Annotated in this window: 52 protein-coding genes (1 of these 52 cut by a window edge); 26 read left to right on the forward strand and 26 right to left on the reverse strand. The window is 67.4% G+C overall.

The features are described 5' to 3' along the window. Window positions 1-174 precede the first annotated feature (174 nt). Together ABGI63_RS03995 and ABGI63_RS04000 are read left to right on the forward strand one after the other, a co-directional pair. A complete protein-coding gene (locus ABGI63_RS03995) occupies window positions 175-555 on the forward strand; it encodes a DUF4148 domain-containing protein (protein ID WP_349741166.1) in 381 nt (126 codons plus the stop codon). A gap of 250 nt (window positions 556-805) precedes the next feature. Further along, window positions 806-1,084 (forward strand): hypothetical protein, encoded by a 279-nt coding sequence (locus tag ABGI63_RS04000; RefSeq protein WP_349741167.1) that lies wholly within the window; start codon window positions 806-808, stop codon window positions 1,082-1,084. 67 nt (window positions 1,085-1,151) lie between these two features. Here ABGI63_RS04000 and ABGI63_RS04005 read toward each other — a convergent pair whose 3' ends face one another. Next, complete coding sequence (locus ABGI63_RS04005; RefSeq protein WP_349741168.1) at window positions 1,152-1,295, reverse strand: hypothetical protein; 144 nt, start codon at window positions 1,293-1,295, stop codon at window positions 1,152-1,154. A gap of 78 nt (window positions 1,296-1,373) precedes the next feature. On the opposite strand from ABGI63_RS04005, the gene ABGI63_RS04010 reads away from it, so the two are divergent. From ABGI63_RS04010 to ABGI63_RS04020, 3 genes are read left to right on the forward strand one after another with little or no spacing between them, the layout of a single operon-like run. After that, window positions 1,374-2,108, forward strand: coding sequence for an AraC family transcriptional regulator (locus ABGI63_RS04010; RefSeq protein ID WP_349741169.1), 735 nt, complete (start codon window positions 1,374-1,376; stop codon window positions 2,106-2,108). Further along, window positions 2,105-3,283, forward strand: coding sequence for a hypothetical protein (locus tag ABGI63_RS04015; RefSeq protein WP_349741170.1), 1,179 nt, complete (start codon window positions 2,105-2,107; stop codon window positions 3,281-3,283). Before ABGI63_RS04010 ends, ABGI63_RS04015 begins: the two co-directional genes overlap by 4 nt. Further along, window positions 3,280-4,455 (forward strand): M23 family metallopeptidase, encoded by a 1,176-nt coding sequence (locus tag ABGI63_RS04020; RefSeq protein ID WP_349741171.1) that lies wholly within the window; start codon window positions 3,280-3,282, stop codon window positions 4,453-4,455. Before ABGI63_RS04015 ends, ABGI63_RS04020 begins: the two co-directional genes overlap by 4 nt. A gap of 141 nt (window positions 4,456-4,596) precedes the next feature. Here the strand turns inward: ABGI63_RS04020 and ABGI63_RS04025 are convergent, their stop codons facing one another. From ABGI63_RS04025 to dnaA, 9 genes are all read right to left on the reverse strand, one after another. Beyond that, a complete protein-coding gene (locus ABGI63_RS04025; protein ID WP_349741172.1) occupies window positions 4,597-5,571 on the reverse strand; it encodes a DUF5655 domain-containing protein in 975 nt (324 codons plus the stop codon). 93 nt (window positions 5,572-5,664) lie between these two features. Then, complete coding sequence (locus ABGI63_RS04030; RefSeq protein WP_349741173.1) at window positions 5,665-8,796, reverse strand: type I restriction endonuclease subunit R; 3,132 nt, start codon at window positions 8,794-8,796, stop codon at window positions 5,665-5,667. Window positions 8,797-8,802: 6 nt separating this feature from the next. Continuing rightward, on the reverse strand, window positions 8,803-9,408 hold the full coding sequence (locus ABGI63_RS04035) for a hypothetical protein (RefSeq protein ID WP_349741174.1): 606 nt from the start codon (window positions 9,406-9,408) through the stop codon (window positions 8,803-8,805). A gap of 2 nt (window positions 9,409-9,410) precedes the next feature. Next, a complete protein-coding gene (locus tag ABGI63_RS04040; RefSeq protein ID WP_349741175.1) occupies window positions 9,411-10,715 on the reverse strand; it encodes a restriction endonuclease subunit S in 1,305 nt (434 codons plus the stop codon). A gap of 53 nt (window positions 10,716-10,768) precedes the next feature. Next, the gene (locus ABGI63_RS04045; protein ID WP_349741176.1) at window positions 10,769-11,776 is read right to left on the reverse strand and encodes a virulence RhuM family protein; all 1,008 of its coding nucleotides are present in this window, start codon (window positions 11,774-11,776) and stop codon (window positions 10,769-10,771) included. Further along, complete coding sequence (locus tag ABGI63_RS04050; RefSeq protein ID WP_349741177.1) at window positions 11,773-14,079, reverse strand: type I restriction-modification system subunit M; 2,307 nt, start codon at window positions 14,077-14,079, stop codon at window positions 11,773-11,775. The genes ABGI63_RS04045 and ABGI63_RS04050 overlap by 4 nt, the downstream gene beginning before the upstream one ends. A 176-nt stretch (window positions 14,080-14,255) precedes the next feature. After that, window positions 14,256-16,808: a DNA topoisomerase (ATP-hydrolyzing) subunit B gene (gyrB, locus tag ABGI63_RS04055; protein WP_349741178.1), complete on the reverse strand. Its 2,553-nt coding sequence runs from the start codon at window positions 16,806-16,808 to the stop codon at window positions 14,256-14,258. A gap of 95 nt (window positions 16,809-16,903) precedes the next feature. Continuing rightward, window positions 16,904-18,028, reverse strand: a complete 1,125-nt coding sequence (dnaN, locus tag ABGI63_RS04060; RefSeq protein ID WP_137944914.1) for a DNA polymerase III subunit beta — start codon at window positions 18,026-18,028, stop codon at window positions 16,904-16,906. Between the two features lie 100 nt (window positions 18,029-18,128). Further along, on the reverse strand, window positions 18,129-19,607 hold the full coding sequence (gene dnaA / locus ABGI63_RS04065) for a chromosomal replication initiator protein DnaA (RefSeq protein WP_349741179.1): 1,479 nt from the start codon (window positions 19,605-19,607) through the stop codon (window positions 18,129-18,131). A gap of 453 nt (window positions 19,608-20,060) precedes the next feature. On the opposite strand from dnaA, the gene rpmH reads away from it, so the two are divergent. The 5 genes from rpmH (at window position 20,061) to mnmE (ending at window position 24,334) form a co-directional block, all read left to right on the forward strand. Continuing rightward, a complete protein-coding gene (gene rpmH, locus ABGI63_RS04070) occupies window positions 20,061-20,195 on the forward strand; it encodes a 50S ribosomal protein L34 (RefSeq protein ID WP_054021782.1) in 135 nt (44 codons plus the stop codon). A 16-nt stretch (window positions 20,196-20,211) separates the two neighbouring features. Beyond that, window positions 20,212-20,721, forward strand: a complete 510-nt coding sequence (locus ABGI63_RS04075; RefSeq protein ID WP_262972299.1) for a ribonuclease P protein component — start codon at window positions 20,212-20,214, stop codon at window positions 20,719-20,721. A 5-nt stretch (window positions 20,722-20,726) separates the two neighbouring features. Next, a complete protein-coding gene (yidD, locus tag ABGI63_RS04080; protein ID WP_349741180.1) occupies window positions 20,727-21,041 on the forward strand; it encodes a membrane protein insertion efficiency factor YidD in 315 nt (104 codons plus the stop codon). After that, complete coding sequence (gene yidC / locus ABGI63_RS04085) at window positions 21,038-22,696, forward strand: membrane protein insertase YidC (RefSeq protein WP_349741181.1); 1,659 nt, start codon at window positions 21,038-21,040, stop codon at window positions 22,694-22,696. The genes yidD and yidC overlap by 4 nt, the downstream gene beginning before the upstream one ends. Before the next feature lie 261 nt (window positions 22,697-22,957). Beyond that, entirely contained in the window at window positions 22,958-24,334 is a 1,377-nt protein-coding gene (gene mnmE, locus ABGI63_RS04090) for a tRNA uridine-5-carboxymethylaminomethyl(34) synthesis GTPase MnmE (RefSeq protein WP_349741182.1), read from the forward strand. A gap of 177 nt (window positions 24,335-24,511) precedes the next feature. On the opposite strand, the gene ABGI63_RS04095 is transcribed toward mnmE, so the two are convergent. From ABGI63_RS04095 to ABGI63_RS04120, 6 genes are all read right to left on the reverse strand, one after another. After that, window positions 24,512-24,874, reverse strand: coding sequence for a DUF2237 family protein (locus tag ABGI63_RS04095; RefSeq protein WP_137944919.1), 363 nt, complete (start codon window positions 24,872-24,874; stop codon window positions 24,512-24,514). Further along, window positions 24,874-25,107, reverse strand: coding sequence for a DUF2805 domain-containing protein (locus ABGI63_RS04100; protein WP_137944920.1), 234 nt, complete (start codon window positions 25,105-25,107; stop codon window positions 24,874-24,876). The genes ABGI63_RS04095 and ABGI63_RS04100 overlap by 1 nt, the downstream gene beginning before the upstream one ends. A gap of 13 nt (window positions 25,108-25,120) precedes the next feature. Continuing rightward, on the reverse strand, window positions 25,121-25,666 hold the full coding sequence (locus ABGI63_RS04105; protein ID WP_349741183.1) for an adenine phosphoribosyltransferase: 546 nt from the start codon (window positions 25,664-25,666) through the stop codon (window positions 25,121-25,123). Window positions 25,667-25,682: 16 nt separating this feature from the next. Then, complete coding sequence (locus ABGI63_RS04110; protein ID WP_349741184.1) at window positions 25,683-27,176, reverse strand: GGDEF domain-containing protein; 1,494 nt, start codon at window positions 27,174-27,176, stop codon at window positions 25,683-25,685. A gap of 80 nt (window positions 27,177-27,256) precedes the next feature. Next, window positions 27,257-28,519 (reverse strand): acyl-CoA dehydrogenase family protein, encoded by a 1,263-nt coding sequence (locus ABGI63_RS04115; RefSeq protein ID WP_349741185.1) that lies wholly within the window; start codon window positions 28,517-28,519, stop codon window positions 27,257-27,259. Window positions 28,520-28,636: 117 nt separating this feature from the next. After that, window positions 28,637-30,634 (reverse strand): monovalent cation:proton antiporter family protein, encoded by a 1,998-nt coding sequence (locus ABGI63_RS04120; protein ID WP_349741186.1) that lies wholly within the window; start codon window positions 30,632-30,634, stop codon window positions 28,637-28,639. 119 nt (window positions 30,635-30,753) lie between these two features. On the opposite strand from ABGI63_RS04120, the gene ABGI63_RS04125 reads away from it, so the two are divergent. The 3 genes from ABGI63_RS04125 to ABGI63_RS04135 all read left to right on the forward strand — a co-directional run bounded on the left by ABGI63_RS04125 (window position 30,754) and on the right by ABGI63_RS04135 (window position 33,925). Then, entirely contained in the window at window positions 30,754-31,722 is a 969-nt protein-coding gene (locus ABGI63_RS04125) for an ATP-binding cassette domain-containing protein (protein ID WP_349741187.1), read from the forward strand. Beyond that, complete coding sequence (locus ABGI63_RS04130) at window positions 31,716-32,483, forward strand: hypothetical protein (RefSeq protein ID WP_349741188.1); 768 nt, start codon at window positions 31,716-31,718, stop codon at window positions 32,481-32,483. The genes ABGI63_RS04125 and ABGI63_RS04130 overlap by 7 nt, the downstream gene beginning before the upstream one ends. 170 nt (window positions 32,484-32,653) lie before the next feature. Next, window positions 32,654-33,925, forward strand: coding sequence for a Glu/Leu/Phe/Val family dehydrogenase (locus ABGI63_RS04135; protein WP_349741189.1), 1,272 nt, complete (start codon window positions 32,654-32,656; stop codon window positions 33,923-33,925). Here ABGI63_RS04135 and ABGI63_RS04140 read toward each other — a convergent pair. Further along, entirely contained in the window at window positions 33,916-34,317 is a 402-nt protein-coding gene (locus tag ABGI63_RS04140; RefSeq protein ID WP_349741190.1) for a ribbon-helix-helix domain-containing protein, read from the reverse strand. The genes ABGI63_RS04135 and ABGI63_RS04140 overlap by 10 nt on opposite strands. A 32-nt stretch (window positions 34,318-34,349) precedes the next feature. Further along, window positions 34,350-34,931 carry a DJ-1/PfpI family protein gene (locus tag ABGI63_RS04145; RefSeq protein ID WP_137944931.1) on the reverse strand — a complete coding sequence of 194 codons (582 nt, stop codon included), beginning with the start codon at window positions 34,929-34,931 and terminating at the stop codon, window positions 34,350-34,352. Window positions 34,932-35,047: 116 nt separating this feature from the next. Between ABGI63_RS04145 and ABGI63_RS04150 the strand changes: the two genes are divergently transcribed. The 4 genes from ABGI63_RS04150 to ABGI63_RS04165 are packed head-to-tail and all read left to right on the forward strand — an operon-like array spanning window position 35,048 to window position 38,065. Further along, window positions 35,048-36,037: a KpsF/GutQ family sugar-phosphate isomerase gene (locus tag ABGI63_RS04150; protein WP_349741191.1), complete on the forward strand. Its 990-nt coding sequence runs from the start codon at window positions 35,048-35,050 to the stop codon at window positions 36,035-36,037. Next, window positions 36,037-36,615, forward strand: a complete 579-nt coding sequence (locus ABGI63_RS04155) for a KdsC family phosphatase (RefSeq protein ID WP_349741192.1) — start codon at window positions 36,037-36,039, stop codon at window positions 36,613-36,615. The genes ABGI63_RS04150 and ABGI63_RS04155 overlap by 1 nt, the downstream gene beginning before the upstream one ends. Next, the gene (gene lptC / locus ABGI63_RS04160) at window positions 36,615-37,298 is read left to right on the forward strand and encodes an LPS export ABC transporter periplasmic protein LptC (protein WP_171018417.1); all 684 of its coding nucleotides are present in this window, start codon (window positions 36,615-36,617) and stop codon (window positions 37,296-37,298) included. The genes ABGI63_RS04155 and lptC overlap by 1 nt, the downstream gene beginning before the upstream one ends. Further along, window positions 37,295-38,065: an SDR family oxidoreductase gene (locus ABGI63_RS04165; RefSeq protein WP_137944935.1), complete on the forward strand. Its 771-nt coding sequence runs from the start codon at window positions 37,295-37,297 to the stop codon at window positions 38,063-38,065. Before lptC ends, ABGI63_RS04165 begins: the two co-directional genes overlap by 4 nt. Here the strand turns inward: ABGI63_RS04165 and ABGI63_RS04170 are convergent, their stop codons facing one another. From ABGI63_RS04170 to rbp, 3 genes are all read right to left on the reverse strand, one after another. Then, on the reverse strand, window positions 38,066-39,298 hold the full coding sequence (locus ABGI63_RS04170) for an RNA polymerase sigma factor (RefSeq protein WP_349741193.1): 1,233 nt from the start codon (window positions 39,296-39,298) through the stop codon (window positions 38,066-38,068). Then, entirely contained in the window at window positions 39,285-39,635 is a 351-nt protein-coding gene (locus tag ABGI63_RS04175) for a YciI family protein (protein ID WP_272645345.1), read from the reverse strand. The genes ABGI63_RS04170 and ABGI63_RS04175 overlap by 14 nt, the downstream gene beginning before the upstream one ends. Before the next feature lie 138 nt (window positions 39,636-39,773). Next, window positions 39,774-40,244: an RNA-binding regulator gene (rbp, locus tag ABGI63_RS04180; RefSeq protein ID WP_137944938.1), complete on the reverse strand. Its 471-nt coding sequence runs from the start codon at window positions 40,242-40,244 to the stop codon at window positions 39,774-39,776. A gap of 253 nt (window positions 40,245-40,497) precedes the next feature. Here rbp and ABGI63_RS04185 point away from each other — a divergent pair, with 253 nt between their 5' ends. From ABGI63_RS04185 to ABGI63_RS04215, 7 genes are all read left to right on the forward strand, one after another. Continuing rightward, a complete protein-coding gene (locus ABGI63_RS04185; protein ID WP_349741194.1) occupies window positions 40,498-41,412 on the forward strand; it encodes a hypothetical protein in 915 nt (304 codons plus the stop codon). Further along, window positions 41,409-42,182 (forward strand): helical backbone metal receptor, encoded by a 774-nt coding sequence (locus tag ABGI63_RS04190; protein ID WP_349741195.1) that lies wholly within the window; start codon window positions 41,409-41,411, stop codon window positions 42,180-42,182. The genes ABGI63_RS04185 and ABGI63_RS04190 overlap by 4 nt, the downstream gene beginning before the upstream one ends. Before the next feature lie 10 nt (window positions 42,183-42,192). After that, window positions 42,193-42,834 (forward strand): MarC family protein, encoded by a 642-nt coding sequence (locus ABGI63_RS04195; protein WP_349741196.1) that lies wholly within the window; start codon window positions 42,193-42,195, stop codon window positions 42,832-42,834. Beyond that, a complete protein-coding gene (creB, locus tag ABGI63_RS04200) occupies window positions 42,834-43,514 on the forward strand; it encodes a two-component system response regulator CreB (RefSeq protein WP_349741197.1) in 681 nt (226 codons plus the stop codon). The genes ABGI63_RS04195 and creB overlap by 1 nt, the downstream gene beginning before the upstream one ends. Window positions 43,515-43,524: 10 nt before the next feature. After that, complete coding sequence (gene creC, locus ABGI63_RS04205; RefSeq protein WP_349741198.1) at window positions 43,525-44,964, forward strand: two-component system sensor histidine kinase CreC; 1,440 nt, start codon at window positions 43,525-43,527, stop codon at window positions 44,962-44,964. Window positions 44,965-45,045: 81 nt separating this feature from the next. Continuing rightward, on the forward strand, window positions 45,046-46,413 hold the full coding sequence (gene creD, locus ABGI63_RS04210; protein ID WP_349741199.1) for a cell envelope integrity protein CreD: 1,368 nt from the start codon (window positions 45,046-45,048) through the stop codon (window positions 46,411-46,413). 43 nt (window positions 46,414-46,456) lie between these two features. Continuing rightward, window positions 46,457-48,109: a GMC family oxidoreductase gene (locus tag ABGI63_RS04215; protein ID WP_349741200.1), complete on the forward strand. Its 1,653-nt coding sequence runs from the start codon at window positions 46,457-46,459 to the stop codon at window positions 48,107-48,109. A gap of 3 nt (window positions 48,110-48,112) precedes the next feature. Here the strand turns inward: ABGI63_RS04215 and ABGI63_RS04220 are convergent, their stop codons facing one another. Beyond that, complete coding sequence (locus ABGI63_RS04220; RefSeq protein WP_349741201.1) at window positions 48,113-48,571, reverse strand: DUF2214 family protein; 459 nt, start codon at window positions 48,569-48,571, stop codon at window positions 48,113-48,115. A gap of 229 nt (window positions 48,572-48,800) precedes the next feature. Between ABGI63_RS04220 and ABGI63_RS04225 the strand changes: the two genes are divergently transcribed. Continuing rightward, window positions 48,801-49,145 carry a DUF2834 domain-containing protein gene (locus ABGI63_RS04225; RefSeq protein WP_349741202.1) on the forward strand — a complete coding sequence of 115 codons (345 nt, stop codon included), beginning with the start codon at window positions 48,801-48,803 and terminating at the stop codon, window positions 49,143-49,145. On the opposite strand, the gene ABGI63_RS04230 is transcribed toward ABGI63_RS04225, so the two are convergent. The 4 genes from ABGI63_RS04230 to ABGI63_RS04245 all read right to left on the reverse strand — a co-directional run bounded on the left by ABGI63_RS04230 (window position 49,127) and on the right by ABGI63_RS04245 (window position 54,943). After that, window positions 49,127-49,879, reverse strand: a complete 753-nt coding sequence (locus tag ABGI63_RS04230) for a helix-turn-helix domain-containing protein (protein ID WP_349741203.1) — start codon at window positions 49,877-49,879, stop codon at window positions 49,127-49,129. The genes ABGI63_RS04225 and ABGI63_RS04230 overlap by 19 nt on opposite strands. Before the next feature lie 82 nt (window positions 49,880-49,961). After that, window positions 49,962-51,341 carry a leucyl aminopeptidase family protein gene (locus tag ABGI63_RS04235; protein ID WP_349741204.1) on the reverse strand — a complete coding sequence of 460 codons (1,380 nt, stop codon included), beginning with the start codon at window positions 51,339-51,341 and terminating at the stop codon, window positions 49,962-49,964. 43 nt (window positions 51,342-51,384) lie between these two features. Beyond that, window positions 51,385-51,753 carry a thioredoxin family protein gene (locus tag ABGI63_RS04240; protein ID WP_349741205.1) on the reverse strand — a complete coding sequence of 123 codons (369 nt, stop codon included), beginning with the start codon at window positions 51,751-51,753 and terminating at the stop codon, window positions 51,385-51,387. Between the two features lie 331 nt (window positions 51,754-52,084). Next, a complete protein-coding gene (locus ABGI63_RS04245; RefSeq protein WP_432767372.1) occupies window positions 52,085-54,943 on the reverse strand; it encodes a DEAD/DEAH box helicase in 2,859 nt (952 codons plus the stop codon). A 202-nt stretch (window positions 54,944-55,145) separates the two neighbouring features. Between ABGI63_RS04245 and ABGI63_RS04250 the strand changes: the two genes are divergently transcribed. Next, window positions 55,146-55,293 carry the start of a type I restriction-modification system subunit M gene (locus ABGI63_RS04250; protein WP_349741206.1) on the forward strand. The gene runs 1,430 nt beyond the window's last position, so the window shows 148 of its 1,578 coding nt (coding positions 1-148); its start codon is at window positions 55,146-55,148; its stop codon lies off the right edge, out of view.

A 55,293-nucleotide genomic window follows, 5' to 3' on the forward strand; every position in this document is an offset into this window, starting at 1 on the left:
CACCATGGCCCGGCAGGGCACCGTCATGCCGAAATCAGCAACGGTGCATTCGCCTGCGGCCCGTTTTTCCGGAGGGCCTGATTTCCTACATTGGAGTCCATGGACACGGCGACGGCGAAGCGAAGCAAGCAGACCGCAGGCGAAGTCCTTCACCCAACCGTAAAGGAAATCATCATGAAGAAGCTGACCGTCATTGCCCTGTTCTCCCTGCTGTCCACCGGCGCCGCCCTGGCCGATGGCCTGAGCCGTGAGCAAGTCGTCGCCGAGCTGCAGCGTGCCCGCGCCACCGGCGAGCTGGTCGCCCAGCAAGGCGAGAACCCCGATGCCATCGGCCGCGCCGTGATCGCCACCGGCGCCACCACCAGCCGCGCCGCCGTGCTGGCCGAGCTGCAGCGCGCCCGCAGCGCCGGCGAGCTGCAAGGCCGCGATGCCGAGTCGCACAGCCTGCCCAGCATCGCCGGCTCGAGCAAGAGCCGCGCCGAGGTCATCGCCGAGCTGCAGCAGGCCCGTGCCCGCGGCCAGCTGCAAAGCCAGCAGATCAACTACGGCGGCTGATCGCCGACGTCGCATCCATCTCGAATCTCCTGGGGCACCCGCCCACCGGTCCGGCACCCCGCCGGCCGGCCTCATCAGGCCCGATGTGCTGCCCAGCCATTGGGCCTTCTTTTATGGGCCGACGGCCTGTCGCGCCTTCTTGCACTTGGTCGTCGGCGTGCGGCGATCCGTCGCGCGGGCCTGGCGACGGCCGGTCCTGCGGACGAAACTGCAATCACTGACACAGCCAACACCCCCGCAGGAGCCCATCATGAACAGCAGCCACAGCGCCAAGACCCTCGTTCTCTTCACCGTCACCGTGCTGGCCATGCTGGCGGTGATTGGCGCCGCGCTGCTGGGCAGCGGCGGCCAGCCGCAGGCCACCGAGATCGTCAAGCTGGAGCGAGTGGTGATCGTCGGCAAGCGCAGCGTCGAGGCGCCGGTGCAGATCGCCCAGCTGCCGCGCGTCGTGATCACCGGCCGCAGCACCCCGGTCGCCACCGAGCCGCAGCTGGCCTCGGCCGGCTTGCTGAAGGCCAAGGCGCTCTGAGCCCCGAGCTTTCGCTGCCGTCAGCAACAGAGCCCGCCGCGTGCGGGCTTTTTCATTGCAGCGGCGCTCAGGCCGCCAGGCTTTGCTTCAGAAAGTCCACCAGGGCGCGCACCCGGCCGCTCAGATGGCTGCGGCTGGGGTAGAGCGCGAACAATCGGCGGGCTCGTCGCCGGCCCGCGCACTTCGTCGCTACCAGGCGCCAATCCGTCACTGCGGCGTGGCGGCGCCGGGCCGCGATGCCGACACTGCCGGCACCGACACAGCCAACCGCCGCACGAGGACCCACCGCATGGACACCGCCGCGCCCGGCGCCGAGTCGACGCCGCAAGCTCAGCAACACCTGACCCCCGGGTCGTCCCTGGCCAGGCATCTGCATGGCCCGGCCTATCTCGCGCTGGTCGTCGAAGGCAGCTACTGGGAGGCCAATGGCGCCGGGCGCCGGCAGCTACGGGCGGGCGATGTGGCGGTCCACGGCCCCTACAGCGCGCATTGCAACCAGGTCGGCGGCGCGGGCGCCGTGGTGCTGAACTTGGCCGTCCAGGGGCCGCTGGCGGATGCCTATGGCCGCATCGACGATGTCGACAGCCTGGTCCGCGCCGTCGCCCAGCAAGGCCCCGAGGCCGGCGCACTGGCCCTGGCCCTGCTGCGGCCGCTGCCGCCCCTCATTAGCGACTGGCCGGATCAGCTGGCCCTCGATATGGCCGCCGACCCGCAGCTGTGCCTGGGCGACTGGGCGCTGCGGCAGGGCCTGGCGCCAGAGACGGTGTCACGCGGATTTCGCCGCCTCTACGGCGCGACGCCCAAGCGGGTGCGTTTCGAGCAACGCACCCGACGGGCCTTGGCCGCGCTGCTGGGTGGGGCGGGCACGCCCCTGGTCGAGCTGGCGCTGGGGGCCGGCTTCGCGGACCAGGCCAGCATGAACCACGCCATTCGCGCGCTGACCGGCGCCTCGCCGCAGGCCCTGCGCCGGCGGTCAAGTGCTGACAAGACTGCCGGCCGGGGCGCTGCAATAGTGGCCGCATGAACAGACGCTCCGCCACCACCGCCCTGATGACCCTCCCGCTCTTCGCGAGCCTGCATGCGCGCGCCGCTGCGGCCGGGCCGCCACGCACCGTCTGGTCCTTCCGCACCTCGGAGGGCCTGGATGCGATCGCCTTTCTGGGGCCCTTGTCCGGCAAGACCTTCTACGCCCGCTACTACGCGAAGGAGCTGCAGGACTTCAGGCCACGGATCGCGCCCGCCGCGCTGGACGCGCTGACCAGCCTGGTCGAGGCGGCCGATGCCGATGGCTATCTGCTGTGGCCGCGCCTGAGCCTGATCCTGTCCGGCGGCCGCAGCGACACGATCGACGATCTGCTGGCCAGCCTCGACGATGTGGGCCGCAGGCTGCGGCCCAGTCTGGAGGCCAGCGTCTACTGGAGCACGTCGCTATGGGGCCAGTTCGAGCCCATGGTCGAGCGCCTGCGCCTGCTGCTGCAGGGGCTCAAGGCCGCCGGGTTTGCGGCCTACCGCCGCAGCCTGATCGCGCCGGCCGAGGCCCGGGCCGAGCAGTTGCTGCGCAGCTTCGCGCCGGTCGACATCATCAGCGAGCAGGAGCGCCTGGTCGGCCGGACCCTCGAGCGCGAGATCGAGATGAATCTGCTGTGGTTCTGCCGGCCGCACGGCGTGAAGCTGCAGGGCCAGCGCTTCATCGCCGCTGTGCAGGCCTCCGATGCCACGATCGCGCTGACCGCCGCGCACGAGGTGCTGCACCCGCCCTTCGACATGCGCGGCGCGGTGGCCCGGCGCTGCATCGCCCAGCTCGCGGCCGACCCGCTGCTGCAGCGCATCCTGGCCGAGAAGAGCCGCGACAGCGGCTACAACAGCATCGAGGGCATCTTCGAGGAAGACACCGTGCAGGCGCTGGACCAGATCATCCAGGAGCGCCTCGGCTACGGCCAGCCGCCGGCCAAGCGCTGGGCCGACAGCGATGAGGGCATGCATGTGTTCGCCGCGGCCCTCTACGGGATGCTGAAGGCCGATCGTTTCGATCAACGCGGCGGCAATATCGAAGCCTGGCTGGACCGCGCCCAGGCCCGAGGCCAGCTGGCGCCGGCCGCCCTGCATGCCGCCGCTGCGGCGGTGCTGGGGCGCGCTGTCGACCGGCTGTGGACCGGCGGCGCCGCGGTAGCCGCCACTTCAGATGGACCCCAGCCATGAGCCCCATGAACCGTCGCCAACTGCTGCTGCACAGCGCCGCCACCACCCTGCTGCCCTCGGCCCTGAGCGGCCTCCTGTCGCCGCATGCCGCTGCTGCCGCCAGCAGCGGGCTGGAGATCGCCGCGCTCGACCGCTTCGCCAGGGTGCGCATGAGCCGGCAGGACTTTCTGGTCGGCGAGCTGTCGGTGCGCAACAGCAGCGCCGAAGCGCTGGTCTTGCGCCGCTTGTTGCTGCTGGAGCCGGATGCGGATAGCCAGGCCCGGCCGCTGGTGACGCTGGTCGGCGAGGCGCTGCAGGCCTTGGCGAACGGGCCCGATGGTCGCCCGGCGCGCTCGTTGCTGCTGGGGGCCGGCGAGCAGGTGCTGTTGCATCTCTGGCAAGCCCTGCCGGCTGGCGATGATGCCGGCCTGTCGCTGCGGCTGGAAGCCTCGCGGGGCGATGATTCGACAGGCATGGCCGCACTGGCCATCCCCGCCGCCGAGCCGCCGCTGCAGCTGGGCCCGCCGCTGCGAGGTGGTCCCTGGGCGGCGGTGTTCGACCCCCGGTTGGCGCAGGGGCATCGCCGCTCGGCCTTTGTGCACGAGGGTCAGCGCTTCATTCCCGCGCGGTTTGCCATCGACTGGATACGGCTCGATGCCGATGGCCGTCCCGGGCCGGCAGGCCCGGCCGGCTACGCGCAGTGGCATGGCCTGGACAGCGAGGTGCTGGCCGTGGCCGACGGCGAGATCGTCGCGCTGCGCGACGGCCGCGAGGACCTGCTGAACGCCCAGCGCCCCGCTCGCCCCTGGAGCCACGACGATGTGGCCGGCAACTATCTGTGCCTGCAGCTCGCCGACCATCGCTATGTGTTCTATGAGCATCTGCGCCAGGGCAGCATCACGCCCCAGCTCGGCCAGCGGGTCCGGGCCGGGCAGCCGCTCGCCCGCGTGGGCCGCTCCGGCATCAACTCCTCGGGCCCGCATCTGCATCTCCATATGGCCGACCGTCCGGCCCTGCTCCATGCCCAGGGCCAGCCCTTTGTGCTGAGCGCCTTCCGCCAGCTCGGAACCTACGCCAAGATGGACCAGGCCGAGTCCGGCCGGCTCTGGATCGCCGACCCGGCGGCGCCGGCCGGGCAACTCGTCAGCGGCGAGCTGCCGGCGCCGAATGCGGTGTTGCGGTTTGAGGGGTGAGCGGGGCGGCGCGGGGCGAGGCGCCGCGCCGCAGCAGATCTGGCGCGCGTTGTCGCGCAGGCCGACCGTCGCAACTGCCACGCGTCCGAACGCCTCAAGCCGAGGTCGGATGAGGCGATCTGACGCTTGAACTCGAACTGGCTACACGGCTGTCGCAGCGCGAGCCTGATAGCGACCTTCATAGGCCTCAGCGATGAAAGGCTTGACGGCCTCCAGATCGGCCAGCGTGCTCAGCGACACCTCGACATCGCCTGTGCCCCAATGGCCGATCTGGGAAACGTCCCGGGCGTTTGGCAAAGCCATCATCACCTTGTCCGGATCGAGGTGCAGGTAGAGCAACAGCCGAGTGCGCTGGGGCACCAGCGTGGCAAAGTTCTTGAGGCGTTTGAACGCGAGATACAGGCGCAACTCCTTGCGCTGGACGTCGTCGCCCAGCGACGAGGTGTAGCCCTCCAGCGAAGCAATCAGGTCCACCAGCGTCTGGGGCAGTGCTGTCACGACCTCGGCATAGGGCTTGTCAGGCCCCACGGCTTTCTCTGGCGTCGTGGCCTCCATGCTGAGCTCTTTGGCTGGCTTGAAGACCTTGCCCCCAGCAACCTTTGATGCCGAGGCGGATGCTGCATTGGCCAGCTCGAACAGCAGCAGCTCATCGCCAAAGCGGCGATAGCGGATCAGCTCGATATTGCGGTTGATCTGCTGCACCGCGTGGCCGTCGTACTTGGTGAAATCCGCCGCGATGCACACCAGGCGCGGCGCACTCCAGTCGATGGCATCGGCCGCCGACTTGCCGAACTTCTCCAGCACCAGCAGCTTGAACTCGGCCTGGTGGTCCATCAGCCAGTCCAGGTAGAACAGGCCCTGGTTGATGACGTTTTCGCCCACCGAGCGCTTGTATTCCAGGATCACCGGGCAGTGGTTCTCGTCCAGGCCCAGGGTGTCGATGCGCCCGCCGTGCGTCTTGCCGGTGGAGTACTCGGTGGCCAGGAAGCGGATGCCCAGCAGCGTCTCGAGGTTGGCCTCGATCAGGTTCTGCAGCGGCTTCTCCAGATCGGAGGCATCGCCTTGCAGCTCGGTGGCTCGGCCGGATTGGAGGCGGAAGAGTTTGATGTCGCTCATGGGTAGTTCCGACTGGGGGTGCGGTGTTTCGGCCCACCTCGAACGCTGGCAGTTAGGCCCAAAGTTCGCGATACCTGGTGAATTAGTACCTGCTCAAACGTCAGCAGGCCTCGGACCATGCTTGAAGGCAGCGTAAACCTTGCCCAACAGATGCTCAAGCGCCAGCCGCCTGAATTCCCCATCGCTCATCAACTTGCCAAATATTTCTTCGTTGCCTTCCATGCGATCAATCACCAGACCTTCAAACGCTTGGGCAAAGACATGGCGGAAATCATCGAGCGAGTTGTTCTCGGCGGCCTTGCGCAAGGTCTCGCTCTCAATGGCCTCTTCCTGAATCTGATCGAAAAAGAGCTGATCGGCTTGGGTGAAGTCAGTGCCAAAACGCTCGTTCAGGATGTCGATCAATTCGGACAAGCGCACCACATCGTCGCGTTGACCTGTACCGATGTCGGCCGGCCCTTTCAAGGGCTGTGCCTCACCAGCATTCAAGTCAATCCGTCCCTCGCCGATTTTCTGAAGGCGGTAGTACTGCAACTCGACTTCGTCTTCCAGTTGCAGCGGCCCACTGCCTTCGCGCTTAGGCAGCTTGGTGAGCAAAAAGCGCAGGTAGGTATAGAGCCGTTCCAGGTCGCTGTCCTGATAAGGGATGACTTGCGACAGGAATCCATACAGGTTGCGGAAGTTCACCAGCAAGGCCTTGAGCTCTTCTCGAGTCTCTTCATCTCGGCCTTTGAACCGCTCGACGGCCTCATCGAGGATGCCGTTCATTGCCGCATGGTCGTGTACCGAGATCTTGCGCTTGGGCTTGAAGTAAACCGCGCAGAAGTCGCGGACTTCCTCGTCGTAGATCAGGCCTGATTCCTCAATTTGGTGGTGCAGCCGGTACAGATGCTGGGCATCGGTGAGGGGCTCGGCAGGGGTGTCTTCGTAGTAGGGCTTGAAGGCCTTGAATATTTCTTCCGGCTTGTTGCGGAAGTCGAGGATGAAGGTGTCTTCTTTGCCCGCGCAGGTACGGTTGACGCGCGACAGTGTCTGCACTGCCTGCAAGCCAGTGAGTTTGCGGTCGATGTACATGGTGTGAAGCAGCGGCTGATCGAAGCCGGTCTGGTACTTCTCAGCCACGAGCAGGACCTGGTACTCATGACTGTCGAAGGCCTCGGGCAGCTCGCTCTCCTTGATGCCACCATTCATGCCGACTTCGGTCCAGGTCTTACCCGCCACATCGGGGTCTTCCACAGACCCGGAAAACGCCACCAGCGTCTTGACGTCGGCATAGCCCTTGCTCTGGATGTAAGCGTCAAACGCCTTCTTGTAGCGCACCGCATGCAAGCGGCCCTCGGTCACCACCATGGCTTTGGCGCGCCCGCCGATCTTGTGGCGAACGTGGGTGCGGAAGTGCTCCACCATCACTTCGGTCTTGGTGCCCAGATGCACTTCGTGCAGCGTCAACGCGCGGGCCAGAGCACGAGCGGCCTTCTTGCGTTCGACATGCGGGTCCTCGTCACCCACCTGCACCAGATGAAAGTAGGCCTCGAAGCTGATGTAGTGCTTGAGCACGTCGAGGATGAACTTCTCCTCGATGGCCTGGCGCATGGTGTAGAGGTGAAACGGTGCCTCGCCGCTGGTGCCGGGCTCGTCGAACACCTTCTTGGTCTTGTACTTGGGTGTCGCGGTGAAAGCAAAGAAGCTCAGGTTCGGCTGCTTGCCGCGCTTGAGCATTTCTCTCACCACGCCGGCGAGTTGGTCTTCATCTTCATCATCTTCAAGGCTTCCGCCGCTAGGCCCGTCGTTCCCGCCCATCAGTTCACGCTGCTCGACGACATAGCGCGCAGCCGCCTCCTGCACGCCCTGCGCATTCAGAACGCCCTTGAGCTCCATGGCGTTTTCGCCGGACTGCGAGCTGTGCGCCTCGTCCACGATCACGGCAAAACGCTTGTCGCGGGTGTCGAGCGGCCCGAGGTGTTCCCGATCCTCGGGGGACAGCTCCTCTTGCAGCTTCGTCAGGGTTTCCTGAACAAAGGGGAACTTCTGCAGCGTGGTGATGATGATGGGCGTGCCCTGCGCCAGCGCCTGCACCAACTGGCGGGTGTCCTCATCGATCTTCTGCACCACGCCCTGCTTGTGATCGAACTGATAGATGGTGTTCTGCAGCTGCTGGTCAAGGACGCGCCGGTCGGTCACCACGATGACCGAGTCAAACACCTTTCGATCCTGTGCATCGTGCAGACTGGAGAGCCGGTGCGCCAGCCAGGCAATTGTGTTGCTCTTTCCCGACCCGGCTGAGTGCTGCACCAGGTAGTTGCGCCCGGCGCCGTGCTCGCCCGCATGCGCCACCAGACGACGCACCGCGTCGAGTTGGTGATAGCGGGGAAAGATCATGGTTTCGCGCGTGATCTTCTTGATGCCTTCGTCGCTGGCAATGCGCTTCTCTTCCGCCTGCAGGTGCATGAAGCGGCCCAGGATGTCCAGCAGCGAATCGCGCTGCCAGACCTCGCGCCACAGATAGGCCGTGCGGTAGCCGCCGTCGGTGGCAGGTGGGTTGCCAGCCCGCCCGTTGTGGCCGAGGTTGAAGGGCAGGAAGTGCGTCTTGTCGCCCGACAGCCGGGTGCACATGAAGGCCTGGTCCTGGTCCAGTGCAAAGTGCACCAGGGCACGCTTCTTGAACTCGAAGATCAGTTCGCGGCCGTCTCGGTCGCGTTTGTACTGCAGCTTCGCGTCTTCCACCGTCTGGCCAGAGAGCGGGTTCTTGAGCTCGACGGTGATGATGGGCAGGCCGTTGAGCAGCAGGACCAGGTCCAGGCTCTTGCTGTGCGCTTCGCTGTAGAACAGCTGGCGTGTCACGCTCAGCTGATTCAGCGCATACAGCGCTTGCGTCTGTGGGTTCAGCCCATTGTTGGGTGCGAAGAAGGCCACGCGCAGGGTCTTGCCATAGCACTTGAAGCCCTGCCGCAGCACCTTGAGCAGACCCTTGGTGTCCAATTCCTTGCACAGGTGATCCAGCACCACCTTGGCAGTCTCGCCCTGGTGGATGGCTTGCAGGCTCTGCCAGGTCTTGGGCTGGCTGGCTTCGATGAAGCCCAGCACGGCAACGGGGTCTAGGGCCAGAGCCCGATCAAACCGCCCCCTGGCTTCGCCTTCACGGTAGTCCACAAACCTGTAGCCGCCCTGATCGCACAGCTCGTGAACGATGGCGTCTTCCAGGCGGGCTTCGGTGTGCTTCTTCATATCAGGTCAGTTGATGATTTGGACATTGGCGTTGTCCAACTGATCCAGTGGCAAGCCGTCGATCTCGTTGTACAGATAGTGCCGGATGGAGTGATCCCGCTGGAGGTACTTCCCGCCCTCATCGAGATAGGGCGCAGCGTTCTGGTGGCATGAAAGCACAAACTTGCTGAGGTGGATTCGGCGTGACTCCCCCGTGTAATGCTTGATCGCACTGTGCAGCGTTCTACACCAAGCCTCGCTGGCCTTGAGCTGGTCAACCAAGCTCTCTGGCAGGGAGGCTGATTTGAATTCAATGCAGTAGACGGCGAGGCGCTCCCGCAAGCGATGGAAAACGACAAAGTCGCAGCGCTTGGACCAAGGCTTGGCCTCGTCATCCAGAAAGTGGAACAAGGCGTCGGAGTTGCCATTCTTGTTCTTCAGATCCAGGTTGATGGCCAGCGCTTCTCCGGAAACCGCGAGCCGGACACGCTGAACGGTGGGCGTGGTGGAACCGGGGCGATAGATCTTGTCCTTCAGCACAAGGCGACCTTCGTCATCAACTTCGGTGACCTTGTACTTTGAACTCAGATGACTACGAACCGCATTGAAGTACCCCTGGGCGTTGAGCGGCATTGCTAGGCCACTCCCCGAACTTTCACATGGCGCACGTCAATTTGGCCAGTCACGGCACTGGTGATAAGTGCGCTGCGGTATTCAACAAGGCGCTCGATGGCCAACTCGTTGGTGTCCATGAGCGAGTCCAGTTCAGCGAGTTCGGCACGAAGCGATCGAGCAATCGAGACCTGCTCGTCGTAGGGCGGGACGGGAAACTCGAAACGCTTCAGCGTGCTCGTTTCCATCTTTCGGGTTCCATGGGCTGACTCGTCGGCCAAGCTGGAGAGCACATCTGCAAAGCCGCTCAGACCCCAGAACAGGAAGTCAGAATGAAGGTGTTCCCCGCATCGCAGCGCTTTCATGTCTTGATTGATCGTGACGGGCTTGTCGTTGATAGCGACGGGGAAAGAGTGCGCCAGGATCATGCCGCGAACGACGGCAAGGACTGCATTTGGCGCAACCAATCTCAGCCCAGTCTCCTCCAATGCCAGCCGAGTCACATGATCGATGGAGTCCTCCAGGCGGGGACGCTTCATATCCTTGGGGGTGACCCAGGGAACATCTCCGTCCCAATAGGCGCCGTTGGCCATGCTCGGCGTCATGCCGCCTGAGATTTCGACCAAGTATCCAAGCGGCACGACTTTCCAATTCGCCGGCACACGTCCGAGCCAGGCCACCCCTGATGGTTGCAACGGAACTGCTGGGTTGAGCCCCTTGGTCACAGCCTGGGTAATCAAAGACAACCGCTTTTCCCGCAACCTCTCGATCAATGTTTGCTTTTTTGCGATCAGCGTGTCGATCTGAGCGGTCTTGCATAGGAGGAACTTCGCGATCAACTCCTGCTCCACAAGCGGCGGATAGACCACGAGAGTGTTCAGATACTCCGCCGCCTCAAGATTCTGAATACCCGTGGTTTGCTTGATGGCTAAGTAATTCAGCTTTGCCGAGTACAAGGCAGCATGCGCGTAGGTCCAATAGCGAGAGCATTGGTCAGGAGCTGGAGACATCCTGGCGACAAAGTTGGAGGTCACAGCCTTCATCTCGTGATCGAACAGCACGACGCAGCCAACCAACTGCTTTTCTCCACCACCAGATTTCTCTATGAGCAGATCACCCTTCTTCAATTCGCGTGACTTGCGCTGCCGCTCGTCAACGGCTCTGACAGTCAGTTTCTCCGTACTGACGGTCAGCTGAGTGCGGTCGAAATCGGCTACGCGAAGACAAACCACATCGTCATCGCCCCCATCGGGATCTTCGCCCCAAACCCCGTTTTCACAGGATGTCACGGTCCACTTCAGGCGATGGGCCTCCCATCCTTTGGGCATCTGGGGCAACCAGTGAATTCCGCTGGGTACATAGGTCGGGTATGCCGGATACCTCACTTTAAACCCTTCTTCTGCTTCAGTTGCAGCTCTAGATCCTCCAGCGCTTTCAAATCCTCCGCATCCGCCGCCAGCGCCTCAGCCTGGCGACGCTGGGCGTCGAACTGCTCGTAGCGCTCATACGCGATCTGCTTCATCTGCTCGTTGCTGACGCTGCCCGCGCCCTGCAGCACCGGGCGGTCATTGAACTCCAGCAGGCGGTCCACATTGCTGCGCCAGTAGGCCAGGGTCAGGTCTTGCCGGCCCTTGGCACGCAGCTCGGCCTGCTCCAGGAAGATCACGACCAAGCGGTTCAGTGTGTCCACCTCGTCGGCAGAGAGGTAGTTCTTGGCCACGATCACATCGGCCTTGCGTACGCGGCTGCCTTCCCAGGTGGTCAGCGCCATATGGGGTGCCTTAGCATCGGCACGGATAAGGATCAGCTCCGCAGCGGTCTGCCGCGTCACCGCATAGAGCAGCTTGTTCTGGACCTCGGCAAAGAAAAGGTGGGCGGCTGGATCTTGCTTGTCGTAGTCGCGGCTGAGCGAGAACAGGTCGCGTACCTTTTGGTAGAAGCGCTTCTCCGAGGCCCGGATGTCGCGGATGCGGGCCAGCAGCTCGTCGAAATAGTCAAAGGCTGCGCCACTCGGGTTCTTGAGCCGCTCGTCATCCATGACGAAGCCTTTGACCAGGTATTCGCTCAGGTGCGCTGTGGCCCACTGCCGGAACTGGGTGCCGCGCGGGCTTTTCACGCGGTAGCCCACGGCCAGAATCATCTCCAGCCGGTAGAGCTTGGTTCGGTAGCGTTTGCCATCGGCCGCAGTTATTAAGTCTTGCTTAATAACTGCCTCGGCCAAAAGTTCGCCCTCCTTGAGAATGTTGCGGATGTGAATATTGGTGTTGGCCACCGTCACATCAAAGAGTGCCGCCATTTCCAGCTGGCTCAGCCACAGGCTGCCGTCCACGGCGCGGAACTGCACCCGCGCCTGGCCGTCCTCGGTCTGGTAAATGATCAGCTCGTTCATGAGGACGTCACCTCCTTCAACATGGCCACAATGTCGCGCTCCAGTGCTTCGATGTCCGCCGCAATGGCGTCCAGCGGGCGAGGAGGCTGGTACTCGTAGAAATGGCGATTGAAGGGGATCTCGTAGCCGACCTTGGTCTTGCTGTGGTCGATCCAGGCGTCGTCTCGGTAAGGCAGCACCTCTTTCGCCATGTAGGCCTCGCAGTGCTCGCGCACCAGATCGAGCAAGGGGTCGAGGTCCAGCTTGCCCTTGTTCTTCTTGTTCTCGTAGTCCAGTGGCAAGGGCAGGGCGATGCCCTCTGGCAGCGGCACGCTTTCGGTGTCGCGCAGGTCAGGGTCGGGCTCGGACTCGCCCCTCTTGTTCCAGCAGATCTTGGCGCTGGGGTCTTTTTCACCCAGGCTGCCTGGCGCCAGCAAGGCGCTCTTGAGGGCCGCATCAAGTGGCAAGTCAGCCGACTTGAAGGCTGAGCTCAGTTGCTCGTCAAACACGGCTCGATCTTTGACGATTTCACCGTTGGCAAAGCCCCGGCGCAAGCTGCGAAGCATACGCAGGATGGCGGCCTGGGCGCGCCGGCCCGTCAAGACCTCCTCTTCGATCTTGGCCTTGTCTTTGCGTTTTCGCGAAATGGCGAGGTTCTCAAACGTACCCAGACGCCTCGTGCGGGCGATGCGCTCGCGGGTGACGGCGAAGTTCAGGCGCAGCGGGCGATCCACCGTGATCTTCAAGTAGCCAAAACGCTGGTTGGGCAAGACCTTGCTGACAAAGAAGCTCTGGCTCTGGTCGCGCTTGAGGTCGATATTGCTGTCCACCTCGGCCAGGCTCATGCGCACATCATGCTGACACTCGGCATACAGGCGCGTCAGCATGGCAATGTGGTCCGCAGATCCGTCTTTCACATCCGAACTGCCATTGGTGCCATCGCCCAGGCGCTTGCGCTTGTCGCCGAGGCTCTTTTGCATCTTTCGAGCAAACTCGGTGCCATTGATCAGCTGAACCTTGCCCACGCGCTCAGGGCGCTTGCGGTTCGTGACGATCCAGATATAGGTGTAGATGCCGGTGTTGTAGAACAGCTGGTCGGGCAGGCCGATCACCGCTTCCAACATGTCGTGTTCAATGATCCAGCGGCGAATATTGCTCTCGCCGCTGCCAGCATCGCCTGTGAACAAAGGTGAACCATTGAACACGACGGCGATACGCGAACCCTCACCGCCCCCCTTGCCACCGGCCTTGGGCGCGGGTTGCATCTTGGCAATCATGTGCAGCAGGAACAGCAGCGCGCCATCGTTGATGCGAGGCAGGCCAGGGCCGAAGCGGCCCTTGAAACCAAGGCTGTTGTGTTCCTTGCTGACGTTGTCTTTCTCCGGTTTCCATTCCACGCCGAAAGGCGGGTTGGCCAGCATGTAGTGGAACTGCTCGCCCGGATGGCCATCACCATCGACAAAGCCATCTTTTGGCTTGCCCGTGCCCAAGGTGTTGCCGAAGACGATGTGCGAAATCTCTTCGTTCTTGATCATCAGGTCCGAGCCGCAAATGGCGTAGGACTCCGGGTTGTATTCCTGGCCGTAGAGCTCCAGGATTGCATCTGGATTCAGTCCGAGTTCCGGATCCTTGATCAGCTTTTCTGACTCCGACAGCATGCCGCCCGTGCCGCAGGTCGGGTCGTAGATCTTGATCAGTTTGCCAGGGCGATAGACCAGGTCGTCATGTGTGAACAGGAGGCTCACCATCAGTTTGATCACTTCACGTGGTGTGAAATGGTCACCGGCCTCCTCGTTCGCCTGTTCATTGAAACGGCGCACCAGATCTTCGAACAGGTAGCCCATCTCGATATTGGTGATGCGGTCGGGGTGCAGATCCACTGCAGCCACAGCCTTGATCACTTCGAACAGGCGATTGGCTTCATCCAGCTTCTCGATCTCTTCTTCGAACTTGAACTTCTCGATGATCTTGCGGGCGTTGGAAGAGAAGCCAGCGATGTAGTTGCCGAGATTGGCAGCAAGCTTGTCGGGATCGCCCAGAAGCGAAGCGAAGGTGAAGTCGCTGGTGTTGTGGAACTTCAGCTTGAACTTGCGATGCACCATCTTCTCGATGGTTTCAACGTCGTACTTGGCCTGCGCCTTCAAGGCTTTGTGGTGTGCAAGCACATCGGCCTTGTTGCTCTCAAGAACGCAATCCAGCCTCCTCAGCACCGTCAACGGAATCATCACACGACGGTATTGTGGCGGGCGGTATGGGCCACGCAAGAGATTGGCGATGTTCCAGATCACATCGCCTTGCTGCTTCAGCGCTTCGTAATTCTTCATTTGAGACTCAAGGCGAACCAAGTGGCGCTGCTATCAGACGCAACAGGCAGCTGGCAGCAGAACGCAAAAAGACCGGCTGTCGTGAACAGCCGGTCCGTTGAAAATTTTGAATGAAATCCTATCGAACAATCTTCCGTCCCTCCCCGACGGTCAATTGCATTGAGGCGTGTCTGAGCTCACACGTCGATATTCGCCGCCCTCAGCGCATTCGTCTCAATGAAATCGCGGCGCGGCTCGACTTCGTCGCCCATCAGCATCGTGAACACCCGGTCTGCCTCGATGGCGTCGTCGATCTGCACGCGCAGCAGGCGGCGGACGTTGGGGTCCATCGTGGTTTCCCAGAGCTGCTCGGGGTTCATCTCGCCCAGGCCCTTGTAGCGCTGGCGGCCGACGCTGTTTTCGGCTTGCTGCATCAGCCAGGCCATCGCGCCGCGGAAGTCGCTGACCTTGCTTTCCTTGGCCTTCTCGCCTTCGCCCTTGCGGACGAGGGCTTCCTCGCCGATCAGGCCCTTGAAGGTGCGGCCGGCGTCGGCCAGCACTTCGTAGTCGGCGCCGTGCATGAAGTCGGCATTGATGACGCTGGAGCGCACATTGCCGTGCTGGCGGCGGCTGATGCGCAGCAGCAGCTTGTCGGTGCGGGCGTCGTACTCGCTGCTGACTTCGGCCTGGTGCAGCGCAGCCTGCATGGCGGCAGCGGCTTCCTCGGCGGCCTCCTTGGTGTCGAGGTTGATGGCCAGGCCGCTGGACAGCACGCGCAGCGCCTCGAAGTCCATCCAGTTGGCCAGGCGGGTGATCACGCTTTCGGACAGGACGTACTTGCGCGCCAGCTGCTCCAGCGCTTCGCCGGAGAGCACCGCGCCGCCGATGCCGGTGTGCAGATGGGCGTCCTGCAGCGCCACCTTCAGCAGGAAGGCGTCCAGCTCGGTGCCGTCCTTCAGGTACTGCTCGTGCTTGCCGACCTTGACCTTGTAGAGCGGCGGCTGGGCGATGTAGATGTGGCCGCGCTCGCAGAGCTCGGGCATCTGGCGGTAGAAGAAGGTCAGCAGCAGGGTGCGGATGTGGGCGCCGTCCACGTCCGCGTCGGTCATGATGATGATGCGGTGGTAGCGCAGCTTGTCGGGGTTGAAGTCGTCGCTGCCGGCGCCGCGGCCGATGCCGGTGCCCAGGGCGGTGATCAGCGTGATGATCTCGTTGCTGGTCAGCAGCTTCTCGTAGCGCGCCTTCTCGACGTTCAGGATCTTGCCGCGTAGCGGCAGGATGGCCTGGAACTTACGGTCGCGGCCCTGCTTGGCGGAGCCGCCGGCGGAGTCGCCCTCGACGATGTAGATCTCGCACAGCGAAGGATCCTTCTCCTGGCAGTCGGCCAGCTTGCCGGGCAGGCCCAGGCCATCGAGCACGCCCTTGCGGCGCGTCATCTCGCGGGCCTTGCGCGCGGCCTCGCGGGCGCGGGCGGCGTCGAGGATCTTGCCGCAGATGATCTTGGCGTCGATCGGGTTCTCAAGCAGCCAGTCGGTCAGCAGGCGGCTGACGATGTCTTCGACCGGCGCGCGCACTTCCGAGCTGACCAGCTTGTCCTTGGTCTGCGAGCTGAACTTGGGCTCGGGCACCTTCACCGAGACCACGCAGGCCAGGCCTTCGCGCATATCGTCGCCGGCCACCTCGACCTTGGCCTTCTTGGCCAGCTCGTTGTCGACGATGTATTTGTTCAGCACGCGTGTCATCGCGGCGCGCAGGCCGGTCAGATGGGTGCCGCCGTCGCGCTGCGGGATGTTGTTGGTGAAGCAGAGGACGTTCTCGTTGAAGCCGTCGTTCCACTGCATCGCCACTTCGACGCCGACATTGGTGCCCTGCTCGCTGATCTTGTCGCCCTGGGCGTGGAAGATCTTCGGGTGCAGGGTGTTCTTGCCCTTGTTGATGAACTCGACAAAGCCCTGCACGCCACCGGCGTAGGCGAAGTTGTCTTCCTTGTTGTTGCGCTCGTCGACCAGGCGGATCTTCACGCCGTTGTTCAGGAACGAAAGCTCGCGCAGGCGCTTGGCGAGGATGTCGTAGTGGAAATCGTTATTGGTCTGGAAGATCTCGGTGTCGGGCAGGAAGTGGACCTCGGTGCCGCGCTTGTCGGTCTCGCCGACGATGCGCATCGGGCTGGTCTCGACGCCGTCGACGATCTCGATCAGGCGGTCCTGCGGGATGCCTTGCTTGAACTCGAGCTGGTGGATCTTGCCGTCGCGGCGCACGGTCAGGCGCAGGGTCTTGGACAGGCCGTTGACGCAGGACACGCCCACGCCGTGCAGACCGCCGGAGACCTTGTAGCTGTTCTGGTTGAACTTGCCGCCGGCATGCAGCTCGGTCAGCGCGATCTCGGCGGCGCTGCGCTTGGGCTCGTGCTTGTCGTCCATCTTGACGCCGGTGGGGATGCCGCGGCCGTTGTCGATGACGGAGATGCTGTTGTCGGTGTGGATGGTGACGATGATGTCGTCGCAATGGCCGGCCAGCGATTCGTCGATGGAGTTGTCCACCACCTCGAACACCAGGTGGTGCAGGCCGGTGCCGTCCGAGGTGTCGCCGATATACATGCCGGGGCGCTTGCGCACGGCTTCCAGGCCCTCGAGGATCTGGATCGAATCCGCACCGTAGACCGCGCCCGAGGACGCTTCTGCGGAGACCGCGTCCTTCTGCTTGTCGGTCAGGCCATCGGGGTTCTGTTCGTTGCTCGGCACATCACTCATCGGGGACTCTCTCTCACTGTCGGGCAGCCACTTCGCCGCCCCTTTAAAAGCACTGAAGCGGGCCGAGGCCCGCTGTCGTCAAGTCAGTTCTCGCCTCAGATCCGCATCGGCATCACGACGTACTTGAAGCCGGTCTGCTCGGGGATCGTGATCAGCGCGCTGGCGGCGCTGTCGTTCAGATCGATGGACACCATGTCCTGGCTCATGTTCTGCAGCGCGTCCATCAGATAGGTCACGTTGAAGCCGGTCTCTATCAGGTCGCCACCGTAGTCGATCTCGATCTCTTCCTTGGCCTCTTCCTGCTCGGCATTGCTGGAGGCGATGCTCAGGAGGCCCGGCTCGAAACTCAGGCGCACGGCCTTGAACTTCTCGCTGGTCAGGATCGCGGCGCGCTGCAGGCTGGCCAGCAGCGGCTGGCGGCCCAGCGTCACATTGAACTTGTGGTTCTTCGGGATCACGCGGTTGTAGTCGGGGAACTTGCCCTCGACCAGCTTGGTGACGAACTCCATGCCGCTGAACGTGAACTTGGCCTGGTTGCCGGCGAAGCGCATCTCGATCGGCTGGTCGTCGGAGCCATCCTTGCCGCCATCCTTCAGCAGGCGCATCAGCTCCAGCACGGTCTTGCGCGGCAGGATGACTTCCTGCTTGGGCATATCGGCTTCCAAGGTCGCCTGGGCCAGCGCGAGGCGATGGCCGTCGGTGGCGACCAGGGTCAGGGTCTTGCCTTCGGCAACGAAGAGGATGCCGTTCAGGTAGTAGCGGATGTCGTGCACCGCCATCGCGAAGTGCACCTGGTTGATCAGGCTCTTCAGCGTTTTCTGCGGCACGGCGAAGGCCGGGCCGAAGTCGGCGGCTTCCTGCACCAGCGGGAAGTCATCGGCCGGCAGCGTTTGCAAGGTGAAGCGGCTCTTGCCGCCCTGCAGCGTCAGCTTGCTGGCGTTGGCGGTCAGGCTGACGGTCTGGTCGGCGGGCATCGAGCGCAGGATGTCGATCAGCTTGCGCGCGCCCACCGTGGTGCTGAAGTTGCCGGCGTCGCCGTCCAGCTCGGCCGTGGTGCGGACCTGGATTTCCAGGTCGGAGGTGGTCAGCTCGAGCTGCGGGCCTTGCTTGCGTATCAGCACATTGGCCAGGATGGGCAGGGTATGGCGCCTCTCGACGATGCCGGCCACAGCCTGCAGCGCGCTCAAGACCTTGTCCTGGGTGGCTTTCAACACAATCATGGAAACCTCTCTCCGCTCTGTTTTGGCTTTGGCGCCGGGCCCGTCGGGCAACAGCGCGTATTTTCACCTACTTATAGGGCAAATTCCGCTGAGGAAAGCGCTAGCCCTTCAAGGTTTGCTCCAGCACGTGGAGCTGCTGGTTCAGCTCGGTGTTCTTCTGCCGCTCGCCGCCGATCTTGCGCACCGCATGCAGCACCGTCGTGTGGTCGCGGCCGCCGAACAGCTCGCCGATCTCGGGCAGGCTTTTCTGCGTCAGCTCCTTGGCCAGGTACATCGCGATCTGGCGCGGCCGGGCGATGCTGGCCGGGCGCTTCTTGCTGTACATATCGGCGACCTTGATCTTGTAGAAGTCGGCCACCGTCTTCTGGATGTTCTCCACCGAGATCTGCCGATTCTGGATCGACAGCAGGTCCTTCAGTGCCTCGCGGGCCAGCTGGATATTGATGTCCTTGTGCGAGAAGCGGCTGTAGGCCAGCACCTTGCGCAGCGCGCCCTCGAGTTCGCGCACGTTGGCGCGCACGTTCTTCGCGATGAAGAAGGCCACATCCTCGGGCATCGGTGTCTGCTCGGCCTCGGCCTTCTTGATCAGGATGGCCACCCGCATCTCCAGCTCGGGCGGCTCGATGGCCACCGTCAGGCCGGCGTCGAAGCGGCTGGTCAGACGTTCGTCGATGTCCACCAGGCCCTTGGGATAGGTGTCCGAGGTCATGATGATGTGGGCGCGCTTGGCCAAGAGGGCCTCGAAGGCGTTGAAGAACTCCTCCTGCGTGCGGTCCTTGCCGGCGAAGAACTGCACATCATCGATCAGCAGCAGGTCCAGCGAGTGGTACTTGGCCTTCAGCTCGTCGAAGGTCTTGCGCTGGTAGTTCTTCACCACGTCCGAGATGAACTGCTCGGCATGCAGATAGAGCACCCGCGCATCGGGCTTGTCGCGCAGCAAGGCGTTGCCGACCGCATGGATCAGATGGGTCTTGCCCAGGCCGACGCCGCCGTAGATGAACAGCGGGTTGTACATCGCGCCCGGCGCACCGGCCACATGCAGGGCCGCGGTGCGCGCCATCTGGTTGGCACGGCCGGGCACCAGGGTGTCGAAGGTCAGCGCGGTATTGAGGCGGTGGCGGCTGGCGCTGGGCGGCGGACCCAGGGCCGGATTGCTGTGGATGACGGGCTGCTGCGGGTCGCGCGGCGCGGCGGGGGCCACCGGCACGGGCTCGGGCTGCGGCGGGCTGACCGGGCGCAGGCCGTTGTGCAGCACCTGGCCGACGGCGATCGGCTGGTTGGCGGGCAGGGGCTGGGCCACGCGGCCGACCGGCTCGCGCGCGGCCAGGGCCAGCTCCAGGCGGGCCGGTTTGCCGGCCAGCTCGGTCAGGATGGCTTCGATGCGGCCCGCATACTGGTTGCGGATCCAGTCGAGCTTGAAGCGGTTGGGCACGCGCAGCGAGACGACCACCGCGTCGGCGCCGCTGCCGCCGGCCACATCGGCCGGGGGCAGCGGGCGTATCCAGGTATTGAATTGTTGTTCGGGCAGTTCGGCAGCCAGGCGCTCACAGCCGCGCTGCCAAAGTTCTGCCCCAGACATGTCTGCGCTCATTGTGGAAAACTTGTTCTTGAGCGGCCGGATTGTACGGGTTTGACGCGGCCGAATCGCAGGTTATCCACAGATTTTTGGGCGCGGTCAAGCCCCCGATAACCCGGGATGGCGATCCCTCTTGATTGACCGGGGCGCCAAAGTTTGGTGTAATCGCGGGTTTTCCGGACGCCGGATGGTTGCGCACGGGCGGACTTGTTCTTTGCACTAGCATGTGGATTGATGGTCTTGTCCCATGTCGGCCCCAAGGCAGGGCCGGCGCGGCGCACATCGGTGGCCGTCTGGGCCGTATCGGCCTGCCGACCCGTCAAGGGTACGGCAGACCGGCATGGCTTTGGCGGCCGGGATGCCCAGCGCATCTCGTAACGATTTGCCCACAACCGCTCTCGCGGGCGAGGATTCCTCGCTGCGTTGTAGCGTCTTTAGACCTCAAGAGGTTTCATCATGAAACGCACCTACCAAGCTTCCAAGACCCGTCGCGCCCGTACCCATGGCTTCCTCGTCCGCATGAAGACCCGTGGCGGCCGCGCCGTCATCGCTGCGCGCCGCGCCAAGGGCCGCAAGCGTCTGGCTGTCTAAGTCGGGACACGACAGCGTGATCGGCCGCATCCTGCGATCGGCCGACTTTGAGCGCGTGCTGGGTTCGCCCAGCCGCGCTCGCAGCAGCCATTTCGCTGTGCACCATGTTGCGGCCAGCCCCAGCCTGCCGGGCAAGAAGTTGTCCACAGATGCGGCCGAGTTATCAACAGGCGATGCACCGGACATCCACATGCTTGTGGATGAGGGCCGCGCTCAGGCGCTGCCGCAAGGCTGCTGGCTGGGTAGCGTGGTGCCCAAACGCCATGCCCGCCGCGCCGTGACCCGTACCCTGCTGAAGCGCCAGATCCGCGCCGCCTTCGTGGCCCAGGCCGCGGCCGAAGAGCCGTTGCTGCCGGGCCTGTGGGTGGTGCGCTTGCGTGCGCCCTTCGACATCAAGCAGTTTCCCAGCGCCTCGTCCGAGGCGCTGCGCACGGCTGCGCGCGTCGAATTGGCCCAGCTGTTCGAGCGCGCGCGCGCGCCGCAGCGCGAGCAACAGCGGCCGGCCCGTGCCCGGCCGCAGGCCTGAGCGATATGGACCGCCCGCCCGCCTCGCTGCCGCAGCGCTTCATGATGGGGCTGGTGCGCGGCTATCAGCTGCTGTTCAGCCACTGGCTGCAGGCCGGCTGCCGCTATGAGCCGAGCTGCTCGGCCTATGCGATGCAGGCGCTGACCCAGCATGGCGCGGCCGCCGGCACGTATCTGGCGGCGGCCCGCATCCTGCGCTGCAATCCTTTCTGCTTGGGCGGGCATGATGCCGTGCCCGACAATCCGCCCGGCCTGTTCACCCGTCTGGGTTGCGGGTCTGGCGTCCGTTCCTCCTCCTCCAATCCTGAAGCGTCCCAATGACTGATATACGCCGCACCGTGCTGTGGGTGGTCTTCACCATGTCGCTTGTCCTGTTGTGGGACGGCTGGCAAAAGCACAACGGTCACCCCTCGATGTTCAGCCCCGCCGCCCCGAAGCCGGCGGCCGTTGCTGGCTCGGCACCCGGCGCTGCCGCACTGCCCACCGCCGCCACCCTGCCGGGCGCGGCCGCGACACCGGGCGCCGCGCCGACCGCTGCGGCACCGAGCAGCACTGGCGAAACCGTCGTCATCAGCACCGATGTGGTCAAGGCCACACTGGACAGCCTGGGCGGCAGCCTGGTGCGGGTGGAACTGCTCAAGCACAAGGACGAGACCGACGCCAGCGGCCATATCGTCGTGCTGGACCGCAGCGCCCAGCGCGTCTACCTGGCCCAGACCGGCCTGGTCGGCGTGGCCGGCGCGCCCAGCCACCTGACCCCGATGAGCCTGGTGCCCGGCGAGCGCAGCCTGAAGGACGGCGAGCAAAGCCTGGTCGTGCGCTTCGAGTCGCCCGAGCAGGGCGGCGTCAAGCTGGTCAAGACCTACACCTTCAAGCGCGGCGACTATGCGGTGGACGTCAAGCATGAGGTGCTCAACACCTCGGCCGCGCCGCTGATGCCCCAGCTCTACACCCAGCTGGTGCGCGACGGCAATCCGCTGCCCAATGAGTCGAGCTTCTATTTCACCTTCACCGGCCCGGCGATGTATACCGACAAGTCGAAGTTCCTGAAGCTCGACTTCAAGGACATCGAAAAGGGCAAGGCCAGCGTCGAGAAGAATGCCAGCGATGGCTGGGTTGCGATGGTCCAGCACTACTTCGCCAGCGCCTGGCTGCACAAGGGCGACAGCCCGCGTGAGTTCTACGCGAAGAAGGTCGACAACAATCTGTACTCGGTCGGCATGCTGTTCCCGCTGGCCCAGCTGGCGCCCGGCGCCAGCGTCAGCGCCGACCACCAGCTCTTCGTCGGCCCGCAGGAAGAGAACAAGCTGGCCGTGCTGGCCCCGGGCCTGGAGCTGGTGAAGGACTATGGCTGGTTCACCATCCTGTCCAAGCCGCTGTTCTGGCTGCTCGACCAGCTGCACAAGCTGCTGGGCAACTGGGGCTGGTCCATCATCGCGCTGGTGGTGCTGCTGAAGATCGCGTTCTACTGGCTCAATGCCAGCGCCTACCGCAGCATGGCCAAGATGAAGGCGGTCAACCCGCGCATCACCGAGATGCGCGAGCGCCTGAAGGACAAGCCGCAGCAGATGCAGCAGGAGATGATGAAGATCTACCGCGAGGAGAAGATCAACCCGATCGGCTCCTGCCTGCCGATCTTCCTGCAGATGCCCTTCTTCATCGCGCTGTACTGGGTGCTGCTGTCCAGCGTCGAGATGCGCCATGCACCGTGGATTCTGTGGATCACCGATCTGTCGGCCAAGGACCCGTTCTTCGTGCTGCCCATCCTGATGACGCTGTCCAGCCTGTTCCAGGTCTGGCTGAACCCGACGCCGCCGGACCCGATGCAGGCCAAGATGATGTGGATCATGCCGCTGGCCTTCAGCTTCATGTTCTTCTTCTTCCCGGCCGGTCTGGTGCTGTACTGGCTGACCAACAACATCCTGTCGATCGCCCAGCAGTGGATGATCAACAAGCAGCTCGGCGTCAACAAATAGCCGCCCGCGCCAGCATTTCACGAAGCCCCCGGGTGCCCCCGCACTTGGGGGCTTTTTTATTGGCGCCGCCAGGCCTTTAATCGATCACATGCGGGGCAGAGAGTCACCGGCCTGTCAAAGACAACAGTGCCTGGCGACAAGGCCCATCAGCGGGGCTCACGCGAGCGCCCGCTGACAGCCTCCCCCGCGCCATATCCCGGACGCCGACCCCAAGGTCGGCGTTTTTCGTCTGGGGTGGCCGCCATCGGTGAAAATTCGCCCATGCTGTCCCGCCACCAAGATCCCATCGTCGCCATCGCCACCGCCCCCGGACGAGGCGCGGTGGGCATCGTCCGCGTCTCGTCGGCGCAAGACCTGACCCCCATCGTGCAGGCCCTGTGCGGCAAGGCCCTGAAGCCGCGCGAGGCCAGCTATCTGCCTTTCCGCGCCGCCGATGGCGAGGCCATCGACCAGGGCCTGGCCCTGCTGTTCCCGGCCCCGCATTCCTATACCGGCGAGCATGTGCTGGAGCTGCAGGCCCATGGCGGGCCGGTGGTGCTGCAGCTGCTGCTGGCGCGCTGCATGGAGGCCGGCGCCGGCATGCGCATGCGCCTGGCCGAGCCCGGCGAGTTCACCCAGCGCGCCTTTCTGAACGGCAAGCTCGACCTGGCCCAGGCCGAGGCCGTCAGCGATCTGATCGACGCCAGCACCGAGGCGGCCGCGCGCAGCGCCAGCCGTGCGCTGGCCGGCGCGCTGTCCGGCGAGGTCGGCGAGCTGCGCGATGCGCTGATCAAGCTGCGCATGCTGGTCGAGGCGACGCTGGACTTCCCGGAGGAAGAGATCGACTTCCTGCAGCAGGCCGACGCGCTGGGCCAGCTGGACCGGCTGCACGCCCGACTCGCGGCCGTGCTGGACCGCACCCAGCAGGGCGCGCTGCTGCGCGAGGGCATCAAGGTGGTGCTGGCCGGCCAGCCCAATGTCGGCAAGAGCTCGCTGCTGAACGCGCTGGCCGGTGCCGAGCTGGCCATCGTGACGCCCATCCCCGGCACCACGCGCGACAAGGTCAGCCAGACCATACAGATCGAGGGCGTGCCGCTGCACATCAGCGACACCGCCGGGCTGCGGGAGACCGAGGACGAGGTCGAGCGCATCGGCGTCGCGCGCAGCTGGGATGCGATCGCCGATGCCGATGTCGTGCTGTTCCTGCACGACCTGAGCCGCATCGGCCAACCGGACTACGAGGCCGAGGACCGCCTGATCAACGAACGCCTGCAAGGCGTCGATGTCGGCCGCATCCTGCAGGTCTTCAACAAGGCCGACACCGCCCATGGGCAAGACCTGGCTCCAGGCGCCGTCGCGCTGTCCGCCAAGACCGGTGCGGGGCTGGGCGAGCTGCGCCAGCGCCTGCTGCAGCAGGTCGGCTGGCACGCCACGCCCGAGGGCCTGTTCATCGCCCGCGAGCGCCATGTCCAGGCGCTCAAGCGCACCCGCGAGCATCTGGAGCTGGCCAAGGCCGTGGCCACCCAGCAGCCGCCGGCCCTGGATCTGCTGGCCGAAGAGCTGCGGCTCTCGCACGACGCCCTCGGCGAGATCACCGGCGCCTTCTCGGCCGACGATCTGCTCGGCGAGATATTCAGCCGGTTTTGTATCGGGAAGTGAGCGCTACGCCGGGCCGATGCCTCGAATGCGGCCTTGTCCTACGCGCAGCGACGCCCTGAGTTGGTAAATTGGCTTCACTCAGGGTGCTCCTCCTCCCTCCCTCCAATGGCCCTGAGACTTGCCCGGCAGCCGTGATGGTTTTGCCGGGCTTCTTTTTGGGCTGGAGGAGCCCGAGGCTTACACGGTCGCCGTGCGCAGCTGCTCCAGGCTGACGTATTGCAGGGCCCGCGCGTGGGTGCATTCCAGCACGACCGGCGGCGCAACACCGGCCTCATAGGCCTGCCGCCAGCGCAGCGCGCACAGGCACCAGCGGTCGCCCGGTTTCAGGCCTCGGAAGCGCTGCTCGGGGCGGGGCGTGCTGAGGTCGTTGCCGCGCAGCGCCGAAAACTGCAGAAAGGCGGCCGTGAGCTTGGCGCAGATCACATGGCTGCCGAGGTCGTGCTGATCGGTATGGCAGCAGCCGTCGCGGAAGAAGCCGGTCAGCGGGTCGTAGGAGCAGGGCACCAGCGGCGTGCCCAGCACATTGAGGGCCTGCGGCATCAGCGGCCGTGCGGCCAGGTCGACTTGGCCTTCGGTGGCTTGACGCCCTTGCCCTGGGCGGCCCAGAGCTTGTAGGCGCTGGAGGTCAGCTCGCGCTTCATCAGCTGCACCAGCTCGCCCTGGCCGATGGCGTGCTGCATCAGCACCTTGTTATAGGGCGGGGTGTCGTCCCAGGCGGTCTTGATGACCGCGTCGATCTGGTCGCGGCTGAGGCGGGGAATGGGTTTGGCCATGGTCTATTGTCCTTCAGTGGCCGCCGAAGTCGACCAGCGTGAACAGCGGCAGGCCGCTCTCCTGCAGGCGCTGGGAGCCGCCGAGCTCGGGCAGGTCGACAATGGCCGCACCCTCCACCACCTGCGCGCCCAGGCGTTGCAGCAGCTTGGCGCCGGCCATCATCGTGCCGCCGGTGGCGATCAGGTCGTCGATCAGCACGATGCGGTCGCCGGGCTTGACGGCGTCGGTGTGCATCTCCACCGTGGCGCTGCCGTATTCCAGCTCATAGGTCTCCTCCACCGTCGTGAAGGGCAGCTTGCCCTTTTTGCGGATCGGGATGAAGCCGATGTTCAGCTCATAGGCCAGCACCGAGCCGATGATGAAGCCGCGCGCGTCGAGGCCGGCGATGGCCGTCGGCTTCGCGTCGAAATAGCGGTGCACGAACTGGTCGATCAGCACGCGGAACACGCGCGGATTGGACAGCAGCGGCGTGATGTCACGGAACTGCACGCCCGCGCTGGGCCAGTCGGGCACGGTGCGGATATGGCTCTTGATGTAGTCGGCGGCAGTGGTCGGCATAGGTGCCGATGGTAAATCAGGCCACCAGCGGACTGCAGACCATGCGGGCGCGCCCGGCCTGCTTGGCCTGGTAGAGCGCGGCATCGGCCAGCTCGATCAGGTGCAGGGCCGGCAGTTGGGCCTCGGCGACGCGCGCTGCCACGCCTATGCTCAGCGAGACGCTGTGGCGCACCGGCGAGGCGGCGTGCTCGATGGCGGCCAGGCGCACGCTGTCGAGGATGCGCTGGGCCACCACCTGGGCACCGGCCAGATCGGTGTCGACCAGCAGCACCGCGAACTCCTCGCCGCCGTAGCGGCACACCGGCTCGCCACCGCGGCCGACGCAGCTGCGTAGCAGGGTGGCGACGCGGCGCAGGCAGTCGTCGCCGGCGACATGGCCGTAGTGGTCGTTGTACTGCTTGAAGTGGTCGATATCGACCAGCAGCATCGCCAGTGGCTTGCCGGCACGGGCGCTGCGCTGCCACTCGATCTGCAGCGCCTGGTCGAACAGGCGGCGGTTGCCGACGCCGGTCAGCCCGTCGGTGGTGGACTGGCGGGCCAGCAGCTCGTTGGCCTGGCGCAGCCGCACCTCCTGGCGTTTGCGCTCGCTGAAGTCGGTGATGATGCCGACGAACAGATGGGTGGTGGCGGTCTTGACCTCGGCCACCGACAGATGCACGGCCAGCTCGCGGCCGTCGCGGTGGCGGGCGCTGAACTCCTGGCTGCCGCCGCTCAGTGACGCGTTCCGGGTCAGGTCTTGCGGGGCGCTGGGAACGCCCTGTATCAGCATGCTCAGATGGCCGCCGCGCAGCTCCGGCGCGCTGAAACCGAAGAGCTGGGCGCAGGCGGGGTTGACCTCCAGCATATGGCCGCCGGTGTCCAGCGTGACGATGCCGTTGGTGGCCGCATTGATCAGGGCCTGCAGATGGGCCTGGCTGGCGGCCAGGCGCTGCTGCTCATGGACCAGGTCGCTGACCTCCAGGCGCACGCCCACCATGCCGCCCGAGGGCGTGCGGCGCTCGAAGATGCGCAGCCAGGTCTCGTCATGCACGCGCTGCAGCAGCGGCGCGCGCTGCTGGCCGCGGTTGCGCTGGCGCTCGGTCAGCCATTCCTCCTCGCGGCCGATCGCTTCGGGCACGCCCTTGATGGCCAGCGAGGCGCGCGCCAGCTCCTCGAAGCTGGCGCCGCGCTCGAACTCGCGCAGCATATGGGGATAGATCTCGACCAGGCGCTTGTTGAAGGCGACCAGCTTGTCCTGGGCGTCGAAGATCTCGACGCTGGCCGGCAGCGCGTCGATGGCTTCTTCCAGCGTGCGCTGGGCGCGCTCGGCACGGGCCCGGGCGTGCGCCATCGCCATCAGCGCCAGCCCGGCCACCAGCGCGCTCAGGCCCAGGCTGGCCATGCTCAGCCAGGGCAGCCAGGCGCGGTCCACCCAGCCGCCCAGGCTGCTGATCAGCACCGTGGCCTGGAGTGCCAGCACCAGGCCAAAAGCCAGGGGCGGCCATGCGCGGGAGAGCTTGGGGCGTTGCATCGTGTGGCTTTGCGGAACAAGCGACGGATGCTAGCGGGCCCTCCCGCGCAGCGACAGACCCCCTAGCGGGGGAGTTTGTTTCAGCCGCCTCTTGTGATGGGCATCTCGACCTTGTCGGCCGGCAGCTTCATATGACGGGCCAGCTCCAGCTTGGCCAGCGAGTTGCGGTGCACCTCATCGGGGCCATCGGCCAGGCGCAGCGTGCGCTGATGCGCCCACATCATCGCCAGCGGCGTGTCCTGCGAGACCCCCATGCCGCCATAGACCTGGATCGCCCAGTCGATGATCTTCAGCGCCATCGTCGGCGCGACGATCTTGATCATCGCGATCTCGGCCTTGGCCACCTTGTTGCCCACCGTGTCCATCATGTAGGCGGCCTTCAAGGTCAGCAGCCGGGCCTGCTCGATGCTGCAGCGCGCCTCGGCGATGCGCTCCTGGGTCACGGTCTGCTGGGCGATGGTCTTGCCGAAGGCGCTGCGGGCAATCGCGCGCTCGCACATCAGCTCCAGCGCTCGCTCGGCCGCACCGATCGAGCGCATGCAGTGGTGGATGCGGCCGGGGCCTAGCCGGCCCTGGGCGATCTCGAAGCCGCGGCCTTCGCCGAGCAGGATGTTGGCCACCGGCACCCGCACATTCTTCAGCACGATCTCCATATGGCCGTGCGGCGCATCGTCGTAGCCGAACACCGACAGCGCGCGCTTGATCGTGATGCCCGGGGTGTCGGCCGGCACCAGCACCATCGACTGCTGTTCGTGGCGGCCGGCGCCGGGATCGGTCTTGCCCATCAGGATGTAGATCGCGCAGCGCGGGTCGCCGGCGCCCGATGACCACCACTTGGTGCCGTTGATCACATACTCGTCGCCCTCGCGTTCGATGCGGCACTGGATATTGGTGGCGTCCGACGAGGCCACCTCGGGCTCGGTCATCAGAAAGGCCGAGCGGATCTCGCCCTTCAGCAAGGGCTCCAGCCAGCGGTCCTTGTGGGCCTCGCTGCCGTAGCGGGCGATGGTCTCCATATTGCCGGTGTCGGGGGCCGAGCAGTTGAAGACCTCGGGCGCCCAGTGCACCCGGCCCATGATCTCGCACAGCGGCGCGTACTCGAGATTGGACAGGCCCTCCGGCGCGCGCGGCGACTGCGGCAGGAACAGATTCCACAGCCCGGCCTGGCGCGCCAGCGGCTTGAGCTCCTCGATCAGCGTGGTCGGCAGCCAGGCATTGCCGGCGCGGCGGTTGGCCTCGACCTCGGCGTGGAAGCGATGCTCGTTGGGATAGATGTGCTGATCGAAGAAGGCCAGCAGGCGCTCGCGCATCTCCTGGACCTTGGGGCTGTAGTCGAAGTTCATGGTGACGCGTCCTTGTTGGCTGCCGTGCCGCGAGTGTGGCGCAAGCCGCCGGCCGCGCCTGTCGCCCAGGCGGCAGGCTGTCCCGCAGGGGACCCGCCCTTCAGCACTTGAGCCCGCTCAGCCGCGCAGCAGTTTCTCCTCGGCCAGGGCCAGCGCCTCCGGCGTGCCCGACAGCACCAGCGTGTCGCCGCCGCCCAGCAGCAGGCTGTCCTGGGCCGCGACCACCGCGCCGCTGGCGCGCCGCAGCGAGACCACGCCGACGCCCACCGCATGCAGGGCCAGGGCCTCCAGCGGCTGCTTCGCAAAGGGGCTGGCCTGGGGCAGCGTGACCGAGATCAGGCGCTCCTGCTGGCGATCCTCGGCGCTGTCGTCGTCGGCGCCGTGGAAATAGCCGCGCAGCAGGCCGTAGCGGGCATCACGGGCGTCGCGGGTCAGCCGGATCACGCGCCGCATCGGCACGCCCACCAGGGCCAGCGCATGGCTGGCCAGCATCAGCGAGCCCTCGATCGCCTCGGGCACCACCTCGGTGGCGCCGGCGGCGCGCAGCCTCTCCAGATCGGTGTCGTCGATGGTGCGCACCACCACCGGCACCTGGGCCGCATGCGAGCGCACCAGCTGCAGGATCTTCAGCGCCGAGGGCGTGTCGTGATAGGTGACGACCACGGCGCTGGCGCGCGCCAGGCCGGCGGCCATCAGGCTTTGCAGCCGTGCCGCGTCGCCGAACACCACGCTCTGGCCGGCCGCTGCCGCCTGGCGCACCCGGTCCGGGTCCAGGTCCAGCGCCATATAGGGGATGTGCTCGCCCTCCAGCAGCCGGGCCAGGTTCTGGCCGCTGCGGCCGTAGCCGCAGATGATCACATGGGCGTCGGCCTTGATCGCCTTCTTGGCGATGCTGGTCAGCTGCAGCGACTGCATCATCCAGTCGCTGCTGGACAGCTTCATCACGATGCGGTTGCTGTACATGATCAGAAAGGGCGTGGCCAGCATCGACAAGACCATGCTGGCCAGCACCGGACTGACCCATTGCGGCGCGATCAGCTGGTGCTGGGCGCCCAGGGTCAAGAGCACAAAACCGAACTCGCCGGCCTGGGCCAGATACAGGCCGGTGCGCAGCGACACGCCGGCCGGCGCCTTGAACAGCCGCGCCAGCCCCGCCACCAGCACGAACTTGGCCAGGGTCGGCGCCAAGGTCAGCAGAAAAACCAGATGCCATTGCGCCAGCACCGGCCGCCAGTCCAGCTTCATGCCTATGGTGATGAAGAACAGGCCCAAGAGCACATCGTGGAAGGGCCGGATATCGGTCTCCACCTGGTGCTTGTATTCGGTCTCGGCGATCAGCATGCCGGCGACAAAAGCGCCCAGCGCCAGCGACAAGCCGGCGTGCTCGGTCAGCCAGGCCAGGCCCAGGGTCACCAGCAGCAGGTTCAGCATGAACAGCTCTTCGCTCTTGCGCCGCGCCACCAGGGTCAGCCACCAGCGCATCACCTTCTGCCCGCCGACCAGCAGGATGCCCAGCAGCACCGCCGCCTTCAAGGTGGCCCAGCCCAGCGAAACCGCCATCGCGCCGCCGCTGCTGTTCAGCGCCGGGATCATCACCAAGAGCGGCACCACGGCCAGATCCTGGAACAGCAGCACGCCCATCACGCGCTTGCCGTGCTCGCTCTCCAGCTCCAGCCGCTCGGCCATCAGCTTGACGACGATGGCCGTCGAGCTCATCGCCATCGCCGCGCCCAGCACCAGCGAGCCCTGCCAGCTCAGCTCCCATGCGCGGCCGAAGTAGGCGAAGCCGGCTTGCAGCAGATAGTGCCCCGCCACCGTGCCGACGATGGTCAGCAGCACCTGCAGCAGGCCGAGGCCGAACACCAGCGAGCGCATGCTGCGCAGCTTCGGCAGATTGAACTCCAGCCCGATCACGAACATCAGGAACACCACGCCGAACTCGGCGAGGTAGCGGATGCTGGAGGTGTCGCCGGCCAGCGCCAGCGCGTTCGGCCCGATCAGCACCCCCACCGCCAGATAACCCAGCATCGGCGGCAGCTTCAGCGAGCGGCAGATCACCACACCCAGCACGGCGGCCACGAGATAGAGCAGGGCGAGGTCCAGCGAGGTGATCATGGCTTCATGTTAAGCGGTGCCCGGGCGGCGCCGGCCGGTCTTCATGCAGTGTTCAGACGGCGCGTGCATATTCGGCCATACAAGCATCCGCGCAGCGCGCGCACGAGATGAGGCGGGGAGTGAACACCAAGATGAGCGTCACCGACGAGCCCTTGCTGCGCCTGGACGGCGCCAGCAAGACCTACCGGCGCGCGGGCCGCGAGGTTGCGGCGCTGCGCGACTTTTCGCTGAGCCTGGCGGCCGGCGAGATCGTCGGCCTGCTGGGGCCCAATGGTTCGGGCAAGACCAGCTGCATCAAGCTGCTGACCGGCCTGTGCAGCGCCGACGGCGGCCGCCTCGGCTGGCGCGGCCGGGCCCTGGCCGCCGGCCGCCAGGGCCCGCATCTGCGTGAGTTCGGGGTGTTGCTGGAAGGGCGCGGCGCCGGCTACGAGCGCCTGTCGACCCTGGAGAATGCGCGCTACTTCTGCGCGCTGCGCGAGGCCCGCTTCGAGCGCGCGCATTTCGACGCGCTGGCCGCGCTGCTGGACATTCCCGACGTGCACTCGCCGCTGCGCCAGCTGTCCACCGGCAACAAGCTGCGCGCCGCCCTGCTGGGTGTGCTGATACACAAGCCGGCACTGGCCCTGCTGGACGAGCCGACCCTGGGCCTGGACCTGTTCGGCGTCGAGCGGCTCGAAGCCCTGGTGCGCCATGCGGCGGCCCAGGGCAGCGCCTTCCTGATCAGCTCGCACGATCTGCACTTCATCGAGCGCCTGTGCTCGCGCATCGTCTGCATCAAGCAGGGCGAGAAGGTGTTCGACGGCAGCAAGGCCGAGTTCCTGCGCCTGGAGCATGAATATGTGCTGCGCCTGCAGCCGTCCGCTGCCGTGCTGCCGGCCCTGCCGCTGGACCTGGGCCCGCTGGCCTGGCAGGCGGCCGAGACGCCGGGCGTCTGGCAGCTGCCGCTGCGCGACCAGGCCCAGGCCTGCGCGCTGCTGGCTGCGCTGCTGCCCCAGCTGGCGGCCAGTCATGGGCTGGAGCTGCGCCGCATCGCGCTGCGCGACAAGTACCTGAGCCTGGTCGGCGCGGCGGAGGCCTCCTCATGCTGAGCCGCTGGCCGCGCCATCTGGCCAATGAGCTGCGACTAGCCTTCTATCTGCAGCGGCGCTACTGGTTCGAGGGTCTGCTGGGTCTGGGCCTGCTGCTGAGCCTGTTCGGCGGCCTGCTCTACGCCGTGCTGTCGGTCAGCGGCAGCGCGCTGGCCTCGGGCGAGGCCGATGGCTTGATCGTCGGCTTTGTGCTGTGGCTGTTCGCGGCCTCGGCCTTTGGCAGCGTCTGCCAGGATGTGCAGGAGGAGACCGAGCAGCGCGGCCTGGAGCAGCTCAGCCTGGGGCCGCTGCCGCTCTGGGCCTTGCTGAGCCTGCGCGCCCTGCTGAAGCTGCTGGGCGGGCTGCTGATGCTGGGGCTGACCCTGTGGCTGGCCGAATGGCTGGCGGGCGGCCGGCTGCAGATCAGCCACGGCCCGGTGCTGGCGGCGGCGCTGTTGGCGGTGCCGGCGCTGATCGGTGTCGGCTATGCGCTGGGCGGCCTGCTGCTGCTGGTCAAGAAGGCCGAGCTGCTGCTGGTGGTCTGCTACCCGGCCGTGATCGGCCTGGTGGCCCTGCCCGCCTACCCGATCAATGCCCAGGCCCTGCTGCCCTATGCGCTGGGCGCGGCGGCGGCGCGCGCCTCGGCCGCCGGCGCCGCGCTGCCGGCCAGCGTGTTCGGCTGGATCGCGCTGAATTCGCTGGCCTATCTGCTGGCCGGCCTGCTGATCTACGGCGTGCTGGAGCGGCGGGCGCGTCGGCTGGGGGTGCTGGGGCATTTCTGAACTGAACGGGAGTCCGGGCAACAACCTTGCCCAAACAGGCGATCCGGCGCACAGTTTTGATCTCTATGCGCGCGCCGCATGGCCGCATGTCCACTCGGCTTTGGAATCGCTGGCCTGGCGGGCCGGGTTCGCGATACCGTTCGCGCCACCGAAAAGTTACGGAGCATTACATGCCCAATCTGTCCTTTGTCTCGCCCACGCGCAACAGTCCCTGGGGCACCTATCTGTCCCAGATCGACGCCGTTGAACCCTACCTGGGTCATCTGGCACGCTGGGTCGAGACGCTGCGCCGACCCAAGCGCGCGCTGATCGTCGACGTGCCCATCGAGCTGGACAACGGCACCATCGCCCACTTCGAGGGCTACCGTGTCCAGCACAGCCTGACCCGCGGCCCCGGCAAGGGCGGCGTGCGCTACCACCCCGACGTCACGCTGGAAGAGGTGATGGCGCTGTCGGCCTGGATGACGATCAAGAACGCGGCGGTCAACCTGCCTTATGGCGGCGCCAAGGGCGGCATCCGGCTCGATCCCAAGACCCTGTCGCTGAAGGAGCTGGAAAAGGTTACCCGCCGTTACACCAGCGAGATCGGCATCATCATCGGCCCGCAGCAGGACATCCCGGCTCCGGACGTCAACACCAACGGCCAGATCATGGCCTGGATGATGGACACCTACTCGATGAACACCGGGGCCACCGCCACCGGCGTCGTCACCGGCAAGCCGATCCCGCTGGGCGGCTCGCTGGGCCGCGTGCAGGCCACCGGCCGCGGCGTGTTCGTGATCGGCCGCGAGGCGATGCGCCGCCTCAACATCCCGATGGACAATGCCCGCATCGCGGTGCAGGGCTTCGGCAATGTCGGCTCGATCGCGGCCAAGCTTTTCGCCGCCAACGGCGCCAAGATCGTTGCGGTGCAGGACCACACCGGCACCATCCTGAACGAGTCGGGCTTCGACATGACGAACCTGCTCGACCATGTGGCCAAGACCGGCGGCGTCGGCGGTTTTGCCGGCGGCGATGCGATCGCCAATGAAGACTTCTGGAAGGTGCGCAGCGATGTGCTGATCCCGGCCGCGCTGGAAGGCCAGATCACCGCCGCCCGCGCCGAAGGCCTGCAGACCCGGCTGGTGCTGGAAGGTGCCAACGGCCCGACCACGCCGGACGGCGACGCCGTGCTGGCCGACCGCGGCATCATCGTCGTGCCCGATGTGATCGCCAACTCGGGCGGCGTGACCGTGTCCTACTTCGAGTGGGTGCAGGACTTCAGCAGCTTCTTCTGGACCGAGGACGAGATCAATGTCCGCCTGGACAAGATCATCACCGGTGCCTTCAAGCACATCTGGGAAACCTCGGAGCAGCACCGCATCCCGCTGCGTACGGCCGCCTTCGTCGTGGCCTGCACACGGGTGCTGGAAGCCCGGGAAGAGCGCGGCCTCTACCCCTGATGACGGTCCGGCCGGTCCGGCAGCGCGACCCGCTGCGGCGGCCGGGCCCAGCTGTCCGGCAGGTCCTGCAAGACCTGCCGGGCGTCCAGCGAACGGATCGGCACCGCCAGATCGGCGGGGATGCGCTGGCGCGCCTGCAAAGCCATATAGCGCAGCGCGCTGACCCGCAGAAAGGACGCGAAGTTGCCGACCGCGCCGCGCGCCTGCACCAGCTCGTCGTAGAGCTTCTCGATCAGCTGGGTCACGCCCATGCCGTCGCGCGCGCCGATCTCCTCCAACACCTCCCAGTGCAGGTTTTCGAGCCGGATGCTGGTGACCACGCCATGCAGGCGCAGCGAGCGGGTGCGCGACTCATAGGACTCGGGGTTGGCGCTGATGAAGACTTCGCACATGGTCGGCTCCTGGGGGCGCGGACGATTTTGCGTCAAAGCTCGATGCGCGTGCCCAGCACCGCCAGGAATTGCGCGATCCAGGCCGGGTGCGCCGGCCAGGCCGGCGCAGTGACCAGGCGGCCGTCGGTGACGGCCTGGTCGACCGGGATCTGGGCATAGCTGGCGCCGGCCAGCTCGACCTCGGGTGCGCAGGCCGGATAGGCCGAGACTTTTCTGCCGCGTATCACGCCGGCGGCGGCCAGCAGCTGGGCGCCATGACAGATCGCCGCGATCGGCTTGTCGGCGCGGGCGAAGTGCTGGACCAGCGCGACCACGCCGGGCACGGTGCGCAGGTACTCGGGGGCGCGGCCGCCCGGGATCACCAGGCCGTCATAGTCCTCGGGCCGGACATCGGCAAAGGTGGCGTTGAGCGTGAAGCGGTGGCCGGGCTTCTCGGAATAGGTCTGGGCGCCCTCGAAATCGTGGATGGCCGTCAGCACATGGTCGCCGGCCACCTTGCCGGGGCAGACCGCATCGACCCGGTGGCCCACGGCCAGCAGGGCCTGGAAGGGCACCATGATCTCGTAGTCCTCGACATAGTCGCCGGCCAGCAGCAGCAGTTTCTTCGCGCTCATCGACAGTCTCCTGTTTGGCGACGGCGGATGCCGTCGCGCCGATTGTGGAAACGCGCGCGCCGCGACGGGTAATAGCCGGCCACTACAGCGCCCGGCGCCGCCGCTACACTGGCCGGATGACGCATTCCCCGCCCTTTGACGCCGCTCGCGCCCTGGCCATGGCCCGGCAGACGCTGCAGATCGAGGCCGCCGCGCTGACCGGCCTGCTGCCCCGTCTGGGGCCTTCATTCTCGGCCGCCGTGCAGGCCGTGATGGACTGCTCCGGCCGGGTCGCGGTGATGGGCATGGGCAAGAGCGGCCATGTCGGCCGCAAGATCGCCGCGACGCTGTCCTCGACCGGCACGCCGGCGCTGTTCGTCCACCCGGCCGAGGCCAGCCATGGCGATCTGGGCATGGTCACGAGCAAGGACGTGGTGCTGGCCCTGTCCAACTCGGGCGAGAGCGACGAGCTCAACGCCATCCTGCCGGTGCTCAAGCGCCTGGGCGTCGTCATCATCGCGATGACCGGCGGCGCCACATCCAGCCTGGCACGACACGCCGACTTCGTGCTCGACAGCAAGGTCGACCAGGAGGCCTGCCCGCTGAACCTGGCGCCCACCGCCAGCACCACCGCCCAGATGGCGCTGGGCGACGCGCTGGCCGTGGCCCTGCTGGACGCGCGCGGCTTCAGGGAAGAAGACTTCGCCCGCTCCCACCCGGGCGGTGCGCTGGGCCGCAAGCTGCTGACCCATGTGCACGACCTGATGCGCAGCGGCGAGGCGCTGCCGACCGTGGCACCCGAGGCCAGCTTCAGCGAGATGATGCGCACGATGTCGGCCAAAGGCCTGGGCGCGGCTGTCGTCGTCGATGCCGACCGCCAGGTGCTGGGCATCTTCACCGACGGCGATCTGCGCCGCCTGATCGAGCGTGGCGAAGACCTGCGCGCGCTGAAGGCCGGCGAGGTGGCGTCCAAGCACCCGCGCACGGTCTCGGCCGATGCGCTGGCGGTCGATGCCGCCGACCTGATGGAGAGCGCGCGCATCACGCTGGTGCTGGCGGTCGACGCCCAGCAGCGCCTGGTCGGCGCGATCAGCATCAACGACCTGATGCAGGCCAAGGTGATCTGATGCGGGCCAGCTTGCAATTCCCCCCCGAACTGCTGCTCAAGGCCCAGGGGCCAGGTCTTGCCATCAAGGCCGCGATCTTCGATGTCGACGGCGTGCTGACCGACGGCCGCATCTATATCGGCGAGCAGGGCGAGAGCTTCAAGGCCTTCTCGACGCTGGACGGCCATGGCCTGAAGCTGCTGGACCAGGGCGGCATCACCCCCATCATCATCACCGGCCGCGATTCGCCGGCGGTGCGTCGCCGTGTCGCCGACCTGGGGCTCCGGCATGCCGTCTACGGCGCCAAGAACAAGCTGGCCGTGGCCCAGCCGCTGCTGGACCGGCTGGGCCTGGACTGGCCCGAGGTCGCCGCGATGGGCGATGACTGGCCCGATCTGCCCCTGATGACGCGCGCCGGCTTTGCCTGCGCACCGGCCCAGGCCCATGCCGAGGTGCGGGCCGTGGCCCACCACATCACCGCCGCGCCCGGCGGCCATGGCGCGGCGCGCGAATGCTGCGATCTGCTGCTGATGGCCGCCGGCCGCTACCAGGCCCTGCTGAGCAGCCATCTCGAGACCTTGGACGGGGGCCATCCCTGATGGTGACCCTGGCCCCGCCGCCGGCGCCGAGCCGGCGTCGCCTGCCGCAGAGCTGGCTGTGGCGGCTGCAGTCGCTGGCCTCGGCCTATCTGCCGCTGCTCTTGATGGCTTTTCTGGCCGCCGGCACCTGGTGGCTGGTCAAGAATACACCGCTGCTGGACGGGCCGATGGAGCCGGTGCCGCCGCGCCATGTGCCCGACTACCGCATGCAGGGCTTCGAGCTGCAGCGCTTCGACGCCGCCGGCGCGCTGCGCTTTCGGGTCGAGGGCAGCGAGATGCGCCACTATCCCGATACCGACACGCTGGAGATCGACGGCGTGCGCCTGCGCGCCTTCGCGGCCGACGGCGCGATGCTGCTGGCCACCGCCCGGCGGGCCGTCGGCAACGGCGACGGCAGCGAGATGCAGCTGCTGGGCGATGTCACGGTGCAGCGCTTCGAGCCGCTGCGCGAGGGCGGGCTGTCCCAGCGGCCGGCGCTGGAGGTGCGCGGCGAGTTCCTGCATGCCTTGCTGAGCAGCGAGAAGCTGCGCTCGCATCTGCCGGTGCTGCTGCGCTATGCCGGCGGCGAGGTGCGCGCGGCCTCTTTCGAATATGACCATCTGAGCGGCAAGCTGGGCTTTGGCGGCCGCAGCAGCGCCCGTTTCGATCCGCCCGGCGCGCGCAAGCCCGTCGCAACACCATGAAACTGGTCTATATCACCGGCGCCTCCAGCGGCATCGGCCAGGCCCTGGCCCTGCAGTACTACCGCGCCGGCTGGCGCCTGGCCCTGGTGGCGCGGCGCGTCGACGAGCTGCGCGCCTGGGCCCAGGCGCAAGACCTGGCTCCCGAGCGCTGGGCGGTCTACGGCGCCGATGTGCGCGATGTCGACGCCATCACCGGCGCCGGCCGCGCCTGCATCGCGGCCCAGGGCCTGCCGGATGTCGTGATCGCCAATGCCGGCATCAGCATCGGCATGGACACGGCCGAGCTGGCGGACATCGAGGTGATGCGGCAGATCTACGAGACCAACAATATCGGCCTGGCCGCCACCTTCCAGCCCTTTGTCGCGGCGATGCTGGCGCGCGGCAGCGGCGCGCTGGTGGGCATAGGCAGCGTGGCCGGCATCCGCGGCCTGCCCGGCCATGCGGCCTACTGCTCCAGCAAGGCGGCGGTGATCAGCTATTGCGAGAGCCTGCGCGGCGAATGCCGGCCCTTCGGTGTCAAGGTCGTGACGATCTCGCCGGGCTATATCGACACGCCGCTGACGCGCCAGAACCGCTACAGCATGCCCTTCCTGATGCAGCCGGACGATTTCGCGGCACGCGCCTTCGAGGCCATCGCCGCCGGCGCCAGCTATCGCGTGATCCCCTGGCAGATGGGCGTGGTTGCCAAGCTGATGCGGGCCCTGCCGAACGCGCTGTTCGACAAGCTGCTGGCCGGCCGGCCGCGCAAGCACCGCCAGGGGCACTGATCAGCCGCAAGCGTCGAGCAGGGCCTGGAGCTGGCGCTGCTCGGCGGGATGGCGGGCACGCCGCAGCGCCTCGGCATAGTCGGCGCGGGCCTCGTCCAGCCGGCCCAAGGCCTGCCGCCATTGCGCCCGCGCGGCCCAGGCATAGGGCATGGGCTGCTCGCCCAGCTGAGGCCAGTCCTGATCCAGCCGGGCCAGGGCGGCCGCCGGCCCCTCGGTATGCGCCAGTGCCACCGCATGGCCCAGGCGTGCGCCAGCCGAGCCGTCCAGCGCCAGCAGCGCTTCGTAGTAGTGCTGTACCTGGGCCCAGTCGGTCGCCTCCCAGCTGGGCGCGCGGGCATGCTCGGCGGCGATGCAGGCCTGCAGGTGATAGCTGCTCAAGACCTGACCCCGTGCGGCCTGCTGCAGATGGCGCAGGCCCATCTCCACCATGCGACGGTCCCAGCGGCCACGCGATTGCTCCGGCAGCCGTACCAGATCGCCCATCGCATCGAGCCGGCCGTCCAGGCGCGCGCCATGCAGCAGCAAGAGGGCGGCCAAGGCGTCGGCCTCGGCGGCCGCGCTGCTGGGGTGGGCGGCCAGCGCGCGTGCCAGCCGGATCGCCTCCCAGCACAACTCCTTGGTGATCACCGCAGGGCCCTGGCCGGCGCTCTGGTAGCCCTCGTTGAACATCAGGTAAAGCGTTGCCAGCACGGCTGCGCGGCGCGCCGCCAGCTCGGTTGGCGGCGGCAGGGCCAGGTCTTGCGTGGCCAGCAGTTGACGGGCGCGCGCCAGGCGCTGAGCAAGCGCTGCGTCACCACACAACAGGCCGGCGGCTATGGTCCGCAGCGGCAGGCCGGTCAGCAAGCGCAGCGCCAGCGCGACCTGGCTGGCCAGCGGCAGCGCCGGGTGGCAGCAGGCGAACAGCAGCTGGAGTTCTTCATCATCGAGCTCGGCGGCAAAGCGCTCGCCGGCGCTTGCTCGCGGATCGGGCCAGTCGGCGGCCTCATCCAGCGGCCGCAGCGGCGCTTCGTGGCGCAGCTGATCCACCGCTGCACGCCAGGCCACGCGGTAGAGCCAGCCGGCCGGGTTATCGGGCCAGCCTTGCAGAGGCCAGAGCCGCGCGGCGCGCAATAGCGCGGTCTGCAGCGCGTCCTCGGCCACGGCGATATGGGCCAGGCCCAGACCGTGCAGCAGCTGGGCGGTCAGGCGCGGCAACTCGCGCCTGACCAGCTGATCAAAGTCAGAGGGCTTCAATCTGACGCAGCGTGATCCAGCTGCTGCCGCCCAGGTGCGGGCAGGTGGCGGCCAGGGCCTCGGCTTCGGCCAGACTCTCGGCCCGGATGATGAAGAGGCCGCCGATCACGTCCTTGGCCTCGGCCCAGGGACCATCGCTGGCCAGCAGCTGGGCGCCGGGGCGGCGCAGCTGGCGCCCGCCGTCATCGCAGAGCTTGTGGCCGGCGCTGAGCCGGCCCTGCTGGCGCAGCGTCTCGGCCCAGTCGCTGTAGCGCTGGATCAGCGCGCGCAACTCGTCCTCGCTCATGGTCGGCTGGTCGGCCGGGGTTTCGTGCAGCAGCATCAGATAGTCATGCATGGCGTGGTCCTCGTGGTGGCAGCGGGCCGATATGGCCCGCTCATGGACATGACGGCCGGCTGGGGCCTTCCATGACGCGCAGCAGACAAAAGAAAAGGCGCCCGAGGGCGCCTTTGTCATTCATGCGTGCAGTGCAGCTCAGTAGCCACCGCGGTTGCCACCGCCGAAGCCGCCGCCGCCGGAACGGCCACCGCCGCCACCGCCGTAGCCGCCACCGCCGGAACGGCCACCGCCGCCACCGCCGCCGTAACCACCACCACCGCCGCCGCCGCCGAAGCCGCCGCCACCGGAACGGCCACCGCCGCCACCGAAGCCGCCGCCGCCCGAACGGCCACCGCCGCCGAAGCCGCCCGGACGCTCTTCACGAGGACGGGCCTCGTTCACGACGATGGCGCGGCCGTCGAGGGCCTGGCCGTTCATGCCGTTGATGGCGGATTGCGCCTCGGCGTCGGATGCCATTTCCACAAAGCCGAAGCCCTTGGAACGACCGGTATCACGATCCATCATGACCTTTGCGGAGGTCACAGTGCCAAATTGACCGAATGCTTCTTGCAGCGATTCGTCGCGCACGCTATAGGCCAGGTTGCCTACGTAAAGCTTGTTTCCCATGGGGAAGCCCTTTCAATACCAAAAAACCATGTGGAGCTTCTCCATCGTGAACCATTCAAGCGAAGGTGCGGCTTCCAGACACAGGTAAACGATTATGGGTGATGGGTCCAGGCCGGCGCAAAGCGCAAGAGTCAAGTGTTGTTTTTCAGCTTCTGAGAGAAAACCCGGAAAACCGTTCCGATCGCACGCCGGCAGCCGCCATGAAGGCGCAGCGTTGACTGGCTATCATCGCGGCCACCGAGCTCCCCCATCCATGTCCCAGAAAATCTCGCTCCAGGCGCTCAACCGTGTGCTCTCCAGCCTGGACGCCGCGCGCAACGGCCCGGCCCTCTATGCCCTGCTGAGCACCTTCTGCGTGGCCGGCCTGCTGCTGGCGATGGCCGAGTCGGCGCTGGCGCGCAGCGACACGCCCTGGGGCGTGGTCTGGGCCGGGCTGGCGCTGACGGTCGCCTTTTATGGGGTCAACACCACCGGCCTGCTGCTGATGGACCAGGCGCTGGGCCGGCCGGTGCGCGATGTGCAGGACGCCTTGCGCGATGCGCTCCTGGTGGCGCATCGGGTGCTGCTGAGCCTGGCCGTGGTGCTGGGTGGGCTGGGCCTGGTGCTCGCGGCCCTGCTGGGCCTGCTGTGGGCGGCCCGCCTGCCCTGGCTGGGGGCGCCGCTGTTCGCGCTGACGGTGCCGCTGGGCGTGCTGCTGCTGGGCTTGAGTTCGTTTGCCGTGCTGGTGCTGGTGGGGCCGCTGACGGGGCCCTCGGTCTGGGCCGGCCAGACGGTGCGGCCGACGCTGCGCCTGCTGGCGCGCCAGCTGCGCGGCGGCCTGCTCGATGCCGCGGTGCTGATGGCGGCGGTGCTGCTGCTGACCGCCGTGGTCAGCGCGGCGGTCAGCTTTGTCGTGATCAGCGGGGCGCGGGCCATGTCCCTGCTGGCGATCTGGGGCGCCGATATCAGCCTGCCGCCGCAGCAGCTGATGGCCGGGCTGTTCGGCTACGGCCTGCGCAGCCTGGGCGCGGCCGGCGCGCCAGTGGCCGGCAGCCCGCAGGGCATGGCGGCCCTGGTCGGCGGCGGCGTGGTGTTCGCACTGGCCCTGGTGCTGCCCGCCCTGATCTATCTGCGCGGCTGCTGCGCGGTCTATCTGGCGCTGCGCGAAGTGCCGGACGAGGGCCTGTGAGCAGGCCCGTGCGTATCGCCAGCCTGGTGCCCAGCCTGAGCGAGCTGCTGGCGGCCCTGGGCCTGGCGCCCTGGATGGTGGCGCGCACCGGTTTCTGCATCCACCCGGCCGAGGTGATGGCGGCCGTGCCCAAGGTCGGTGGCACCAAGGATGTCAATCTGGCCAAGCTGCGCCGGCTCGCACCGACCCATGTGCTGGTCAACAGGGACGAGAACCGGCTCGACACGGTGCAGGCGCTGCGCGAGTTCGTGCCCGAGATCGTCATCACCCATCCGCAGGGCCCGGCCGACAATCTGGCGCTGCTGGATCAGATGGTCGGCTGCTTCGGCTCGGTACCCGGCGTGCGCGAGCGCGCCGAGGCGCTGGCCCAGGCCTTGCACGCCGAGCTGGCGGGCTGCGCGGCGCAGGCCTGGCCGGCCCAGCGGGTGCTGTATCTGATCTGGCGCGAGCCCTGGATGACGGTGGCGCGCGATACCTATATCGCCCGCATGCTGGCCCAGGTCGGCTGGCAGAGCTGGCCGGCGGTCGAGGGCGGCGAGACCGGTGCCGCGCGCTATCCGGTGCTGGTCGGCAACGAGCCCTGGCTGGGCCAGATCGACCGCGTGCTGCTGAGCTCCGAGCCCTATCGCTTCGACGAGACCCATCTGGCCCTGGCCCAGGCCCTGTGTCCGCAGGCCCAGGTGCAGCTGGTCGACGGCGAGCTGCTGAGCTGGTACGGCCCCCGGGCGGCCCAGGGTCTGGCCTATTTGCGCGGCCTGGCTCAGCGCTGACAATGCCGCGATGGATCTGTACAAACCCCTGATCGCACTGCTGGCCATCGTCAATCCGATTGGCGTCGTGCCCTTCTTCATCCATTTCACGCAGAGCTTCACGCGCCAGCAACGCCAGCGCACGATACGGGTCAGCGCCTTCACGGCCTTTCTGGTGATAGGCATCAGCGCGCTGGCCGGCCTGAAGATCATCGAGTTCTTCGGCATCTCGCTGGCCAGCTTCCAGGTCGGCGGCGGCACCCTGCTCCTGATCAGCTCGATCCAGATGCTGAACGCCCAGCCGGCCGAGACCCGCAAGGAGGATGTTGCCGAGGGCGCCAACAAGGCCGATGCCGGCGCCAGCATCGCGGTCGTGCCGCTGACCATCCCGCTGCTGACCGGCCCGGCGACGATCTCGACCATGGTCATCTATGCCGAGAAGACCCGCCACTGGTGGGAGCTGGGCGTGCTGGTCGGCTACGGCGTCGTGGTCGGCCTGGTGACCTTTGCGGTGTTCACCGCCTCGGGCCGCATCGCGCGGGTGCTGGGCCAGACCGGCATCAACATCATGACCCGGCTGATGGGCCTGATCCTGGCCGCGCTGGCGGTGGAGCTGCTGGCCGATGGCTTGACCAAGCTGTTCCCGATCCTGGCTTCGCATCTGGCGCGCTGATGCGGGGTCGGGCCGATGAGATCCTGCTGCTGGAGGACGATCCGGCGATCGCGCAGACGGTGGTGTTTGCGCTGCAGCGCGAGGGTTTTGCGCTCGCCCATTGCAGCTGGCTGCACGAGGCCCGTGCGCGGCTGGCGCAGCATGAGCCCGCGCTGGCGATCTTCGATGTGGGCCTGCCCGACGGCAATGGCCTGGACCTGTGCCGCGAGCTGCGCGCCGCCGGCAGCCGGCTGCCGCTCTTGATGCTCAGCGCCCGCAGCGAGGAGCTGGACCGGGTGCTGGGCCTGGAGCTCGGCGCCGACGACTATCTGGCCAAGCCCTTCAGCCCGCGCGAGCTGGTGGCGCGGGTGCGGGCGCTGCTGCGCCGCGCGCAGGCCCCGGTGGCGGCGCCGGCGCCGCAGGGTTTCGTGATCGAGGCGGGGGGCTCGCGCATCCGCTTTCGCGGCCAGCTGCTGGACCTGACGCGCCGCGAGCTGGGCCTGTTGAGCCGGCTGCTGGCCGCGCCGCAGCGCATCCACAGCCGCGAGACCCTGCTCGATGCCGTCTGGGGCCATGAGGCCGACAGCGGCGACCGCACGGTCGACACCCATATCAAGACCCTGCGCGCCAAGCTGCGCGCGGTGGCGCCCGAGCTGGACCCGATACGCACGCATCGCGGCCTCGGCTATTCCCTCGAATAGCTGGGCAGACATGCGCCTCGGCCTGCGTCTGCTCTTCGGCTTCTTCCTGATCGCCGGCCTGTCGGCCTTTGTCGTGCTGCGCCTCGTGCTGGCCGAGGTGAAGCCCAGCGTGCGCGAGGTGATGGAAGACATCATGGTGGACACGGCCAATCTGCTGGCCGAGCTGGCGCAGGACGATATCGTGGCCCTGCCGGCAGGCGCCGACCTGGCCGGCAGCCGCTTCGCGCAGCGCGTGCAGGACTATGCGCAGCGGCCGGTCGACGCCCATATCTGGGGCCTGCGCAAGCAGAGCCTGGACTTCCGCATCTATGTCACCGATGCCCAGGGTCGGGTCTTGCTCGACTCGGGCCCGCGTCCGGCCGTCGGCGAGGACTACTCGGGCTGGCGCGATGTGGCGCGCACGCTGCGCGGCGACTATGGTGCGCGCTCGACCCGGCTCACCGAGGGCGACGACCGCAGCTCGGTGATGTATGTGGCCGCGCCGGTGCGCCGCGAGGGCGCGGTCATCGGCGTGGTCACGGTGGCCAAGCCGCTGGCCACGGTGCAGCGCTTCATCGACCGGGCCGAGCGCCGCATCCTGATCGCCGGGCTGGCGCTGCTGGGCCTCTCGATGGCGCTGGGCGTGGCCGTGACCCTGTGGCTGGTCTGGCATGTGCGGCGGCTGCGCGACTATGCGCGCCAGGTGCAGGCCGGCCAGCCGCAGCAGCCGCCGCCGGCCGTGCCCGGCGAGCTGGGCGAGCTGGCGCGGGCGATGGCGGCGATGCGCGAGCGGCTCGACGGGCGCGAGCACATCGAGCACACGGTGCGTGCGCTGACCCATGAGCTGAAAAGCCCGCTGGCCGCGATGCGCGGTGCCGGCGAGCTGCTGCAGGACGAGCTGGCCCCGGCCGACCGCCAGCGCTTTGCCGGCCAGGTGGTGGCGCAGAGCGAGCGCATGGGCGAGCTGGTCGAGCGCCTGCTGGAGCTTTCCAAGCTGGAGATGCAGCAGGGCCCGGCGCATCCGCAGCGGCTGCGCGTCGACGCGCTGGTCGATGCCGTGCTGGCCCCGCTGCGGGATCGCCTTCAGCAGCAAGACCTGACCCTGCTGTGGCAGGAGCGCGCGACGCTGGAGGTGATGGCCGACCGCGAGCTGCTGGCGCTGGCGCTGAGCAATCTGTTCAGCAATGCGCTGGACTTCGCGCCGGCCGGCTCGCTGCTGGAACTGAGCCTGCGGGCCGTCGATGGCCGGGCCGTGTTCGCGCTGCGCGACCAGGGCCCCGGCGTGCCGCCGGCCGCCTGGCCTCAGCTGGGCCAGCGCTTCTTCTCGACCGCCCGGCCCGGCAGCCTGCGCAAGGGTTCGGGCCTGGGCCTGGCGATCGTGCGCCAGGTCGCGGCCCTGCACGGCGGCAGCCTCGAATTCGAGCCGGCCGAGCCCGGCCTGCGGGTGCGCCTAAGCCTGCCGCTGGCCTGACTTCACCGCCGCTTCACAAACTTCCTCATCGCCACACCGGCGTTCGCGAGACTGCCTGCATCACAACACAGAGGAGTCCGTATGGGATCGCGCGCCGTGGTTTGGAAACTGCTCATCCTGGCAGGCGTCAGCCTGCTGCTGAGCGTGGTGCTCTTGCGCATCGGCTGGCTGGTCGACGAGCGCCAGGCTCGGCAGCAGGAGGCGGTGGCCAGCGTCGAGCAGGCCCAGGCCGGTGCGCAGACCCTGCTGGGGCCTTTGCTGCTGCGCCAGTGCAGCGAGGAATGGGAGACCCTGGTGGTGGACGAGAACCAGGAGCGCCGCCGCAGCACCGCGAAGCGCGATTTCGTCATCAGTGCCGTGCCCGAGCGCCTGCAGGTCGGCGGCGCGCTGAACCAGGAGGCGCGCTACCGCGGCATCTTCAAGGTCAATGGCTACGCCGGCCGCCTGCAGTTCGATGCCCAATGGGCCTCGCTGCAGGCGCTGGAGCCGCCGCGTGCCCAGCAGCCCGGTGGTCGGGTGCAATGCGGACCGGTGCAGGCCATGCTGGCCAGCAGCGATGCGCGCGGCCTGCGTGCGGCCACGCTCAAGCTCGGCGAGCAGGCCCTGGCCGTCAAGCCCGGCACCGGCCACCCGGCCTATGTGCGGGGTCTGCATGCGCCGCTGCCCGAAACCCTGGCGCTGGACGCGCCGCTGAGCTTGCAGCTGAGCCTGGAGCTGGCCGGCACCCAGCGCTTTGCCCTGGTGCCCGCCGCCGCCGCGACCAGCCTGAATCTGCGCTCCGACTGGCCGCACCCCAGCTTCGGCGGGCGCTTCCTGCCCAGCTCGCGCGAGATCGGCGAGGCCGGTTTCAGCGCGCAGTGGCAGGTCTCCGAGCTGGCCAGCACGGCGCCGGCCGATGTGCTGCAGCACAAGGTCGTCGGCGGCCTGGGCGGCAGCGGCAATCAGGAGGTCGACACGCTGGAGTTCGCGATGGTCGATCCGGTCAATCCTTATGTGATGAGCGACCGGGCGATCAAGTACGGGCTGATGTTCATCCTCTTGACCTTTGTCTGCGTCGGCCTGGTCGAGCTGATGTCGGGCCGGCGGGTGCACCCGGTGCAGTACCTGTTGGTGGGCCTGGCACTGAGCTTGTTCTTCCTGCTGCTGCTGAGCCTGTCCGAGCACCTCGGCTTCGGGCTGTCCTATCTGCTGGCGGCCGGCGCGGCGGTGGGGCTGCTGGGCTATTACGGCGCGGCGATGCTGGGGACCTGGCAGCGCGGCCTGGGCTTCGGCGCCGGGGTCGCCGGGCTGTATGCGGCGCTCTATGTGCTGCTGAGCCTGGAACAGGCCTCGCTGATCGTCGGTGCGCTGCTGCTCTTTATCGTGCTGGCCGCTGTCATGGTGCTGACACGGCGCCTCGATTGGTATGCCTTGGGCGCGTCTGCAACGGCCGCGGCCTCGAGTCGGTAGGAACGCCATTGCCGCGCGCTGCCGACTGCGCCAGCATCGCGGCATGGCTCTGACTTTCGACTACATCATCATCGGCGCCGGCACGGCCGGCTGCCTGCTGGCCAACCGGCTCAGCGCCGATGCTTCCAAGCGCGTGCTGCTGCTGGAGGCCGGCGGCAAGGACGACTACCACTGGATCCACATCCCGGTCGGCTATCTCTACTGCATCGGCAATCCGCGCACCGACTGGCTGTACCAGACCGAGCCCGACGCCGGCCTGAACGGCCGCGCGCTGCGCTACCCGCGCGGCAAGGTGCTGGGCGGCTGCTCCAGCATCAACGGCATGATCTATATGCGCGGCCAGGCCCGCGACTACGACGGCTGGGCCCAGGCAACGTCCGACCCCGCCTGGCGCTGGGACCAGAGCATGCCCTTCTTCAAGCAGCATGAGAACCACTGGCGGCTCGACGGCGGCCAGGGCAGCGCAGCGTTCAAGGCCCTGCACGGCCATGGCGGCGAGTGGCGGGTCGAGCGTCAGCGGCTGCGCTGGGACATCCTCGATGCCTTTGCCCAGGCCGCGACCCAGGCCGGCATCCCGGCCACCGAGGATTTCAACAGCGGTAACAACGAGGGCGTCGGCTATTTCGAGGTCAACCAGCGCGCCGGCTGGCGCTGGAACACCGCCAAGGCCTTTCTGCGCCCGACCTGCTACGGCCGGCCCAACTTCGAGCTGTGGACCGGCTCGCAGGTGCAGCGGCTGACGCTGGACCGCGGCGTCGACGGCGCGCTGCAGTGCAGCGGCGCCGTGGTGATGACGCCGCAGGGGCTGGAGACCGTCGCGCTGGAGCCCGGCGGCGAGGTCTTGCTGGCGGCCGGCGCGATCGGCTCGCCACAGATCCTGCAGCTCTCCGGCATCGGCCCGGCGGCGCTCTTGCAACAGCACGGTATCGAGGTCCGGCAGGAGCTGCCCGGCGTTGGCGCCAATCTGCAGGACCATCTGCAGATCCGCGCGGTCTTCAAGGTGGCCGGCGCCAAGACCTTGAACACGCGGGCCGGGAGCCTGTTCGGCAAGGCGCTGATCGGCCTCGAATATGCGTTCAAGCGCAGCGGGCCGATGAGCATGGCGCCCTCGCAGCTGGGCGCCTTCGCCAGGAGCAGCCCGGACAAGCGCTGGCCCGATCTGCAGTACCACGTCCAGCCGCTGTCGCTGGATGCCTTCGGCGAGCCGCTGCACGGCTTCAATGCCTTCACCGCCAGCGTCTGCAATCTGAACCCGACGAGCCGGGGCACGGTGCAGATCCGCTCGGCCGATCCGCAGGCCGCACCGGCGATCGCGCCCAACTATCTGAGCACCGAGCAGGACCGCCGCATTGCCGCCGACAGCCTGCGGCTGACCCGCCGCATCGTCGCGCAGCCGGCGTTGGCGGCTTACAGGCCCGAGGAGTACAAGCCCGGCCCGCAGTACCAGAGCGACGAGGAGCTGGCCCGCCTGGCCGGCGATATCGCGACGACGATCTTCCACCCGGTCGGCACCTGCAAGATGGGGCGCGCCGATGATGGGCTGGCCGTGGTCGACAGCCGGCTGCGGGTGCGCGGGGTCGCGAGGCTGCGCGTCATCGATGCCAGCGTGATGCCCAGCATCACCAGCGGCAACACCAACTCGCCGACCTTGATGATTGCCGAGCGGGCGGCGGCGTGGATACGGGCCGGAGACTGAGCGCTAGAAGCCCAAGCCCATGCCCTTGGCCATCAACGAGGCGCACAGGCTCAGCGGCAGCAGCAGGCCCAGCTGCAGATTCAGGCTCAGCCGCACGCGCCGGTGCTGGGCCGCGCTGACCTGCGGTGCGCGGCCGGCCTTCAGCTCGGCGCCCCAGCGGATGAAGGCGAGGGTTGGAATGATGGACAGCAGGCCGATCGCGATGAAGAGGCCCAGCTTCAGATGGAAAAAGGGGTTGGCGCTGTAGAAGGCCCAACCCTTCTCGAAATGGTAGGCGCGGGCGAAGCCGGCCAGCAGCAGGGTCAAGGCGCTGAGGCCGTAGATCCGGTCGACCTGGGCCAGGCGGCGGGCCTGCTGCAGGCTGGGCGTCGGGCCGAAGCTCAGCCATTGATAGGCCAGCGCGGCGACGATGCCGAACACGGCCAGGAAATGCACAAAGGCGACGAGGGCGTTGATCAGCATGGCGGGCGGTGGCTGGGGCCGGATTGCGATGATGGCCGCGACTGTGCCGCAGCGCGGCGGCCCCGGCCAGCGGGCTGCGACGGGGCACCGCCTTTCCGGCGCCAAGCCGCAGGCTCGGGCCGTGAAGCGCGGCTGCCGCTCGGCAGTCCGGCGCATGTCGTGTTTTTCCTAGCGGTAGCGCTGGCGCCCCGGCACAGTGGGCAGCGTCGTTCCACTACGCCGTCCATCGATGTCAGACCTGTCCAAGCCCGTCGCCCCGTCCCCGATCTTTCGTGTCGGGATGAAGATCCTGGCCGTCTTCGGGCTGCTGCTGCCCTGGGCCTTCTACCTGCGTCACCTTGTTGAAGGCGGCAGCCTGGCGCCGGCCGGGTTCATGTCGGCGGCCTCGGCCAACTCGGTGACGAGTGCCATCACGGTGGATGTCTACCTGGCCGCCCTGGCTTTCGCCTGCTGGGTGCTGCATGAGCGGCGGGTGCGCAGGCCCTGGGCCTATGTCTTGCTGTGCTTCGGGGTCGGCTTGTCGTTCGCCTTGCCGCTCTATCTGGCGGTCCGCGCTCAAGCCCGGGCCAGCTGAGGGGCGAGCCTGAGCGACCAGTAGCTGTCCTGGGCTGCCGAAGAAGGGTTCAGCAGGCGGCGGATCGGCGCACCGGCCAGCCCTCGCATGTCTCGGGCCATATGCGACTGATCGTAGTAACCGTGGTTCAAGGCGAGCGCGGCACCGCTGCGGGCCTCGGGCTCGCAGAGCGCCTGCGACAGTGCGGCCTGCATTCTGAGCACGGCCTGTGCACGCTTGGGCGACATGCCCAGCAACTCGAGGCTGCGGCGTTCCAATTGACGGGCGCTGATCCTGAGGCCGCGCAGGGCTTCATCCAGACCCTGGCCGAGCAGGGCGCTGAGTTCGCCCGCCGCGAGCACCCGGGCTGCGGCGCGGCTCCGGCCGGCAATGAGTTGACGCAGCCAGCGGAACAGCAGCTCGCAACGTAGCCGGTCCGATGGGGCTTGCGCCAGCTCTTCGCTGAGGTCTGTCAGCGACCCGGGAGGCAGAAGATCCCGCAGCGGCAGGGCCTGGCCGCGCGTGTAGCGGTTGGGCATGGCGGAGATCAGCATCACCGCCTGCGGTTCCAGCAGCAGGCCGACGGCGGCCAGTCGACCCTGTTGCCTGAAGTGAGAGGCTTCGGCGCTGGGGCCGATCAAGGCGGCGGCCGGCAACAGCGTTTGCGCGTCCTGAAAAACCTGGCCATGCTGGCGCAGGACCAGCATGCCGCCGAGGCTGGCCGGAAAGCTGGAGCTGGCCAGCGCCTCGCTCAAATGGACGGCCACCGCCCCGCGGGTCCAGCCCCGCAGGTCCGGCGGCGCGGCGATGAAGCCGAGGTCGGCGGCCGCCCGACCGTCAAGCCGCGAAACGCTGCTCCAGATAGGCCAGCAGCGTGCGTATGGTCTGCGCCTCGCCGCCGATCGGCCGGCCGGCCCGGGCGACATCGTTCCAGGCGAACAGGTCGATATGCAGCCAGTCCTGGTTCTCGGGCACGAAGTACTCGAGGAACAGCGCGGCGGTGACCGCGCCGGCCAGCGGGGTCTTGCCGGTGTTGACGATGTCGCCGATCGTGCTCTCGATGCTGGCCTTGTAGGGCGCCCACAGCGGCATATGCCACAGCGGGTCGTCCAGCTTCAGGCCCAGGTCGACCAGGTCGCGGGCGGTGTCGAAATGCTTGCTGAACAGCGCCGGCAGCTGCGCGCCCAGCGCCACGCGGGCGGCGCCGGTCAGCGTCGCCAGGTCGATGATCAGCTCGGGCTTGTGCTCCGAGGCATAGGCCAGCGCGTCGCTGAGGATCACGCGGCCCTCGGCATCGGTATTGCCGACCTCGATCTGCAGGCCCTTGCGGGTCGGCACGATGTCGCCGGGGCGGTAGGCATTGCCCGAGATCGCGTTTTCGACCGCCGGGATCAGCACCTGCAGGCGCAGCGGCAGCTTCAAGGCCATGATCAAGCTGGCCAGGCCCAGCGCATTGGCGGCGCCGCCCATGTCCTTCTTCATCTGGCGCATGCCCTCGCCGCCCTTGATGTTCAGGCCGCCGGTGTCGAAGCAGACGCCCTTGCCGACGATGCTCAGCAGCGGCGCCTTGGGCGAACCCCAGTTCAGCTCGATCAGGCGCGGCGCCCGGTGGCTGGCGCGGCCGACCGCATGGATGGCCGGGAAGTTCTGCTTCAAGAGCGCGTCGCCGACGATCTGCTTGAAGCTGGCGCCGTGCTGCTTGGCCACCAGCTGGGCGGCCTTGGCCAGCTCCTCCGGGCCCATATGCTCGGCCGGGGTGTTGACCAGGTCGCGGGTCGCGGCCATCGTGGTGGCCAGCGCCAGGCCGCGCTGGGCCTCGGGGCTGTTGCTCAGCACCAGGGTCGCCGGCGGGCGGCGGCGTGGCTTGTAGAGGTCGAACTGATAGCCGCCCAGCTCCCAGGACAGCGCGGCCGCCTCGGCGTCCATCGCCAGGCCGTCCTCGGCCAGGGCGTAGACGCCTTCCGGCAGGGCTTGCGGCAGCGCGGACAGCGCGAACGGTGCATGGGCGTGGGCCACGCCGGCGAACACCCGGCCCAGCTTGCCGTCCGGCCCCGGCACCAGGGCCAGGCTGTCGGGCGCGCCGACAAAACCCAGCGTCGCCAGCCAGTGGCGGGTCGGCGCGGGGAGTTTCGGAGCAAGGGCCTGGAAGGCCGCGCGGTCGACCACGGTGATGGCGATGGCGCTGGCGGGGGCAGACTTTTTGAGTTGAACCGTCATGGCTGATGGGGTTGAGCAGGTCGCCCATTCTCCCGCATGCGGCTCAACAGCTTTGTTGCAGCCGGGACAGCAGGGCCTGGACGGCCGGGCTGGATGCGAGGGCCGGGCCGGGGCCCAGCGCCGCCAGCAGGCGCTGGGCGGTGGCCAGCTGGGGCGTCACCGGCCCGATGAAGCGCAGCTGCTGGCCCTGGCCGACCAGCAGGGTCGGGAAGGTCTCGACCTCCAGATCGCCGACCAGCTCGGCATCGTCCTCGATATCGACCCAGACGAAGCGGTAGCCCGGGTGCTGCTCGCGCAGCGCGGCAAAGACCGCGTGGTAGTCGTCGCAGACCCGGCACCAGCCGGCGCACAGGCAGGCGACCAGGGTGGTGGCCGGCAGGGGCGGCAGGGCGGCAGGGGCGTTGGTCGGCATGGCGCTGCACTGTAGCGAGAAAGCGGCAAAGATTTCTTGCAAGTCGCTGTCAACCGCCCCAGTTTGGACGGCGTTGTGCCCGTACCCGCAGGTAATTGCACCAAGTCGGGCTGGAGAAGAAGGCATCAGCCATGAAAAGTCAGCAGCACCAACAGCAACGCAACGAATCTCAAGTCCGCCCCCTGGCAATGGCGGAGCTGAATACCGACAAAGGCCGCAAGCACGAGGCTTTCGAGCCCGGCAGCCTGGGCAGCGATCGCCGCAGCCTGGCCCGCGCCCTGCGATTCGACCGCAAGCGCTGAACCGGAAATGCACCGTCAAGGTGCATTTTTCAAGCCAGCGGCGCCAGCAGCCGCTCTAGATCCTGCTCGGTGAACTTGGCCGCATCGGCCCCGTCACTGCCCAGCACGCCCTCGGCCAGCGCCAGTTTGCGGGCCTGCAGCTCCAGCATCCGCTCCTCGATGCTGCCTTCCACCACCAGTTTGTAGACAAACACCGGCTTGTCCTGGCCGATGCGGTGCGCCCGCGCGCTGGCCTGGGCCTCGACGGCCGGGTTCCACCAGGGGTCGACATGGATCACCGTGTCGGCCGCCGTCAGGTTCAGCCCCACGCCGCCGGCCTTCAGGCTGATCAGCATCAAGGGGCAGGCCTCGGCCTGGAAGCGCCGCACGATCTCGCCGCGCTGCGCCACCGGCGTCGCGCCGGTCAGCACCAGGAAGTCCAGTTCCTGCTGCCGCAGCTGCGCGGCGATCAGCCCCAGCATCTCGGCGAACTGCGAGAACACCAGCACCCGCCGCCCCTCGGCCAGCAGCTCCGGCAGCATCTCGGCCAGCAGCTCCAGCTTGGCGCGCTCGGTGTCCGGCTTCAACTCCACATCCTTCAGCAGCAGCGGGTCGCAGCAGACCTGGCGCAGCTTCAGCAAGGCGTCCAGCACGGTGATCTGTGACGCGCCGAAGCCGCGCCGCTGCAGCACGCGCCGCACCTGGGTATCGGCCGCCACCCGCACGCTCTCATACAGATCACGCTGCTGGCCGTAGAGCCGCACCCGCCGCGTCACCTCGGTCAGCGGCGGCAGCTCGGTGGCCACCTCCTCCTTGCGCCGGCGCAGGATGAAGGGCCGCACGCGCGCGCTCAGCAGCTGGGCCCGCAGGCTCTCGCCATTGACCTCGATGGGCTTGCGCCAGAGCCTGAAGAAGCTGCGCTCGTCGCCCAGAAAACCCGGCATCAAAAAGTCGAACTGCGCCCACAGCTCGCCCAGATGGTTTTCCAGCGGCGTGCCGGTCAGCGCCAGCCGGTGCCGCGCGCGCAGGCGCCGCACCGCCTTGGCCGCCCGGCTGCCGGCGTTCTTGACCGTCTGCGCCTCGTCGAGGATCAGCAGATGCCAGGGCTGCGCCGCCAGCGCCTCGATATCGCGCCACAAGAGCGGATAGGTCGACAGCACCAGGTCGTAATCGGCCAGGCGCGGGAAGTGCGCATGGCGCTCGGGCCCGTGCAGCAGCAGCACGCGCAGTTGGGGCGCGATGCGCCGCGCCTCGGCCAGCCAGTTGAACAGCAGCGAGGTCGGCAGCACGGCCAGCGCCGGCCGATCGGCCATGCGGCCGGCCTGTTTCTCGAGCAGCAGATGGGCCAGGGCCTGGGCCGTCTTGCCCAGGCCCATATCGTCGGCCAGGATGCCGGCCAGGCCTTGCTCGCGCAGGTACTGCAGCCAGGCCAGGCCGGCCAGCTGGTAGCCGCGCAGCGTCAGGCCCAGGCCCTCGGGCGGCGCCACCGGCCGCGGCGAGCCGGCCGCGCGCAGCTTGTTGGCCATCTGGCGCAGCCCGGCGTCGCCCTGGATCTGCCAGCCGGCGCGGCCCTGGTCCAGCAGCTCCAGCCGGCCGGCGTCCCAGTCGCTGAGCTGCAGCGGACCCTCGGCGCGCTTGGGGTCGGCCAGCAGGTCCACCATCGCGCCGAGGATGGGCTTCAGGATGGAGGCCGGTGCCTCGATGCGGCGCCCGCCCGGCGCGTGCAGCAGGATGATGGACAGGTCGTCGATGGCCGCGATCTGCTCGGCGTCGAACCAGCGCGCGTCGCGGCGCAAGAGGTCGGCAATCATCGGCGCCAGGTCCAGGCTCTCGCCCTCGATCTCGACGCCCAGGCTCAGCAGCCAGGCGCCCTCGCGGGCCGGCAGGCTGAGCGGGGCTATGCGGATGCGCCAGGCCTCGCCGGCCACCGCGCGGTGCGCGAAGCCGGGCCGTGCCTCGACCGCCCAGCCCAGCTTCTGCAGCTCGGGCACCCGCTCGGTCCAGAACTCGCCGAAGAACTCTTCCTGCAGCAGGGTCCAGAGGTTCTCATGCCCGGCTACGGCCGCCGGGTTGCGCCACTGCAGCGCGGCCGGGTCCAGCGGCAGCAGGCCCAGGGCCCAGAGCTGGTCGCGCGCCTCGGCCTCGGCGCCGAGATCGCGGGCCAGCGTCCGGCCATCGCCCACCTGCTGCGTCGCGCCCGGCCGGCTGTTCAGCAGCGAGCGCGGCGCCGGCGTGGTCCAGAGCAGGCCATCGGCCAGCCGGTAGGTCCAGTCGACCTGGGCGACCGTGACCACATTGCCGCGCGGGCCCAGTTTTCCGCCGCTGGGGCTCAGACCCAGCAGACCGTCGCCACGGCCCAGGGTCTTCAGGGTCAGGCGCGGGCGGAACCGGGCGGACTCACCGGCGGGTTCAGGCGCCTCGGCTTGCGGCAAGGGCGCGGGCGGCGGCGGCAATGCATCGCCCAGCAGCAGATCCATCAGCTTCGCCGCATCGGCCTCGGGCAGGCGCGGCAGCTGCTGCAGCTCGGCACGGCCGGCCTTGCGGCGCAGCGCCTCGACCCAGGTGTGCAAGAGCTGCGCGCGCAGCGGCGCATCGGCCTCGGTCTGCAGTTTCACCATCAGCGCCGCCGCATGCTCGCAAAAACGCGCCGTGCGGCAGCTGCACAGCGCGCTGTAGTGCGGCCGGCCATCGCGGCCGGCCACGCCCTGCAGCGCCAGCTCATAGACCTGGCCGCGCGGGCCGGGGAAGCGCGCGCTGGCGCCATGGGCGTCCTGCCGGATATCGCTCAGCTGGTGCGTCAGCTCGGCGCCGCGCTTGAGCCGCCCGCGCTCGAACAGGGTGCGGAGTGTGGCTTCGTCGGGGGGCCAGAGGCGGGGGGTGAGAGTGGATGGCGGGGGGGCGGAGGACATGGCGGCGGTGATTGTCTCCGGCCGGGTGGGATCACTATGGATGGGGCGGGATCGGGTGGGAGGCTGCCTGCAAGTGGCGGGGGCTGCTGCTGGGGGCGCTGACCGTGAACTTGCGCGGTGGCCATATGCAATCATTCAGGCTCTCTTGAGCTCGCGCCTCGCGCTTGAGCCCAATACAACGAAAAGAAACTGGACTTTGATCATGACAGGCAAACAACAGCGCGCCGAATTGCAGCGCCGCATCTGGCAAATCGCCAACGAGGTTCGCGGTGCCGTTGACGGCTGGGACTTCAAGCAATACGTGCTCGGTTCCCTGTTCTATCGCTTCATCAGCGAAAACTTTGCGGCCT

This window comes from Roseateles cavernae (assembly GCF_040187885.1).
Lineage (GTDB): Bacteria > Pseudomonadota > Gammaproteobacteria > Burkholderiales > Burkholderiaceae_C > Roseateles_E > Roseateles_E cavernae.

What these genes read in the sequence shown, in the direction of transcription:
- ABGI63_RS04025 (WP_349741172.1), bottom strand. Translation starts at nt 5,571, where the DNA reads ATGAGCGACATCAAACTCTTCCGCCTCCAATCCGGCCGAGCCACCGAG.
- creC (WP_349741198.1), top strand. Translation starts at nt 43,525, where the DNA reads ATGCGCCTCGGCCTGCGTCTGCTCTTCGGCTTCTTCCTGATCGCCGGC.
- ABGI63_RS04225 (WP_349741202.1), top strand. Translation starts at nt 48,801, where the DNA reads ATGTCAGACCTGTCCAAGCCCGTCGCCCCGTCCCCGATCTTTCGTGTC.
- ABGI63_RS04105 (WP_349741183.1), bottom strand. Translation starts at nt 25,666, where the DNA reads ATGCCGACCACTGCCGCCGACTACATCAAGAGCCATATCCGCACCGTG.
- ABGI63_RS04245 (WP_432767372.1), bottom strand. Translation starts at nt 54,943, where the DNA reads ATGTCCTCCGCCCCCCCGCCATCCACTCTCACCCCCCGCCTCTGGCCC.
- ABGI63_RS04185 (WP_349741194.1), top strand. Translation starts at nt 40,498, where the DNA reads ATGTCCCAGAAAATCTCGCTCCAGGCGCTCAACCGTGTGCTCTCCAGC.
- ABGI63_RS04150 (WP_349741191.1), top strand. Translation starts at nt 35,048, where the DNA reads ATGACGCATTCCCCGCCCTTTGACGCCGCTCGCGCCCTGGCCATGGCC.
- ABGI63_RS04135 (WP_349741189.1), top strand. Translation starts at nt 32,654, where the DNA reads ATGCCCAATCTGTCCTTTGTCTCGCCCACGCGCAACAGTCCCTGGGGC.
- ABGI63_RS04020 (WP_349741171.1), top strand. Translation starts at nt 3,280, where the DNA reads ATGAGCCCCATGAACCGTCGCCAACTGCTGCTGCACAGCGCCGCCACC.
- ABGI63_RS04215 (WP_349741200.1), top strand. Translation starts at nt 46,457, where the DNA reads ATGGCTCTGACTTTCGACTACATCATCATCGGCGCCGGCACGGCCGGC.
- mnmE (WP_349741182.1), top strand. Translation starts at nt 22,958, where the DNA reads ATGCTGTCCCGCCACCAAGATCCCATCGTCGCCATCGCCACCGCCCCC.
- ABGI63_RS04140 (WP_349741190.1), bottom strand. Translation starts at nt 34,317, where the DNA reads ATGTGCGAAGTCTTCATCAGCGCCAACCCCGAGTCCTATGAGTCGCGC.
- ABGI63_RS04030 (WP_349741173.1), bottom strand. Translation starts at nt 8,796, where the DNA reads ATGAAGAAGCACACCGAAGCCCGCCTGGAAGACGCCATCGTTCACGAG.
- rpmH (WP_054021782.1), top strand. Translation starts at nt 20,061, where the DNA reads ATGAAACGCACCTACCAAGCTTCCAAGACCCGTCGCGCCCGTACCCAT.
- ABGI63_RS04110 (WP_349741184.1), bottom strand. Translation starts at nt 27,176, where the DNA reads ATGCAACGCCCCAAGCTCTCCCGCGCATGGCCGCCCCTGGCTTTTGGC.
- ABGI63_RS04040 (WP_349741175.1), bottom strand. Translation starts at nt 10,715, where the DNA reads ATGCCCAAAGGATGGGAGGCCCATCGCCTGAAGTGGACCGTGACATCC.
- dnaN (WP_137944914.1), bottom strand. Translation starts at nt 18,028, where the DNA reads ATGATTGTGTTGAAAGCCACCCAGGACAAGGTCTTGAGCGCGCTGCAG.
- ABGI63_RS04195 (WP_349741196.1), top strand. Translation starts at nt 42,193, where the DNA reads ATGGATCTGTACAAACCCCTGATCGCACTGCTGGCCATCGTCAATCCG.
- ABGI63_RS03995 (WP_349741166.1), top strand. Translation starts at nt 175, where the DNA reads ATGAAGAAGCTGACCGTCATTGCCCTGTTCTCCCTGCTGTCCACCGGC.
- ABGI63_RS04130 (WP_349741188.1), top strand. Translation starts at nt 31,716, where the DNA reads ATGCTGAGCCGCTGGCCGCGCCATCTGGCCAATGAGCTGCGACTAGCC.
- lptC (WP_171018417.1), top strand. Translation starts at nt 36,615, where the DNA reads ATGGTGACCCTGGCCCCGCCGCCGGCGCCGAGCCGGCGTCGCCTGCCG.
- ABGI63_RS04000 (WP_349741167.1), top strand. Translation starts at nt 806, where the DNA reads ATGAACAGCAGCCACAGCGCCAAGACCCTCGTTCTCTTCACCGTCACC.
- ABGI63_RS04220 (WP_349741201.1), bottom strand. Translation starts at nt 48,571, where the DNA reads ATGCTGATCAACGCCCTCGTCGCCTTTGTGCATTTCCTGGCCGTGTTC.
- ABGI63_RS04015 (WP_349741170.1), top strand. Translation starts at nt 2,105, where the DNA reads ATGAACAGACGCTCCGCCACCACCGCCCTGATGACCCTCCCGCTCTTC.
- ABGI63_RS04010 (WP_349741169.1), top strand. Translation starts at nt 1,374, where the DNA reads ATGGACACCGCCGCGCCCGGCGCCGAGTCGACGCCGCAAGCTCAGCAA.
- ABGI63_RS04120 (WP_349741186.1), bottom strand. Translation starts at nt 30,634, where the DNA reads ATGATCACCTCGCTGGACCTCGCCCTGCTCTATCTCGTGGCCGCCGTG.
- ABGI63_RS04035 (WP_349741174.1), bottom strand. Translation starts at nt 9,408, where the DNA reads ATGCCGCTCAACGCCCAGGGGTACTTCAATGCGGTTCGTAGTCATCTG.
- rbp (WP_137944938.1), bottom strand. Translation starts at nt 40,244, where the DNA reads ATGGGAAACAAGCTTTACGTAGGCAACCTGGCCTATAGCGTGCGCGAC.
- ABGI63_RS04045 (WP_349741176.1), bottom strand. Translation starts at nt 11,776, where the DNA reads ATGAACGAGCTGATCATTTACCAGACCGAGGACGGCCAGGCGCGGGTG.
- creB (WP_349741197.1), top strand. Translation starts at nt 42,834, where the DNA reads ATGCGGGGTCGGGCCGATGAGATCCTGCTGCTGGAGGACGATCCGGCG.
- creD (WP_349741199.1), top strand. Translation starts at nt 45,046, where the DNA reads ATGGGATCGCGCGCCGTGGTTTGGAAACTGCTCATCCTGGCAGGCGTC.
- ABGI63_RS04240 (WP_349741205.1), bottom strand. Translation starts at nt 51,753, where the DNA reads ATGCCGACCAACGCCCCTGCCGCCCTGCCGCCCCTGCCGGCCACCACC.
- ABGI63_RS04155 (WP_349741192.1), top strand. Translation starts at nt 36,037, where the DNA reads ATGCGGGCCAGCTTGCAATTCCCCCCCGAACTGCTGCTCAAGGCCCAG.
- ABGI63_RS04145 (WP_137944931.1), bottom strand. Translation starts at nt 34,931, where the DNA reads ATGAGCGCGAAGAAACTGCTGCTGCTGGCCGGCGACTATGTCGAGGAC.
- ABGI63_RS04115 (WP_349741185.1), bottom strand. Translation starts at nt 28,519, where the DNA reads ATGAACTTCGACTACAGCCCCAAGGTCCAGGAGATGCGCGAGCGCCTG.
- dnaA (WP_349741179.1), bottom strand. Translation starts at nt 19,607, where the DNA reads ATGTCTGGGGCAGAACTTTGGCAGCGCGGCTGTGAGCGCCTGGCTGCC.
- ABGI63_RS04175 (WP_272645345.1), bottom strand. Translation starts at nt 39,635, where the DNA reads ATGCATGACTATCTGATGCTGCTGCACGAAACCCCGGCCGACCAGCCG.
- ABGI63_RS04100 (WP_137944920.1), bottom strand. Translation starts at nt 25,107, where the DNA reads ATGGCCAAACCCATTCCCCGCCTCAGCCGCGACCAGATCGACGCGGTC.
- ABGI63_RS04050 (WP_349741177.1), bottom strand. Translation starts at nt 14,079, where the DNA reads ATGAAGAATTACGAAGCGCTGAAGCAGCAAGGCGATGTGATCTGGAAC.
- ABGI63_RS04165 (WP_137944935.1), top strand. Translation starts at nt 37,295, where the DNA reads ATGAAACTGGTCTATATCACCGGCGCCTCCAGCGGCATCGGCCAGGCC.
- ABGI63_RS04235 (WP_349741204.1), bottom strand. Translation starts at nt 51,341, where the DNA reads ATGACGGTTCAACTCAAAAAGTCTGCCCCCGCCAGCGCCATCGCCATC.
- yidC (WP_349741181.1), top strand. Translation starts at nt 21,038, where the DNA reads ATGACTGATATACGCCGCACCGTGCTGTGGGTGGTCTTCACCATGTCG.
- yidD (WP_349741180.1), top strand. Translation starts at nt 20,727, where the DNA reads ATGGACCGCCCGCCCGCCTCGCTGCCGCAGCGCTTCATGATGGGGCTG.
- gyrB (WP_349741178.1), bottom strand. Translation starts at nt 16,808, where the DNA reads ATGAGTGATGTGCCGAGCAACGAACAGAACCCCGATGGCCTGACCGAC.
- ABGI63_RS04095 (WP_137944919.1), bottom strand. Translation starts at nt 24,874, where the DNA reads ATGCCGCAGGCCCTCAATGTGCTGGGCACGCCGCTGGTGCCCTGCTCC.